Origin of the sequence: Pseudomonas sihuiensis (assembly GCF_900106015.1) — a bacterium.
GTDB classification, from domain to species: Bacteria; Pseudomonadota; Gammaproteobacteria; order Pseudomonadales; family Pseudomonadaceae; genus Aquipseudomonas; species Aquipseudomonas sihuiensis.
In genome coordinates this window covers 3,450,798-3,508,468 of sequence record NZ_LT629797.1, presented here as the reverse complement: position 1 = coordinate 3,508,468, position 57,671 = coordinate 3,450,798, and the positions used below count along the sequence as shown (strand labels likewise).

Below are 57,671 nucleotides of genomic sequence, written 5' to 3'. Positions count from 1 at the left end.
CCGGGTCAACGCCTTCAACCAGAACCGCGGCGCCGGTGCGGTGTTCCGTACCATTCCGTCCAAGGTGCTGACCATGGAAGACCTGGGCATGGGCGAGGTGTTCCGCAAGATCACTGATGTGCCGCGCGGCCTGGTGCTGGTTACCGGCCCTACCGGTTCGGGTAAGTCGACCACCCTGGCGGCGATGCTCGACTACCTCAACAGCAACAAGTACCACCACATTCTCACCATCGAAGACCCCATCGAATTCGTCCACGAGTCGAAGAAGTGCCTGGTCAACCAGCGCGAGGTGCACCGCGACACCCATGGCTTCTCCGAAGCCCTGCGCTCGGCGCTGCGTGAGGACCCGGACATCATCCTGGTGGGCGAGATGCGTGACCTGGAAACCATCCGCCTGGCGCTGACCGCCGCGGAAACCGGCCACCTGGTGTTCGGCACCCTGCACACCACCTCCGCCGCCAAGACCATCGACCGGGTGGTCGACGTGTTCCCGGCCGAGGAGAAGTCGATGGTGCGTTCGATGCTGTCGGAATCGCTGCAGGCGGTGATCTCGCAGACCCTGCTGAAGAAGATCGGCGGCGGTCGTGTTGCCGCCCACGAAATCATGATCGGCACTCCGGCCATCCGTAACCTGATCCGCGAGGACAAGGTGGCGCAGATGTACTCATCGATCCAGACCGGTGGCGCGCTGGGCATGCAGACCCTCGATGCCTGCCTCAAAACACTGGTATCCAAGGGGTTGGTCAGCCGCGACAGCGCGCGCGAGAAGGCCAAGAGCCCGGAAAACTTCTAGGAACTGGTGTAGGCGCGAGCGCTGCTCGCGAAGCTTTTGGCGTCACCCTGTTCGCGAGCAGAGCTCGCTCCTACGATTCGGCAGACGGCTGCCGAACGGCATTGCACGAAGCTGCGAGAACGACGATGGAATTCGAGAAACTACTGCGCCTGATGGTCGAAAAAGGCGGCTCCGACCTGTTCATCACCGCTGGCGTACCGCCGTCGATGAAGGTCAATGGCAAGATCATGCCGGTGACCAAGAACGCCATGTCGCCGGAGCAGACCCGCGAGACCGTATTGGGCGTGATGAACGAGGCACAACGCCGCGACTTTGCCGAGAACCATGAGTGCAACTTCGCCATCAGTGCACGTGGTATCGGTCGTTTCCGCGTCAGTGCCTTCTACCAGCGCAACCTGGTGGGCATGGTGCTGCGCCGGATCGAGACCAATATCCCCACCATCGACGACCTCAAGCTGCCGGAAATCCTCAAGAAGCTGGCGCTGACCAAGCGCGGCCTGGTGCTGTTCGTCGGGGCTACCGGTACCGGTAAGTCCACCTCGCTGGCGGCGATGATCGGCTACCGCAACAAGAACAGCAGCGGCCATATCATCTCCATCGAAGACCCGATCGAGTACATCCACCAGCATCAGAGTTGCATCGTCACCCAGCGTGAAGTGGGCATCGACACCGAGTCCTTCGAAGTGGCGCTGAAGAACACCCTGCGTCAGGCGCCGGACGTGATCCTCATCGGTGAGGTGCGGACCCGCGAGACCATGGATCATGCCGTGGCCTTCGCCGAAACCGGTCACCTGTGCCTGGCTACTCTGCACGCCAACAACGCCAACCAGGCGCTGGACCGCATCATCAACTTCTTCCCGGCCGACCGGCAAAACCAGGTGTGGATGGACCTGTCGCTCAACCTCAAGGCTATCGTCGCTCAGCAACTGATTCCAACTCCGGACGGCAAGGGTCGCCGCGCAGTGATCGAGGTGCTGATCAACACCCCGCTGGCCGCCGACCTGATCCGCAAGGGCGAGGTGCACGAGCTCAAGGGACTGATGAAGCGCTCCACCGAGCAGGGCATGCAGACCTTCGACCAGGCGCTGTACAACCTCTACACCCAGGGCGAGATCACCTACGAAGATGCGCTGCTCTACGCCGACTCGGCCAACGACCTGCGCCTGATGATCAAGCTCGGTTCGGAAACCGATGGCGATCACCTGACCAGCATGGCCCAGGGTTTGGCGCTGGAGGTCAGCGAGGAAGATCCGGGGCGTCGCTTCCGCTGACGCTACCTGACGGGGGACGCGCTGCGTCCCCTTCGTTTATCTGGGCGATGCGTTTGCCCTTCCTGCCGGCCAGCACCAATGCCTGGCCATCGCGCTGTGCGCCGGCGCGTGCTTCGCTCATCAGTTGCGGAATCAGCGGGCCTTCCGGCAGGTGCTTCCAGAATCTCAGTGGCAGATGTTGCTGCATCACCGTGCGGTTGAGTCGCGCCGGGTTGAAGGTGCTGCCGTAATAGGCACGCCACAGCGCCTGGCCATCATCCTCGGGCTGTTGCGCCCAGGCTTGCCATTGCGCCGGGCAGCGGCGTTCGTGCTGCAGGCGCTGGCCATCCCAGTACACGCCGTCACGCGGCGTGGCGATCAGCCAGCTGTGTTTGCCCAGGCGTTCGGCGAAGTGCCCGCTGGCCGAGGCGAGAATGTCATGCGCGGGTTCGAACCAGGCGACGAAGTCCGGCGCGTCAGGGATTTTGCATGGCTGGAAACGCACGAAGGCATGCAGGTGATGCGCCTCGCGGCGCACCGCCTTGAGCCGGCGATGCAGCTCGCTGCCGTCCGGATCGCCGGCCAGCACAGCGCTGCGTTCACCCTGCACGAAGCGCCAGAGCACGCGGTAGAGCAGGCTCCAGCGTTCATCGCCGCGGTACTGGGAGGCGCTCTCCAGCAAGTCCAGCAGTTCGGGGGACACGCGCAAGCGACCATTGGGCTCCGGCGCGCGTTCGGCGGGTTGGTCGAACAGGCTGGGCGGCGCCTCCTCGTCCAGCCATTGCAACTGGTGCGGGGTCAGGCCTTGCAACAAGGCGTGGCGTGCGGCCTGGCGCCAGGTGGCGAAGCTGCCGTCGAAGCGCAGGCTATGCATCACCACAAGGCCATCTGTGCCGGGGTGTCGCGCAGTTGCTGACGCAGCACCACGGATTCGTGTTCGGCGCGCGGTGGCCGGTAGTCCTGAGTGACGATAAACGGCTTGGCCTTTTCCAGTACGCAGCGCAGGCGGGTCAGGTCTTCGTAGCGGATACGCCGTTCCCGCCGCAGCGCGCCCAGGCGTCGTGCGCTGAGCACACCGATGCCGGGCACGCGGGCGATCAGTGATTCGTCGGCGCGGTTGAGATCGACGGGAAACTGCTCGCGGTTGGCCAGGGCCCAGGCCAGCTTGGGGTCGATGTCCAGCGCCAGGTTGCCGGGACCGGCGAGCAGCTCCGTGGCGCTGAAACCGTAGCCGCGCATGAGGAAGTCGGCCTGGTACAGGCGATGCTCGCGCAGCAGCGGCGGCGCCTCGAAGGGAACGGTTTTCGGGCTTTGAGGAATCGGGCTGAACGCCGAGTAGTAGACGCGGCGCAGGCGGTAGTCGTGATACAGGCTCTGGGCGTTGTGCAGGATGGTGCTGTCATCGGTGGCGTCGGCGCCGACGATCATCTGCGTGCTTTGTCCGGCTGGGGCGAAACGTGGCGCGCGACGTTCTTCCTGGGCCTCGCGCTCGCCGAGATTAATGTTGTGCATGGCCTGGTGGATGCTGCCGACGTTCTTTTCCGGTGCCAGGCGCACCAGGCTGGTTTCGGTGGGCAGCTCGATATTGGCGCTGAGGCGGTCAGCGTACAGGCCGGCTTCGGCGATCAACTCCGGTGCGGCATCGGGAATGGTCTTGAGGTGAATGTAGCCGCGGAACTGGTGCTCCTGACGCAGCAGCTTGGCGACGCGAATCAACTGCTCCATGGTGTAGTCGGCCGAGCGGATGATGCCGGAGCTGAGGAACAGGCCGCTGATGCAGTTGCGCTTGTAGAAGTCCAGTGTCAGCGTCACTACTTCCTCGGGGGTAAAGCGCGCGCGAGGTACGTCACTGGAACGACGGTTGATGCAGTATTGGCAGTCGTACAGGCAGAAGTTGGTCAGCAGGACCTTCAGCAGCGCCACGCAGCGCCCGTCCGGTGTATAGCTGTGGCAGATGCCCATGCCATTGGTCGAACCGATGCCGTCCTTGCCCTTGGAGCTGCGTTTTGGTGCGCCGCTGCTGGCGCAGGAGGCGTCATACTTGGCGGCGTCGGCGAGGATGGTGAGCTTTTCAATCAGTTGCATGGCAGGCCATATCTGTACTGTTTTTTTATACAGTATATAGGTGTCGTACAGCTATCAAGTCATTCGTTGTGTTGCGTTGCCTCATTGCAAATGAAACCTTCACTCGGCGCTCAGCGTCATAGCTGCATCTCGCACAAGGAGTTCGTCATGCAACGACAGGATACGCACAGCAAGCTGATCGGCTACCTGCTGTGGATCTTCGGTTTTCTCGGTTCCCACCGCTTCTACTATGGCAAGCCGGTCACAGGCACCATCTGGTTTTTCACCCTGGGATTGTTCTTCATCGGTTGGATCATCGACCTGTTTCTGATCCCGGCGATGGATCGCGAGGCCGACCTGCGTTTTACCGCAGGTGATACTGACTACAACGTGGCGTGGATCCTGCTGACCTTCCTCGGCGTGTTCGGCGTGCACCGCATGTATCAGGGCAAGTGGATCACCGGGATCATCTACCTGTTCACCGGCGGTTTGTTCCTGGTCGGCGTGCTCTATGACTTCTGGACGCTCAATACGCAGATCTCGATCAAGAACGCACAGCGCGGTTGAGTCAGGGGAATCAAGCGCCGTTGCCCGGATGCACTCCGGGGAAAATGAAAAGGGCATCCCACGGAATGCCCTTTTTCGTAGCGTTGGCGGGATCAGTCGTCGCTGTCGTCGTCGTCCCCGCCGTCGACCTTCATGTCCAGTTCCTTGATCTTGCGGGTCAGGGTGTTACGACCCCAGCCCAGCAGCAAGGCGGCGTCGCGGCGGCGGCCGGCGGTGTGCTTGAGCGCGGTCTCGATCATGATGCGCTCGAACGCCGGCACAGCGCTGTCGAGCAGGTTGGACTGGCCACGCGCCAGGGCCTGGTCGGCCCACAGGCGTAGCGCCTGCTCCCAGTTGGTCACCGGTGCGGCGTCCTGCGGCTGGGTCAGCAGCTCGGGCGGCAGGTCGTCGACGTGCACTTCGCGACCCGAGGCCATGACGGTGATCCAGCGGCAGGTGTTCTCCAACTGGCGCACGTTGCCTGGCCAGGGCAGGTGCTTGAGGTAGTCCTCGGTTTCGCTCTTGAGCAGCTTCGGCTCGACCGATAGTTCCTGCGCGGCACGGGCGAGGAAGTGGTGAGCCAAGGTCGGGATATCCTCGCGGCGGTCGGCCAGGCGCGGGATGTGGATGCGAATGACGTTGAGACGGTGGAACAGGTCTTCGCGGAACTTGCCGGCCTGCACCAGGGTTTCCAGGTTCTGGTGGGTGGCGGCGATGATACGCACGTCTACCTTGACCGGGGTGTGACCGCCAACGCGGTAGAACTCGCCATCGGCCAGCACGCGCAGCAGACGAGTCTGGGTGTCGGCCGGCATGTCGCCGATTTCGTCGAGGAACAGGGTGCCGCCATCGGCTTGCTCGAAGCGGCCACGGCGCTGGTTGGCCGCGCCGGTGAAGGCGCCTTTCTCGTGGCCGAACAGCTCGGACTCCATCAGGTCCTTGGGGATCGCCGCCATGTTCAGCGCGATGAAGGGCGCGGCAGCCCGCGGGCTGTGGCGATGCAGGGCATGCGCTACCAGTTCTTTACCGGTGCCGGATTCGCCGTTGATCAGCACGGTGATATTGGAGTGGCTCAAGCGGCCGATAGCACGGAACACCTCCTGCATCGCCGGTGCTTCACCGATGATTTCAGGGGTGCGCGCCTGTGCCGCCGGTACGGCCAGGCTCTGCTGTTCCTGAGCATGCTGGAAGGCGCGCTTGACCAGTGAAACGGCCTCGTCGACGTCGAACGGCTTGGGCAGGTACTCGAAGGCGCCGCCCTGGTAACTGGCTACTGCGCTGTCCAGGTCCGAATGCGCGGTCATGATGATCACCGGCAAGCGTGGATACAGCTCGCGGATGCGTGCCAGCAGGTCGAGGCCGCTGGCTCCGGGCATGCGGATGTCGGAGATGATCACGTCCGGCTGTTGGCGGGTCAGGCGGGCGAGTACACCGTCGGCACTGTCGAAACTCTGGGTGGTCATGCCTTCCTGTTGCAGGGCCTTTTCCAGTACCCAGCGGATGGAACGATCGTCGTCGACAATCCAGACGGTTTCACTGCGGCTCATGGCGTGGGCGCTCCTTGTTCCAGCGGTAGGAAGATCGAGAATACGGTGTGGCCGGGATAGCTCTCGCACTCGATCAGCCCCTGGTGCTGGCTGATGATGTTCTGGGTGATGGCCAGGCCCAGGCCGGTGCCGTCGGCACGACCGCTGACCATGGGATAGAAGATGGTTTCCTGCAGTTCCGGCGGAATGCCGGGACCGTTGTCGATGATCTCGACCTTGACCACCAGGCGATGGCGCGTATGGCCAATGGTGAACTGGCGCAGGGTGCGGGTACGCAGGCTGATGCGCCCGAGGCCCATGTCATGCTTCTGCCCGGCGATGGCCTGCATGGCGTTGCGCACGATATTGAGCACGGCCTGGATCATCTGCTCACGGTCGATCAGCAGATCTGGAATGCTCGGGTCGTAGTCGCGCACCAAGGTGATGCTGCCTTGGCTTTCCGCCTCGATCAGGTTGGCGACGCGCTCCAGCACCTCGTGCACGTTGGTCATCGACAGCGACGGCAACTTGTTCGAGCCGAGCATGCGGTCGACCAGGTTACGCAAGCGGTCGGCTTCTTCGATGATGACGTTGGTGTAGTCCTTGAGCTCTTCGTTGGGCAGTTCGCGCGACAGCAGTTGCGCCGCACCGCGAATGCCGCCGAGCGGATTCTTGATTTCGTGGGCCAGGCCGCGCACCAGCAGTTTGGTGGTTTCCTGCTTGGACAGCTGCGCCTCTTCCTTGGTGATGCGCAGCAGGCGGTCGCGCGGGTGCACTTCCAGCAGCAGCAGGGTCTCGCCCATGCTGAACAGCGGTGTTACCGCGTAGTCCACGGTCAGCGTCTGGCCGGTGACCGAGGTCAATACGGCTTCGCGCTTGTTGAATGGGTGCGCCTGTTCCACCGCCTGGCGCAAGGATGACAGCGCCTCGGGCGATTCGGTGAACAGCTCGCTGATGAACTGACCGTGGCTGCGTTGGCCGCTGACGGCCAGGAGCATTTCCGCCGCCGGGTTCATGTACTCAAGGCACAGCTGGCTGTTGAGCAGCAGGGTGGCGGTGGTCAGATTGTCGAGTAGCAGGCGGTGCAGCGCGTCGTTGATGGTCATAGGCAGTGCGTTCCGGCGATAGGCAGGAAAATGCAAGAAGCAAACCAAGGCCCTGAAAAGACGCATTATTTGTGCGGTCTGCCAGGTTTTGGTGGTGCTGGGGCGAGGCCGGGCGGGGAAAAGCGACCCAAAACAGGGAGAGCTTAGGAGGTGGTGCGCCAGATTGCACCATTAAGGTGCAATCTGCTTTCAGAGGAAAGGAAGGATGCTGGCCTTTTCCTTGGGCTTGTCTTTCAGCGGGCACTCGGGGCGAACGCCGTATTCATCTTTCTTGCACGGGTTGACCTTGCGCTTCTGCGCCAGGCTCATGCGGTGCATGTGGAAGGGCTGTGCCGGCGTGCGCTCGACGATGAGGCCGGCGGAGTCGATGATTTCTGCCACCAGTTGGTGCGTGCCGCGGTCGACGTGCTTCAGGGAGAAGACCGGGCTACGGCTGATCTCGCCTTGAGGTTCGCCGTCGAGCAGCAGCCGGTAGCTATGGTCGGGCAGCAAGCCCGGTTCGCTGGTGAGGGTAACGATCATGTCGCCGGAACCGTTATGGATCGAGGCGTCCGGCTCCGGCACAAGGATGCGCAGTACCTGGTAATGCACGGTCGGTTTGGTGACGGCAGGCGGTGTCACGCGAACCGTAGACGGGGGCTGGCTCAGCTCCACGCTGTTGGATGGTGCGAGCATCACCCGCTCGGCATTGCTGTTGCGTGGTTTGTCGGTGAATACGCGGTTACCTTCGGCGTCGATGTAGGTATAGACCTGAGCCAAAGCCGCTTGGGTGATGAACAGCAGGCAGAGCAGCAGTGCACGCATCGTAGTCAGTTCGTCGGTCTTGGGGTCGGGCGCGGTGGCGTGACCGGTGGGCGAGCAGGGCTGTTGACGCTGATGCGCTGCACGGTAAAGGTTTCGGTAGCGCTCTGCTGGATAATGCGTTCGCCGGCCACCACTGCTACCGCCAGGCTGTGTGCGCCACGGTCAAGGTTGGTCAGTTGCAGGCTCGGTACGTTGCTGGCCTGACCGTATGGCTCGCCATCGAGAATCAGGCGTAGCTGGTGGCCGGGCTGCAGGCGCGGCTGAATGTTCACGCCGACGATGAAGGTGCCGTTGTTGGCGCGCATGGCTTCGTCGTCAGGGATGCCGGTGAGGCTCAGTACGGAGTAGGGCGCTTCGCTCTGCGCTGGCGCGTTGTCGTCGCTCGCCGGCATGCTCGGCGTCTGCATCTCCACCGTATTGGTTGGCGGCAGGTTGACGCTTTCGGCGGCCGTGCCATCTGGAGGCTGATTGGTGAAGACCGTGTTGCCGTTGGCGTCGGTGTATTTGTAGATCTGCGCACTGGCCGGCAGGGCCAGGGCGAGCAGCAGGCAGGCGAGTAACGGGCGCATGGGCCGATCCTTCCGCGGGTGATGCGCTAAGCCTTGCACTGCTATCGGTTCCTGGCAAGCGCAGGGCGCTATGGCTGTGATGTTTGCCTACAAAAAGTGGACTCGGATCTGCCGTAGGAGCGAGCTCTGCTCGCGAACCTGGCGACCTGAAGAGTTTCGCGAGCAGAGCTTGCTCCTACAGGGCATGGTGTTGCTGCCTGCCCATAAAAAAGCCCCGCCAGGCAGGGCCGGGCAGGGCTCTTGAAGTGCGCCGCACGAGGCGGCGCAAACTGGCTTAGACGCTGTAGTACAGGTCGTATTCCAGCGGGTGTACGAAGGTACGTACCTTGATTTCTTCTTCGGATTTCAGCTCGATGTAGGCATCGATGAAGTCGTCGGAGAACACGCCGCCCTTGGTCAGGAACGCACGACCCTTGTCCAGCTCTTCCAGGGCTTCTTTCAGGCTGCCGCAGACTTGCGGGATCAGCTTGCCTTCTTCCGGCGGCAGGTCGTACAGGTTCTTGTCGGCAGCATCGCCCGGGTGGATCTTGTTCTGGATGCCGTCGATACCGGCCATCAGCAGAGCTGCGAAGGCCAGGTAGGGGTTGGCAGCCGGGTCCGGGAAGCGTGCTTCGATACGGCGAGCTTTCGGGCTGGCAACGTACGGGATACGGATCGAAGCGGAGCGGTTGCGAGCCGAGTAGGCCAGCATGACCGGAGCTTCGAAGCCCGGAACCAGACGCTTGTAGGAGTTGGTCGACGGGTTGGTGAAGCCGTTCAGGGCCTTACCGTGCTTGATGATGCCGCCGATGAAGTACAGAGCGGTCTCGGACAGGCCGGCATAGCCTTCGCCTGCGAAGGTGTTCTTGCCGTCTTTGGAGATCGACATGTGCACGTGCATGCCCGAACCGTTGTCGCCGTACAGCGGCTTCGGCATGAAGGTAGCGGTTTTGCCGTAGGCATCAGCTACGTTGTGCACGCAGTACTTCAGGGTCTGAACTTCGTCAGCCTTGGCGACCAGGGTGTTGAACTTCACGCCGATTTCGTTCTGACCGGCAGTGGCCACTTCGTGGTGGTGTACTTCGACGACGAGGCCCATTTCTTCCATGGCGTTGCACATGGCGGTACGGATTTCGTGGTCGTGGTCGCACGGCGGAACCGGGAAGTAACCGCCTTTGACGGCCGGGCGGTGGCCCTTGTTGCCGCCGTCGACGTCGCCGTCGGTCATCCAGGAGCCTTGCTCGGAGTAGATCTTGAACATCGAGCCGGAGATGTCGGACTTGAACTTCACTTCGTCGAAGATGAAGAACTCGGGCTCCGGGCCAACGAATACGGTGTCACCGATGCCGGTGCCTTTGAGGAACTCTTCAGCGCGCTTGGCGATGGAGCGCGGGTCACGATCGTAGCCCTGCATGGTGCTTGGCTCGATGATGTCGCAAACGATGATCAGGGTCGGCTCTTCGGTGAACGGGTCCAGTACCGAAGTTTCGTCGACCGGCATCAGGATCATGTCGGAGGCTTCGATGCCTTTCCAGCCGTGAATGGACGAACCATCGAACATCTTGCCGTGCTCGAAGAAGTCTTCGTCCAGGGCGTCACGGGCCGGCATGGTCACGTGGTGCTGCTTGCCTTTGGTATCGGTGAAGCGCAGGTCTACCCACTTCACGTCGTGTTCTTTGATCAGTTGAACAGCCTTAGACATGTTGTCCTCCAGATGGAAAAGGCTCGCTTCGTGGAGCCCCGATATGTGCGGTGAAGCCCGGCGGGATAGTCCTTCAGGGCGACCTGCCTCACAAGGGAGCAAATTGCATGCCAGTGCCCTTTATTGGGCAGAAGCCACGAAACTCAGGTGCTGCGCCGTCTGCGCGGCAATTCACTAGAAATATTTGCACCATTTAAGGGCCTTTAATTTCACAAAAGATCCATTTTGGTGCGTCATATGGGTGATGCAGTATTTTTGGTCAAAGCTTGAACAATTTCCGCTATAATCCGCGCCCCTGTTTTTTCGTCCCCCAAGCGGGCGGCCTATTCATGAAGCTGATCGTCAAAGTTTTCCCGGAAATCACCATCAAGAGCCGCCCGGTGCGCAAGCAGTTCATCCGCCAGTTGGGGAAGAACATTCGCTCCGTGCTGCGCGATCTTGACCCCGAACTGCGGGTGACCGGTGTCTGGGACAACCTCGAGGTCGAGACCGACCTGAACGATCCCAAGCTGCTGGCCGAGATGACTGAACGCCTGCGCAACACGCCGGGCATCGGTCTGTTCCTCGAGGTGAATGAGTACCCGCTGGGCGATCTGGACGAGATCACCGAACACTGCAAGCGCCACTACGCCGACCAGTTGCCGGGCAAGATCTTCGCCGTGCGCTGCAAGCGCGGTGGCAAGCACGGGTTCTCCTCCATCGACGTCGAGCGTCATGTCGGTTCGCGCCTGCGTCTGGAGTGCGGCGCTGCCGGCATCGACCTGAAGAAGCCGGACGTCGAAGTGCGCATGGAGATTCGCGACCAGCGCCTGTTCGTGGTGCACAACCGTCATGAAGGCCTCGGCGGTTACCCGCTGGGCTCGCTGGAGCAGACCCTGGTGCTGATGAGCGGCGGCTTCGACTCCACCGTGGCGGCTTACCAGATGATGCGTCGCGGCCTGGTCAGCCACTTCTGCTTCTTCAATCTCGGTGGTCGTGCCCACGAATTGGGCGTGATGGAAGTGGCGCACTATATATGGCAGAAGTTCGGCCGCTCGCAGCGCGTGCTGTTCGTCAGCGTGCCGTTCGAGGAAGTGGTCGGCGAGATTCTCGGCAAGGTCGACAACAGCCAGATGGGCGTGATCCTCAAGCGCATGATGCTGCGTGCGGCTACTCGGGTCGCTGAAAAACTGCAGATCGAGGCGCTGGTCACCGGTGAGGCGATCAGCCAGGTATCGAGCCAGACCCTGACCAACCTGGCGGTGATCGATTCGGCCACCGACATGTTGGTGATGCGCCCGCTGATCGCCAGCCACAAGCAGGATATCATCGACACCGCCACACAGATCGGCACCGCCGAATTCGCCAAGAACATGCCCGAGTATTGCGGCGTGATCTCGGTCAATCCGACCACCAAGGCGCGCGGCTATCGCGTGGAGAAGGAGGAGGCGCAGTTCGACATGGCCATCCTCGAGCGTGCCCTGGAGCGCGCCACCCTGCTGCCCATTGATCGGGTGATCGACGAGCTGGGCAAGGACGTTCAGGTCGAGGAAGTCCGTGAGGCCCTGGCCGGGCAGATCGTCATCGACATCCGTCATCCCGATGCCGCCGAAGACGAGCCGCTGGACGTGCCGGGTGTCGAGGTGCAGGCGCTGCCGTTCTACGCGCTGAACAACAAATTCAAGGAACTGGATGAGAACCGCCAGTACCTGCTGTATTGCGACAAGGGCGTCATGAGCCGCCTGCATGCCCATCACCTGCTGAGCGAGGGGCATGCCAATGTGCGCGTTTATCGTCCGGCATAGGACGCCGGGGCTTAATGGCGGGAGTATCCGCCATCGCCCTCCCGACCCGGGGCACCTCTAAAAACTACCTGCGTTGTCATTGCTGCGTTAAAAACAAGCTCAAAATGCTCATTTACAACTTGTAAACTCCGCTTTTTCGCTTGTTTCTGCCTTGCACTGACTGCCTCGCCTACGTTTTTAGAGGTACCCCGATCAGCTCGCTGATCCCAGTTTCTTCATATTCGTCGTCCAGGCTGGGCGACACACCGAATCCTCTGATCGAGATACACACAGTGATCGAAAATCTACGCAACATCGCCATCATCGCCCACGTCGACCATGGCAAAACCACCCTCGTCGACGCCCTGCTGCGTCAGTCCGGCACCCTGGAACGTAACGAGCTCAACGACGAGCGCGTGATGGACAGCAACGACCAGGAAAAAGAGCGCGGCATCACCATTCTGGCGAAGAACACCGCCATCAAGTGGAACGACTACCGTATCAACATCGTCGACACCCCCGGCCACGCCGACTTCGGTGGCGAAGTTGAGCGCGTAATGTCCATGGTCGACTCCGTACTGCTGGTGGTTGACGCCCAGGACGGCCCGATGCCGCAAACCCGCTTCGTGACCAAGAAGGCGTTCGAAGCCGGCCTCAAACCGATCGTCGTGATCAACAAGATCGACCGTCCGGGCGCGCGTCCTGACTGGGTCATGGATCAGATCTTCGACCTGTTCGACAACCTCGGTGCCACCGACGAGCAACTGGACTTCCAGGTCGTCTACGCCAGCGCCCTGAACGGCATCGCCGGTCTCGACCATGAGAACATGGCCGAAGACCTGACCCCGCTGTACCAGGCCATCGTCGACCACGTACCGGCTCCGAACGTCGACCTCGACGGCCCGTTCCAGATGCAGATCTCCGCACTGGACTACAACAGCTTCCTTGGCATCATCGGCGTTGGCCGTATTGCCCGTGGCAAGGTCAAGCCGAACACCCCGGTCATTGCCATCGATGTCGACGGCAAGAAGCGTAACGGCCGCGTCCTCAAGCTGATGGGTCACCACGGCCTGCACCGCGTAGACGTCGAAGAAGCCACCGCTGGTGACATCGTCTGCGTCAGCGGTATGGATCAGCTGTTCATCTCCGACACCCTGTGCGACATCAACCACGTCGAAGCGATGAAGCCGCTGACCGTTGACGAGCCGACCGTGTCGATGACCTTCCAGGTCAACGACTCGCCGTTCTGCGGTAAAGAAGGCAAGTTCGTCACCAGCCGCAACATCAAGGAGCGTCTGGACAAGGAGCTGCTGTACAACGTGGCCCTGCGTGTTGAAGAAGGCGACAGCGCCGACAAGTTCAAGGTCTCCGGCCGTGGTGAGCTGCACCTCTCGGTACTGATCGAAACCATGCGTCGCGAAGGCTTCGAAATGGGCGTTGGCCGTCCGGAAGTAATCATCCGCGAAGTCAACGGCGTCAAGCAGGAGCCGTTCGAGAACGTCACCATCGACATCCCTGAGGAATCCCAGGGCAAGGTCATGGAAGAAATGGGGCTGCGTAAGGGCGACCTGACCAACATGTCGCCGGACGGCAAAGGTCGCGTGCGCCTGGAATACAACATCCCGGCTCGCGGTCTGATCGGTTTCCGTAACCAGTTCCTGACTCTGACCAACGGCGCCGGCATCCTGACCTCGATCTTCGACCGTTACGACACCGTCAAGCCGGGCAGCATGTCTGGCCGTCAGAACGGCGTACTGGTCTCGATCGATACCGGCAAGGCCCTGACCTACTCCCTGGAAACCCTGCAGGCGCGCGGCAAGCTGTTCGTCGAGCACGGCCAGGAAATCTACAACGGTCAGATCGTCGGCCTGAACAGCCGCGACAACGACCTGGGCGTGAACCCCACCAAAGGCAAGAAGCTCGACAACATGCGTGCTTCGGGCAAGGACGAAACCATCGCCCTGGTTCCGCCGGTTCGCTTCACCCTGGAGCAGGCTCTGGAATTCATCCAGGATGACGAGCTGTGCGAAGTGACGCCGAAGTCGATCCGTCTGCGTAAGAAGATCCTCGACGAAGGCGAGCGCACCCGCGCTGCCAAGAAAGCCAACAAGGCCTGACGCTTAGCGACTCGCCTCGGCTGTAAATGAAAAGCCCCGCCAGAGCGATCTGGCGGGGCTTTTTGTTGTGGATGCCGTTAGTGCTCGGTAGGAGCGGCTTCAGTCGCGCTGCGGCCTACAGGCCAGCAACCCATAAGCTGCCAGCCCGATCACTACCAGCAGGCTGAGCGTCATCACTCGCCCGCTACCTGGCGCAGCGATTGCGCTGGGGTGTCGCCAAGGTTGTTGAGCAGGCGCTCGCTGTACCAGTCGAGGAAGTTGATCACGCCGAACTCGTAGGTCTTGGAGTAGGGGCCCGGCTGGTAGGCGGTGGAGTTGATGCCGCGCTGGTTTTCCTCGGCCAGGCGGCGGTCCTGGTCGTTGGTGGCATCCCACACCTGGCGCAGGCGGGCGACGTCGTAGTCGACACCTTCGACGGCATCCTTGTGCACCAGCCACTTGGTGGTGACCATGGTTTGCTGCGCGCTGATCGGCCACACGGTGAAGACGATCATGTGGTCGCCCATGCAGTGGTTCCACGAATGCGGCAGGTGCAGGATGCGCATGGAGCCCAGGTCCGGGTCGGTGATGCGGCCCATGAGTTTCTTGCAGCCGGGCTTGCCGTCCATGGTCATGGATACGGTGCCCTTGAGCAGCGGCATGCGCACGATGCGGTTGCGCAGGCCGAAGCTGGCGTGGGCATAGGGGATCTTGTCCTTGTCCCAGCGAGTGGTGCACTCGGCGACCTGATCCTTGAACGCCTGGCTGGCGCGCGGATCGGTGACGTCATCCCATTCCAGCAGGGTGTTGAGCAGTTCCGGGTGCGAACCATTGCAGTGGTAGCACTCGCGGTTGTTCTCGAGCACCAGCTTCCAGTTGGCCTTTTCCATCAGGGTGGTCTGCACAGCCACCTTGGTGTTCTCCATGTCATAGGGTTCCATGTAATGCGCCAGGGTGGCGAGGAACTCGTCGATGGCTGGCGGGTTTTCCGCCAGGGAGATGAAGATGTAGCCGCCGGCGGTCTTGCACTGCACCGGTTTCAGGCTGTAGTCCTTGAGGTCGAAGTCGGCGCCCATTTCGGTACCGGCGAACAACAGGCGACCGTCCAGCTCGTAGGTCCACTGGTGGTAAGGGCATACCAGCTTGGCGACCTTGCCCTTGTCCGAGACACACAGGCGCGAGCCACGGTGACGGCAGACGTTGTGGAAGGCATGGATCTGCCCTTCGGCGCCGCGAATGACCAGAATCGGGTTATCGCCGATCTGCAGGGTGAGGAAGTTGCCCTTGGCCGGGATTTCGCAGGTCATGCCGGCGATCAGCCATTCCTTGTGGAAGATCTCCTGCATGTCGACCTGGAACAGGCGTTCGTCGCTGTAGAACGGCTGCGGCAGCGAGAAGCTGTGGTCGCGTTCGTTCAGCATCTGTGCGGTGGCCTTGCGCACGGGCTCCAGCGGGTCGCCCAGGCTCAGGTTTTGGGTGCAGTCCATGGTGGCTCCTCATTGGCGGGCGCCTCGCGCCTGCCGGAAATAGTGGCTGATACGGTATGTGCCGCAAGGTCTCGATCGTTCGCTGCTGCCTGCAATGGGCGTGCATGCTTGGTGAGCGGAGTGTGGAGCCGGCAACAGGTAAAACCTTATCCATGGGCGACATGGCCAGATTTGTTTCCGACGCGCCAGGCCCCGTGCTATCGGGCAGGTCGCGATAAGCATGCGGATGTCGCTGGTAGATAAATGACGACCGGCAGCCTTTCGCACAATCCGCCGCATATAGGCCGATATCCGGCCGCGTGGAGAGCCGTTCATGACCACCAACGCCTTCCTCAATCCGGTTACGACGCAGACCTGGACCAACGGTCGCCATCTGGTGCGTTGCGTCAAGGTGATCCAGGAAACCTGGGATGTGCGCACCTTCTGCTTCATGGCCGATCAGCCGGTGCTGTTCTTCTTCAAACCCGGGCAGTTCGTCACCCTGGAGCTGGAGATCGACGGCCAGCCGATCATGCGTTCCTACACCATCTCCAGCTCGCCTTCGGTGCCTTACAGCTTCTCCATCACCATCAAGCGGGTGCCGGGCGGCAAGGTCTCGAACTGGCTGCACGACAACCTCAAGGAAGGCGACGAGGTGCCAGTGCATGGGCCGGTGGGCCTGTTCAATGCCATCGATTTCCCCACCGACAAGGCGCTGTTTCTTTCCGGTGGTGTCGGCATCACGCCGGTGATGTCGATGGCGCGCTGGTTCTACGACACCAACGCCAATGTCGACATGGTCTTCGTGCACAGCGCTCGTTCGCCGAAGGACATCATCTACCAGCGCGAGCTGGAGCACATGGCGGCGCGCATCAACAACTTCAGCCTGCACGTCATCTGCGAGAAGCACGGTCTGGGTGAAGCCTGGGCGGGTTATCGCGGTTACCTGAACAAGCCGATGCTGGAGCTCATCGCTCCGGATTATCTTGATCGCGAGATCTTCTGCTGCGGCCCCACGCCCTACATGAGCGCCATCAAGCGCCTGCTCGAGGCGGCTGGCTACGACATGAATCGCTATCACGAGGAGGCCTTCGGCCCGACGCCGCCGGAGATTCGCGCCGAGGTCAAGGAGCTGGCGGCCGAGGCGGCCGATGCGCCGGATGTGCCGCTGGCCGACCTGCACCAGGTAGAGTTCACCAGCACTGGCAAGAGCATTCGTGTGGTGCCCGGCGAAACCGTGCACGCCGCTGCCGCCAAACTCGGCCTGCATATTCCCAAGGCCTGTGGCATGGGCATCTGCGGTACCTGCAAGGTAATGAAGACAGCCGGCGAAGTGGAAATGGAGCATAACGGCGGTATCACCGACGAGGATGTGGCTGAGGGCTACATCCTGTCGTGCTGCAGCGTGCCGAAAGGGGATGTGGCGATCGACTATTGATCGCCATGAAAGTTTGTAGCCCGGATGAAATCCGGGGCGATTGATCGATTTCCCCGGATTGCATCCGGGCTACTTAGCCATAAGCCCCGCTCGTGGGACTTATGGCGTTTCAGGCGCTCATCACTTCACGGATATCGGCGGCCAGCTGGCGCACGCGGGCTTCGTCGGTATCCCAGCTGCACATGAAGCGCGCGCCGCCGGCGCCGATGAAGGTGTAGAAGCGCCAGCCGCGCGCGGTGAGGGCGGCGATGGCCGGCTCCGACAGTTGCAGGAACACGCCGTTGGCCTCCACCGGGAACATCAGGCTGACACCGGGCACGTCCTCGACCAGCATGGCCAGCAGCTGCGCGCAGCGGTTGGCGTGGTTGGCATATTTGAGCCAGGCATCATCCTGCAGGATGCCGACCCAGGGCGCGGACAGGTAGCGCATCTTCGAGGCCAGCTGGCCGGCCTGCTTGCAGCGATAGTCGAAGTCTTCGGCCAGATCCTTGTTGAAGAAGACGATGGCTTCACCTACCGCCATGCCGTTCTTGGTGCCGCCGAAGCACAGCACGTCCACGCCAGCCTTCCAGGTCAGCTCCGCCGGGCTGCAGCCAAGAAAGGCGCAGGCGTTGGAGAAGCGCGCGCCGTCCATGTGCAGGTTGAGATTCAGCTCCTTGCAGACCTGGCTGATGGCGCGGACTTCTTCCGGACGGTATACGGTACCGACTTCGGTGGCCTGGGTGAGGGTGACCACGCGCGGTTTCGGGTAGTGGATGTCCTGGCGCTTGAGGGCGATTTCGCGGATGGCTTGTGGGGTCAGCTTGCCGTTCTCGGTCTTGGCCAGCAGCAGCTTGGAGCCGTTGGAGAAGAACTCCGGCGCGCCGCACTCATCGGTCTCGACGTGGGCGGTCTCCGAGCAGATCACGCTGTGGTAGCTCTGGCACAGCGAGGCCAGGGCCAGGGAGTTGGCGGCGGTGCCGTTGAAGGCGAAGAACACCTCGCAATCGGTTTCGAACAGGCGGCGGAAGTGGTCGGCGGCGCGCGCCGTCCATTCGTCATCGCCATAGGCGCGCTGGTGGCCCTGGTTGGCCTCGGCCATGGCGGCCCAGGCTTCGGGACAGATGCCGGAGTAGTTGTCGCTGGCAAATTGCTGGGCATTGTCGGGCATTGGCGCGTTCCTTCTGAAAAACCTGCCGGCGGGTCTGCCGACAAAGCGCTCACTTTAACCTGCGACTGGCGGTCAGGCGTCCGTCGCGGCGACGAGTTGTTGCGCTGAAGCGTACTGCCGGGTCGGTTCGTGGCCAACCGTTCGGCTCGCAGATGGAACTTGGGGCTTGCAGCGGGGTTCACACTTACCAGAGGGCGGCAGTCGATCCGCTCTCCGCAATCAAGAGAAGGAGTTTCCCATGACTTATCGTCACCTGCTCGCCCTTGCCCTGCCGCTGGCCGTGGCGCTGCCCGTTTCCGCCGCCGAGTGGTCGGATAATGCCAAGACCGAGTTCGTTCAGCAGTGCATCGCTGGCGCCCCGGCAGGCTACGAGGAGCCACAATTGCGCGCTTATTGCGACTGCGCTGCGACCAAGGTCAGCCAGGAATTCAGTGAAGCTGAATTGCAGGAAATCAGCCGCCAGTCCCCACCTGACCCTGCCATGCAGCAGCGTCTGGTGAATGCCTCCAGCAGCTGTGCTGGCAAGCTCAAGCCGTAAGGCGTCGTTGAGCAAATAGCAGGCGCTGGCGCCGGAGCCCCATGGGCTCTGGCCTGGCGCCAGGTTTCCACAGGCCATGCACAGCGCCGCCCACAGTATTTGTGCACAAGCCTGATCTATCTCCTTGATCCTGTTCGATTTTTAGCCGTATCCCGGCAGGCCGCGGCAGCTCTGGGCGCGCGCCCTCGTCGAACAGCCTATGCACAGTTTCATCCACATCTTCTGTGCATATCCCCAACCGATCCCTGCCTCTCGTTCATGTCGCTGGTGGATAAGCCAGGGAGCCGGCGTGCGTGTATGGATATCGAACAGAGCCCTCATGGGCAGCGCTGGCGAGGGCGGCAGCCATCTGCTGACAGCTTTTCCACAGGCTAGTCCACCGCTTCTGTGCATGGTCTGCATTGTTAACTGCTTGATATCGATCAGGAAATGACCGCTGCCAGGAAACCCTTGCAGCTGTTGGGGCGACGCGCGCTATGCACGGCTTATCCACAGCTTGATCCCCGTGATTTGTGTGCAAACCAGCGGCGCACCCGCGACGCGCCTGATTGCGACAAGGCCATGTCGCAAACGAATGCTCTCGCGGCGTTGGCAGGCATTTGATGGGGCAGGGGCGGCCCTACCATCGCTGCACAGGGCCTTGCTGGCCCGCCCGTCCAAGACCGCCGCCCTTAGGCGCTGCAGGAGAGTCGAGATGTTCAGCAAGCAGGATCAGATTCAGGGTTACGACGACGAGTTGCTCGCGGCGATCAATCAGGAAGAACGCCGTCAGGAAGAGCACATCGAGCTGATCGCCTCGGAGAACTACTGCAGCCAGCGGGTGATGGAAGCGCAAGGCAGCGGTCTGACCAACAAGTACGCCGAAGGCTATCCAGGCAAGCGCTACTACGGCGGTTGCGAGTACGTCGACAAGGTCGAGCAACTGGCCATCGACCGCGCCAAGGCGCTGTTCGGCGCCGATTACGCCAACGTCCAGCCGCACTCCGGTTCCTCGGCCAACAGCGCCGTGTACCTGGCGCTGCTCAATGCCGGCGACACCATCCTCGGCATGAGCCTGGCCCACGGCGGCCACCTGACCCACGGCGCCAAGGTGTCGTCCTCGGGCAAACTCTACAACGCCGTGCAGTACGGCCTGGACACCGCCACCGGGCTGATCGACTACGACGAGGTCGAGCGCCTGGCCGTGGAGCACAAGCCGAAGATCATCGTCGCCGGCTTCTCCGCCTACTCCAAGACCCTCGACTTCCCGCGCTTTCGCGCCATCGCCGACAAGGTCGGCGCGCTACTGTTCGTCGATATGGCGCATGTGGCGGGCCTGGTCGCTGCGGGTCTGTACCCGAACCCGATTCCCTTTGCCGACGTGGTCACCACCACCACGCACAAGACCCTGCGCGGCCCGCGCGGCGGCCTGATCCTGGCCAAGGCCAACGAAGAGATCGAGAAGAAACTCAACTCCGCGGTGTTCCCGGGCGCCCAGGGTGGCCCGCTGATGCACGTGATTGCGGCCAAGGCGGTGTGCTTCAAGGAAGCCATGGAGCCGGAGTTCAAGGCCTACCAGCAGCAGGTGATCGATAACGCTCAGGCCATGGCCAAGGTGTTCATCGAGCGCGGTTACGAGGTGGTGTCCGGCGGCACCGACAATCACCTGTTCCTGCTCAGCCTGATCAAGCAGGGCCTGACCGGCAAGGAGGCCGATGCTGCCCTTGGCCGTGCCGGTATCACCGTGAACAAGAACGCCGTGCCCAACGACCCGCAGTCGCCGTTCGTGACCTCGGGCATCCGTATCGGCACGCCGGCGGTGACCACCCGTGGCTTCAAGGTCGCTCAGTGCCAGGCGCTGGCCGGCTGGATCTGCGACATCCTCGATCACCTCGGCGATGCCGATGTCGAGGCGCAGGTGGCCAAGCTGGTCGCAGGGCTGTGCGCGGACTACCCCGTATACCGCTAAAGCCTTCTGCTCTGTTGTAGGAGCCAGCTTGCTGGCGATCCAGCCGAGCTCGTTGTAAGGGATCGCCAGCAAGCTGGCTCCTACAGGTTAGGCGTTCGAGAACAGATTCAAGGAGCATCTTCATGCAACGTTATTCCGGCTTCGGCCTGTTCAAGCACTCGTTCAGCCACCATGAGAACTGGCAGCGCATGTGGCGCAACCCGACGCCCAAGCCGGTGTACGACGTGGTCATCGTCGGCGGTGGCGGCCACGGCCTGGCCACGGCCTATTACCTGGCCAAGGAATTCGGCGTGAAGAATGTCGCCGTGGTCGAGAAGGGCTGGCTCGGCGGCGGCAACACCGCGCGCAACACCACCATCGTGCGTTCCAACTACCTGTGGGACGAGTCCGCGCAGCTCTACGAACACGCCATGAAGCTGTGGGAAGGGCTGTCGCAGGACATCAACTACAACGTCATGTTCTCCCAGCGTGGCGTCTACAACCTCTGCCACACCCTGCAGGATATGCGCGACGCCGAGCGCCGCGTCAGCGCCAACCGCCTCAACGGCGTGGATGGCGAACTGCTGGATGCCAAGCAGGTGGCCGAGGAAATTCCCTACCTCGACTGCAGCAAGAACACCCGTTATCCGGTGATGGGCTCCACCGTGCAGCGTCGCGGTGGCGTCGCCCGTCATGACGCCGTGGCCTGGGGCTACGCGCGTGCCGCCGATGCCCTGGGCGTCGACCTGATCCAGAACACCGAGGTGACCGGTTTCCGCAAGCAGAACGGTGCGGTGATCGGCGTGGAGACCAACAAGGGTTTCATCGGTGCCAAGCGCGTCGGTGTGGTCACTGCCGGTAATTCCGGGCATATGGCGGGGCTCGCCGGCTTCCGCCTGCCGCTGGAATCGCACCCGCTGCAGGCACTGGTATCCGAGCCGATCAAACCGATCATCGACAGCGTGATCATGTCCAACGCCGTGCACGGTTACATCAGTCAGTCGGACAAGGGCGACCTGGTCATCGGTGCCGGCATCGACGGCTACAACGGCTACGGCCAGCGCGGCTCCTACCACACCATCGAACACACCCTGCAGGCCATCGTCGAGATGTTCCCGGTGCTCTCGCGCGTGCGTATGAACCGCCAGTGGGGCGGCATCGTCGATACCAGCCCCGACGCCTGCCCGATCATTTCCAAGACCCCGGTAGACAACCTGTTCTTCAACTGCGGTTGGGGTACCGGTGGCTTCAAGGCCACGCCGGGTTCGGGTCACGTGTTCGCCGCCAGCCTGGCCAAGGGTGAAATGCACCCACTGGCCAAGCCGTTCTCCATCGACCGTTTCCACACCGGCGCACTGATCGACGAGCACGGCGCTGCGGCGGTGGCCCATTAAACATTCATCCCGTAGGGATGACATCCGATGACCCTCTCCCGCTTGCGGGAGAGGGTGGCCCGCAGGGCCGGGAGAGGGCGGTTCGGCCAACACCGTAGCCCTCTCCCCCGACCCCTCTCCCACAAGTGGGAGAGGGGAGAACAAAACGTCCTCCTCCGCTTGCGGGAGAGGGTGCCCGAAGGGCGGGAGAGGGTGCTGTGTTCGGCACTGCAGCTCCCTGTAACTGACTCGGGGGATGGCGTGCATAGAGCAGCCCTCTCCCCCAGCCCCTCTCCCGCAAGCGGGAGAGGGGAGTAAAGCAAGCGGAGGCTCCACCATGCTGCACATCTTCTGCCCCTACTGTGGCGAACTGCGCTCCGAAGAGGAATTCCACGCCAAGGGCCAGGCGCACATCGCCCGCCCGCTCGATCCCGATGCCTGCACGGATGCAGAGTGGGGCGAGTACATGTTCTTCCGCGACAACCCGCGTGGTATCCACCATGAGCTGTGGGTGCACGCAGCCGGTTGCCGCAAGTATTTCAACGCCACCCGCCACACCGTGACCTACGAGATCCTCGAGACCTACAAGGTCGGCGAGAAGCCTTCGGTCACCGCAGCCGCGGCCACCGACAAGCAAGCCGTGGCAGAAGGAGTAACGGCATGAGTCAGGTCAATCGTCTTGCCAAGGGTGGTCGCATCGACCGCAGCCAGGCGCTGAGCTTCACCTTCAATGGCCAGACCTACCACGGTTACGCTGGCGACAGCCTGGCCGCCGCGCTGCTGGCCAACGGCGTCGACATCGTTGGCCGCAGCTTCAAGTACTCGCGGCCACGCGGCATCGTCGCTGCTGGCGCGGAAGAGCCCAATGCCGTGCTGCAGATCGGCTCCACCGAGGCCGCGCAGATCCCCAACGTGCGCGCCACCCAGCAGGCGCTGTACAGCGGTCTGGTGGCCAACAGCACCAACGGCTGGCCGAGCGTCAACACCGACCTGATGGGCATCCTCGGCAAGGTCGGCGGCGGCATGATGCCGCCCGGTTTCTACTACAAGACCTTCATGTATCCGCAGAACCTGTGGATGACCTATGAGAAGTACATCCGCAAGGCCGCAGGCTTAGGTCGCTCGCCCACCGAAGTCGACCCGGACATCTACGACCAGCTCAACCAGCATTGCGACGTGCTGATCGTCGGTGCCGGCCCTGCCGGTCTCGCCGCCGCGCTGGCGGCTGGCCGTAGCGGCGCGCGGGTGATTCTTGCCGATGAGCAGGAAGAGTTCGGCGGTAGCCTGCTCGACACTCGCGAAACCCTCGACGGCAAGCCCGCCGCCGACTGGGTGGCGCAGGCCATCGCCGAGCTGCAGAAAATGCCGGAAGTGACCCTGCTGCCACGCGCCACGGTCAACGGCTACCACGACCACAACTTCCTCACCATCCACCAGCGCCTGACCGATCACCTCGGTGAAGTCGCCCCGATGGGCCAGGCTCGCCAGCGTATGCACCGCGTCCGCGCCAAGCGCGTGGTATTGGCCAGCGGCGCCCATGAGCGACCGCTGGTGTACGCCAACAACGATGTGCCCGGCAACATGCTGGCTGGCGCCGTGTCGACCTACGTGCGTCGTTATGGCGTGGCGCCAGGCCAGGAACTGGTGCTGTCGACCAACAACGATTACGCCTACCGCGTGGTGCTCGACTGGCTCGATGCCGGGCGCAAGGTGGTGGCGGTGGCCGATGCGCGCAGCAACCCGCGCGGCAGCTGGGTCGAGGAAGCGCGTGCGCGTGGTGTGCGCATCCTCACCGGCAGCGCAGTGGTCGAGGCACGTGGCAGCAAGCGCGTCACCGGTGCGCGCATCTGCGCCATCGATGCCAAGGCACACAAGGTCACCAGCCCTGGTGAAGTGCTCGACTGCGACCTGATCGTCAGCTCCGGTGGCTACAGCCCGGTGGTGCACTTGGCGTCGCACCTGGGTGGTCGCCCCGAATGGCGCGAGGACATCCTCGGTTTCGTGCCGGGGCCGGGTAACGGCGTCCAGCAACGCATCGACGCTGGTGCAGTGAATGGCGTGTTCGCCCTCGGCGACGTGCTTGCCAATGGCTTCGAGGCGGGCGCCAAGGCGGCTGCCGAGACTGGCTACAAGGCCGTCAGTGGCAGCCTGCCACAGGCCGAGGTGCGTCAGGAAGATCCGATGCTGGCGCTGTTCCAGGTGCCGCACGACAAGTCCACCGCGCGGGCGCCGAAGCAGTTCGTCGACCTGCAGAACGACGTCACCGCGGCCGGCATCGAGCTGGCGACGCGTGAAGGCTTCGAGTCGGTCGAGCACGTCAAGCGTTACACCGCACTGGGCTTCGGCACCGACCAGGGCAAGCTGGGCAATATCAACGGTCTGGCCATCGCCGCGCGTTCGATGGGCATCAGCATCGTGCAGATGGGCACCACCATGTTCCGCCCGAACTACACGCCGGTCACCTTCGGCGCTGTGGCCGGTCGCCACTGTGGCGAGCTGTTCGATGCCAAGCGCTACACCGCGATGCAGGCCTGGCACGTGAAGAACGGTGCCGAGTTCGAGGACGTCGGCCAGTGGAAGCGCCCCTGGTACTTCCCGAAAAATGGCGAGGATCTGCACGCCGCCGTGGCCCGTGAATGCCTGGCCGTACGCAACAGCGTGGGCATCCTCGATGCCTCGACCCTGGGCAAGATCGACATCCAGGGCCCGGATGCCCGTGAGTTCCTCAACCGCGTCTACACCAACGCCTGGACCAAGCTGGACGTGGGCAAGGCGCGCTACGGCCTGATGTGCAAGGAAGACGGCATGGTCTTCGACGACGGCGTGACCGCCTGTCTGGCCGACAACCATTTCGTCATGACCACCACCACCGGCGGCGCTGCCCGCGTGATGGAGTGGCTGGAGATCTACCACCAGACCGAATGGCCGGAGCTGAAGGTGTACTTCACCTCGGTTACCGACCACTGGGCGACCATGACCCTGTCCGGCCCCAACAGCCGCAAGCTGCTGGCCAAGGTCACCGACATCGACCTGGACAAGGATGCCTTCCCGTTCATGAGCTGGAAGGAAGGCCTGGTTGGCGGCGTGCCGGCGCGTGTGTTCCGCATCTCCTTCACCGGTGAGCTGAGCTATGAAGTGAACGTGCAGGCCGACTACGCCCTGGGCGTGTGGGAGCAGATCATCGAAGCCGGCAAGGAATTCGACCTGACCCCCTACGGCACCGAGACCATGCACGTGCTGCGCGCCGAGAAGGGCTTCATCATCGTCGGTCAGGACACCGACGCCTCGGTGACCCCGGACGATCTCAACATGGGCTGGTGCGTCGGCCGCACCAAACCTTTCTCCTGGATCGGCAAGCGCGGCATGAACCGTGACGACTGCCTGCGCGAAGACCGCAAGCAGCTGGTCGGGCTGAAACCGGTCGACCCGAACCAGGTGCTGCCGGAAGGCGCGCAACTGGTGTTCGACCCGAAACAGTCCATCCCGATGCAGATGGTCGGTCACGTCACCTCCAGCTACATGAGCGCGGCGATGGGTTACAGCTTCGCCATGGCGGTGGTCAAGGGCGGCCTCAAGCGCATGGGCGAGCGCGTGTTCGCGCCGCTGGCCGATGGCAGTCTGATCGAAGCCGAAATCTGCAGCTCCGTGTTCTATGACCCGAAAGGGGATCGCCAGAATGTCTAACGTCAACGTCTACCAACAACGTCCCGCCGACATCGCCGGGCAGTCACCGCTGCACCATGCCGGCCTGCACGAACTGGTCGGCAAGGGCCGTAAGAACGCCGGCATCACCCTGCGCGAGAAGAAGCTGCGCGGGCACCTGGTGATCCGTGGCGACGCCCGCGACACCGCCTTCTCCGGCGGCGTGCACAAGGCCCTGGGCCTGGAGCTGCCGGTGGCGCTGACCCTGGTCGCCGACGGTGATACCTCGCTGCAGTGGCTGGGCCCGGACGAGTGGCTGCTGATCGTGCCCGGCGGCAGCGAGTTCGAGGTCGAGCGCAAACTGCGTGCGGCGCTGGACGGTCAGCACTTCTCGGTGGTCAACGTCAGTGGCGGGCAGACCCTGCTGGAGCTGTCCGGGCCGCAGGTGCGCGAGCTGCTGATGAAATCGACCAGCTACGACGTGCACCCGAGCAACTTCCCGGTCGGCAAGGCGGTGGGCACCGTGTTCGCCAAGTCGCAGCTGGTGATTCGCCACACCGGCGAGGAGACCTGGGAGCTGGTGATCCGCCGCAGCTTCGCCGACTACTTCTGGCTGTGGCTGCAGGATGCCAGCGCCGAGTATGGGTTGGCGGTCGAGGCCTGAAGCTGAACCTGAGGTATACGCGGACAGCCCCCTCTCCCTCCGGGAGAGGGTTGGGGTGAGGGGAAAGGCAGACCGCGTTGTGTCGGATAGCCCTCACCCCCGGCCCCTCTCCCAAGGGAGAGGGGTGAACAGCAATGGAGTCTATTATGAGCCGCACCCCCGACACCTGGATTCTTACCGCCCATTGCCCGAGCGTGCTCGGCACCGTGGACGCGGTGACGCGCTTTCTCTTCGAGCAGCGCTGCTACGTCACTGAGCACCACAGCTTCGATGATCGGTTGTCCTCGCGCTTCTTCATCCGTGTCGAGTTCCGTCAGCCGCAGGACTTCGACGAGGCCGCCTTTCGCGCCGGTGTGGCCGAGCGTCTGGCACCCTTCGACATGCAGGTCGAGCTGACCCCGCCGGGCTACCGCGCCAAGGTGGTGCTGATGGTGTCCAAGGCCGACCACTGCCTGCATGACTTGCTGTATCGCCAGCGCATCGGCCAGTTGGCCATGGACGTGGTGGCGGTGGTGTCCAACCACCCGGATCTGGAACCGCTGGCGCGCTGGCACGGCATTCCCTACCACCATTTCCCGCTCGATCCGGCCGACAAGCCGGCGCAAGAGCGCAAGGTGCTGCAGGTGATCGAGGACACCGGCGCGGAGCTGGTGGTGCTCGCCCGCTACATGCAGGTGCTGTCGCCCGAGCTGTGCCGCAAGCTGGACGGCTGGGCGATCAATATTCACCACTCGCTGCTGCCCGGCTTCAAGGGCGCCAAGCCCTATCACCAGGCCTACCAGAAGGGCGTCAAGCTGGTCGGCGCCACGGCGCACTACATCAACAACGACCTCGACGAGGGGCCGATCATCGCCCAAGGCGTGGAGGCGGTGGATCACGCCCACTATCCCGAAGACCTGATCGCCAAGGGGCGCGACATCGAATGCCTGACCCTGGCCCGCGCCGTCGGCTACCACATCGATCGCCGCGTGTTCCTCAACGCCAATCGCACGGTGGTGCTCAACGCCTGAACGCATCGCCAACCCGAATATTGGTGGGCTAAAGCCCACCCTACGGTAACGATGCCACTTGTAGGGTGGGCTTTAGCCCACCAGGCACAACGAAGAACGTTATTGGTGGGCTAAAGCGGATCGCCGTTCGGCCCACCCTACGGAACCCGCCCTGCCAGGCTTCACCGGCGGTTTCCGGCAACAGACGCAACAAGCTCCAGTGCAAGGCCGCGCGGCCCGTCGGTCGCGTCTTGTGTCCACAACAAGAAAGGAGAGTTACGCATGTCTGGTAATCGTGGTGTGGTTTATCTCGGTACGGGCAAGGTCGAAGTGCAGAAGATCGACTACCCGAAAATGCAGGACCCACGCGGCAAGAAGATCGAGCACGGGGTCATCCTCAAAGTTGTTTCCACCAACATCTGCGGCTCCGACCAGCACATGGTGCGTGGCCGTACCACCGCGCAGGTCGGCCTGGTGCTGGGCCACGAGATCACCGGCGAGGTGATCGAGAAGGGCCGCGATGTCGAGCGCCTGCAGCTCGGTGATCTGGTTTCCGTTCCCTTCAACGTCGCCTGCGGTCGCTGCCGCTCCTGCAAGGAACAACACACCGGCGTCTGCCTGACCGTCAACCCGGCGCGTGCCGGCGGCGCCTACGGCTACGTCGACATGGGCGACTGGACCGGTGGCCAGGCCGAGTACGTGCTGGTGCCCTACGCCGACTTCAACCTGCTCAAGTTGCCGGATCGCGACAAGGCCATGGAGAAGATCCGCGACCTGACCTGCCTGTCCGACATCCTGCCCACCGGTTACCACGGTGCGGTCACTGCCGGTGTCGGACCGGGCAGCACGGTGTATATCGCTGGCGCGGGTCCGGTCGGTCTGGCGGCTGCCGCCTCGGCGCGCCTGCTCGGTGCTGCGGTGGTGATCGTCGGTGACGTCAACCCAACGCGTCTGGCCCATGCCAAGGCACAAGGTTTCGAAATTGCCGACCTGTCCAAGGACACGCCGTTGCATGAACAGATCGCCGATCTGCTGGGCGAGCCGGAAGTGGATTGCGCGGTCGATGCCGTGGGCTTCGAGGCGCGTGGCCACGGCCATGCCGGTGCCCAGCAGGAGGCGCCGGCAACGGTGCTCAACTCGCTGATGGGCGTCGTGCGCGTAGCCGGCAAGATCGGTATTCCTGGCCTGTACGTGACCGAAGATCCGGGCGCGGTGGATGCGGCGGCGAAGATCGGCGCCCTGAGCATTCGCTTCGGCCTCGGCTGGGCCAAGTCGCACAGCTTCCACACCGGCCAGACCCCGGTGATGAAGTACAACCGCGCGCTGATGCAGGCCATCATGTGGGATCGCATCAACATCGCCGAAGTGGTCGGTGTGCAGGTCATCAGCCTGGACGATGCGCCGCGTGGCTACGGCGAGTTCGATGCTGGCGTGCCGAAGAAATTCGTCATCGACCCGCACAAGACCTTCAGTGCGGCGTGACGTCGTGACCTGGGCTTAGTCCCAGGTCGCTACCTTTCACGGCAAAGGCGCAGTTGTTGGCGTCGTCTTTCGGGTGCCTGCGGGCTAATGCCAGTCAGTTAAGCGTCGACGCTGCGAATGTGTAGGAGCGGCGCCCCGCCGCGAACCAGGGCGATGCGCAATTGAAAAGCTTCGCCCCGGGGCGGGGCTCCTACGAAAGGCCGCTTTTGCAACCTTATCTGATCGGTATTAGCCTGCGGGCTCCTTTTTAATTATTGCAGCCCGTACTTCTTCACCTTGTCGAACAGCGTGGTCTTGGCCAGGCCCAGTGCCTGCGCCGCCTGGCTGAGATTGCCGTCGTGGCGCTCCAGCGCGCCGGCCAGTAGGTTGCGCTCGAAGGCTTCCACAGCTTCGTTGAAGCCCGGCGCGTTGCTATCGGCCTGGCCGCTTTTCTTGAATACCGGCAGGCCGAGGGCGAAGCGTTCGGCAACGTTGCGCAGTTCGCGCACGTTGCCGGGCCAGTCGTGGGCCATAAGCGCAGCCAGGGTGTGCGGGTCCAGCTCCGGTGTGCCGCGGTCGAAGCGCAGCGCCGCCAGTTGCAGGAAGTGTTCGAACAGCAGGGCGATATCCTCGCGGCGTTCACGCAGCGGTGGCAGCTCCAGGGTCACCACGTTGAGGCGGTAATACAGATCGCTGCGAAACTCGCCACGCTTGCCCAGCTCGCCGAGATCCGCCTTGGTCGCGGCGATCACCCGACAGTCGACCGTGATCGACTGGTTCGAGCCGAGGCGCTCCAGGCTGTGCTCCTGCAACACGCGCAGCAGCTTGATCTGCAGGTTGATCGGCATGCTCTCGATCTCGTCGAGAAACAGGCTGCCACCGTCGGCGTGCTCGATCTTGCCGATGCGGCGCTTGCTAGCGCCGGTGAAGGCATGCGCCTCGTGGCCGAAAATCTCGCTCTCGAACAGGCTTTCCGGCAGGCCGCCGCAATTGAGCGCGACGAACTGCTTGTGCTGGCGTCGGCTGAAGTCGTGCAGGCAGCGGGCGATCAGCTCCTTGCCGGTGCCGGTTTCGCCTTCGATCAACACGTTGGCGCCTGTATCGGCGACGTTGGCGATCAGTTCGCGCAGCTGTTGCATGGCCGGCGAGCGACCGATGATGCGCTGCTCCAGCGCCTGGCGCCCGGCCAGTTGGCGGCGCAAGGCGCTGACCTCGCGGGCCAGACTGCGTTGCTCCAGAGCGCGGCGGGCAACGTCGACCAGGCGTTCCGGGGAGAAGGGCTTTTCCATGAAGTCGTAGGCGCCATCGCGCATCGCGCCCACAGCCATGCCGATATCGCCGTGGCCGGTGATCAGTACCACAGGCAGGCTCGGATCACGCTGCTTGAGGCGGGTGAGCAGCGCCAGGCCATCGATGCCGGGCAGGCGGATGTCGCTGACGACGATGCCGGCGAAGTCCGCGTCGACCTGCGCCAGCGCTTCTTCGGCGCTGCTGACTCCGATGCTGGGAATGTCTTCCAGCGCCAGGGCCTGCTGGCAGCCGAGCAGCACATGGGGATCGTCTTCGACGATCAGGACGGTGAGGCGGTCGCTCATGCTTGTGGCTCTCGCGGGTAGGGCAGGCTGAGGACGAAGGCGGTGCCGCCCTCTTCGGGGTGGCGCACGGTGAGGCTGCCGCCGGCAGCGGCGGCGAGGCTGGCAGAAAGGGTCAGGCCGAGGCCCAGACCTTGTTCACCCGGCTTGGTGGTGAAGAAGGGCTCGAACAGATGCGCGCGGGTTTCCGGGGCGATACCGGGGCCGTTGTCGCGCACTTCCAGTTGGTAGCCGTCGGCATCCGCCGTGCCGCTCAGCCACAGCTGGCGGTCGACCTGGTTGCGCATGGCGTCGAGGGCGTTGCTGATCAGGTTGACCAGAATCTGCTCCAGGCGAATCTGTTCGATGGCCAGGCGTACGTCGGCCTGCTCTGGGTGTAGATAGTCGCGATGAATCTTCATGCTGGTGCGTTGCAGGCGCGGGTGCAGGAGCATTACGGCGGCGTCGACCGCCTGGCTCAGCGAGGCCTCGCCGCTATCGCCGGCACGGCGGGCGAAGGCGCGCAGACTGCCGGTGATCTTGCCCATGCGATCGACCAGTTCGCCGATGTTCTGCAGGTTGCTGCTGGCAACATCCAGGGCGCCGCGCTGGAGGAAGCGCACGGTGTTGCCGGATAGCGTACGCAGCGCTGCCAGCGGCTGGTTCAGTTCGTGGGCGATGCTGGTGGACATCTGCCCGATCACCGCCAGCTTGCCAGCCTGCACCAGCTCGTCCTGGGCCTGTCGCAGGGTGGTCTCGGCCTGCTGGCGCTCGCGCACCTCGGCTTGCAGGCGCTCATTGCTGGCCTGCAGATCGGCGGTGCGCTCGGTGATCTTGCGCTCCAGTTCGTCGTTGGCCGCCTGCAGCGCCTCGCGGGCGGCCAGGCGCGTGGCGATGACCTTGCGCCGCTCGTTCCAGGCGATCAGCAGAAAGGCCAGCAGGGCCGCCGCCACGGCCGCCAGCATGCCGTGGCTCATGGCCGCGCTGCGTTGTTCCTGCAGCGGACTGAGCAGGGTCAGGTGCCAGGGTGTGTCTTCCAGGCGGCGCGTCTGCAGCAGGTAGTTGGCGGGCGCGCCGGCGGTGGCGAAGCTGACCTGTTCGATGCCGTCGTCCACTGGCGAGCGGTTGAACAGCTGCAGTTCTTCCAGCGCCGCCCAGTGATATTGCAGGCTGCGCGCCAGGTGCTCCTTGGTGGCATCGTCGAGCGGACGCACGGACTTCAGGCGCACCATCGGATCGCTGGCGAGGATGATGATGCCGTTCTCATCGCTGACATAGGCTTCCAGCAGCGCGCGCTGCCAGCGCTCTTCGAGAGCGTCGAGGCGCACCTTGACCACGGCCACACCGATGATGCGCTTGCCCTCGCGCAGGCCGTGGGCCAGGTAATAGCCGGCTTCGCCCGTGGTGCTGCCGATGCCGTAGAAGCGCCCGGGGCGGCCCTCGATGGCGTCCTGGTAGTAGGCGCGAAACGACAGGTCCTCGCCGAGGTAGCTGTCGGCCTCGTCCCAGTTGCTGGTGGCGATCACCCGGCCGTCCGGGTCGAGTACGTAGATGGCCAGGCTGCCGCTGCGCTCGTTGAGACCCTGCAGGTACATGTTGACGTGATGACGGCGATAGGCCGTAGGCGCCAGCAGCAGGCGCGAGACGTTGCCTTCCAGCTCCAGCAGGCTGGGCAGGTAGGTGTACTTGGTGATTTCGCTTTCCACCGCGCGGGCGTTGAGCTCCAGCTGACGCTCACCGTTCTCGGCCAGCGCGCGGATGCCGGCACGGTCGCTGATGTGATAGGCGGCGTAGCCGCAGCCGAGCACCAGCAGCAGGAACAGCAGAATCAGCGACAGGTGATGGAGCAGGCGCGGTTTCACGGTCAGATCGGCGCGAGGAAGGGCGGGCAGGCATTGCATCATAGTCCTCCCCAGACTGGCCAGATATGTGGATGTGTAGCCCGGATGCAATCCGGGAAGCCGTGAACGGTCATCCCCGGATTGCATCCGGGCTACGTCAGGCGCGACAGGTCAGTGCTGCAGGATCTTCGCCAGGAACTGCTGGGCGCGCTCGGAGCGGGCGTTGATGTCGCCGAAGAACTCTTCCTTGGGGCAATCCTCGACGATCTGCCCGGCGTCCATGAAGATCACCCGATCGGCGACCTTGCGGGCGAAGCCCATCTCGTGGGTCACGCACATCATGGTCATGCCTTCCTGGGCCAGCTGCACCATCACGTCGAGCACTTCGTTGACCATCTCCGGGTCGAGCGCCGAGGTCGGTTCGTCGAACAGCATCACCACCGGGTCCATGGCCAGGGCACGGGCAATGGCCACGCGCTGTTGCTGACCACCGGAGAGCTGACCAGGATGCTTGTGCGCATGGGCAGCCAGACCGACGCGATCGAGCAGGGCCAGACCCTTCTTGGTGGCTTCTTCCTTGCTGCGGCCGAGCACCTTGATCTGGGCGATGGTCAGGTTCTCGGTGATGGTCAGGTGCGGGAACAACTCGAAGTGCTGGAACACCATGCCGACGCGCGAGCGCAGCTTGGGCAGGTTGGTCTTCTTGTCGGCGATGGAGGTGCCGTCGACGTTGATGTCACCCTTCTGGAACGGCTCCAGCGCGTTGACGCACTTGATCAGGGTCGATTTGCCCGAGCCGGACGGCCCGCACACCACGACCACTTCGCCCTTCTTCACCTCGGTGCTGCAATCGGTCAGCACCTGGAAGTCCCCGTACCACTTGTTGACGTTCTGGATGGAAATCATACGGCTAACCTTTTTTGCAGAAGCTTGACCAGGCGCGAGGCGGCGAAGCTGATGGTGAAGTAGACCAGGCCGGCGAAGATCAGGAACTCATGGGGCTGGCCGATGATGTCGCCACGCGAGCGTGCGGCGTTGAGGAAGTCCATCAGGCCCACGGTGTAAACCAGCGAGGTGTCCTGAAAGAGGATGATGCTCTGCTGCAGCAGCAGCGGCGTCATCTTGCGGAAGGCCTGCGGCAGGATGATCAGGCGCATGCTCTGGCCGTAGCTCATGCCGAGCGCCTGGGAGGCACCCATCTGACCCTTGGGAATGGCCTGGATACCGGCGCGCACGATCTCGCAGAAGTAGGCCGCCTCGAACATCACGAAGGCCACCAGGCACGAGCTGAACGCGCCCACCGGGGTGTCCTCGCCGGTGATCCAGCGCAGGATGAACGGCACCGCGAAGTAGAACCAGGTGATCACCAGCAGCAAAGGGATCGAGCGGAAGTAGTTGACGTAGGTGGCGGCGATGTTGGCCAGCAGCTTGCTGTGCGACAGGCGCATCAGGGCCAGCAGAGTGCCCAGTGCCACCCCGCCGAGGATGCCCAGGGCCATCAGCTGCAGGGTCATCGCCATGCCGTCCCACAGGCCCGGCAGGGCGGGGATGATTTCGCTGAAATCCATCATTTACCCCCTACGGAGATCAGACCGGGCACGGCAACCTTCTTCTCGATCATGCGCATGATCATCATCAGGCTCATGTTCAGGGTGAAGTAGATCAGCGTGGCCAGGGTGAAGGCCTCGAACAGGTTGGCGCTGAATTCGGCGGTCTGCTTGGTCTGCGCCAGCAGCTCCATCAGGCCGATCAACGAGGCCACCGAAGAGTTCTTGAAGATGTTCAGAAACTCGCTGGTGAGCGGCGGAATGATGATGCGAAACGCCTGCGGCAGCAGCACGTTGCGGTAGATCTGCGGCAGGCGAAAACCCATGGCGTAAGCGGCGGCAGTCTGCCCTTTGGGCAGCGCCTCGATACCGGTGCGTACCTGTTCGCAGACCCGCGCGGCGGTGAACAGGCCGAGGCACACCACCACCGAGAGATAGGCCGAGGTGGCCGGGTTGAGGTCCTGCTTGAACCACAGCTCCAGTGGCTCGGGCAGCAGGTCCGGCACCAGGAAGTACCAGAGGAACAGCTGCACCAGCAGCGGCACGTTGCGGAAGATTTCCACGTAGGCGGTGGCCAGGCCGGACAGCCAGCGGTTCGGCAGGGTACGCATCACGCCGAGCAGCGAGCCCAGCGCCAGGGCGATTATCCAGCCAGCCAGGGCGATGGCGATGGTCCAGCCCAGGCCGGTGATGAACCAGTCCAGGTAGGTTTCGCTGCCGATGCCGGTGGACTTGAAGTAGATGCCCCAGTCCCAGTTGTAATTCATGCGGGTGACCCCCGTGTGGCTAAAGCTTGGGTTGGAGGGGCCGAGCGCGCAGCAGCGTGCCCCAGCCGCGGGTGGCGGCTGTGCCCCTTATCCATCAGGAGAAAGAACCGTAGGGCGGGTGCAACCCGCCAGAGTTGTCGTGGACGATCGGGTTGGCGGGTTGCACCCGCCCTACGGTGCTGTGCTAGCTCTTGTGAAGCTGGCGCAGGTTTACCGTCAGATCTGTTCTGCAGATTTGTCGGTCGGGTTGGCGATCAGCTTCTTCAGCTCGTCGCTCATGGGGAAATTCAGGTTCAGGCCCTTCGGCGGCACCGGCTGGAGGAACCATTTGGCGTAGATGTCGTTGATCTCACCGGAGGCGAAGGTGTCGCTGATGGCCTTGTCGACCACCTGCTTGAAGCCGACATCACCCTTGCGCACCATGCAGCCGTAGATTTCGAAGGACTGCGGGGTACCGACCACGGCCCAGTCATCCGGCTTCTTGGCCTTGGCCATTTCGCCGGCGAGCAGGGCGTCGTCCATCATGAAGGCGACGGCGCGGTTGGATTCGAGCATCAGGAAGGACTCGCCGTGATCCTTGGCGGAAATCACGTTCATGCCCATCTTCTTCTCGGCATTCATCGACTTGATCAGGCGCTCGGAGGTGGTACCGGCGGTGGTCACCACGTTCTTGCCCTTGAGGTCTTCGAAATCGTTGATGCCGCTGGTCTTCTTGGCCAGCAGGCGGGTGCCCACTTCGAAGATGCCGACGGAGAAGTCGACCTGCTGCTGACGCTCGACGTTGTTGGTGGTGGAGCCGCATTCCAGGTCGACGGTGCCGTTCTGCACCAGGGGGATGCGGGTCTGCGACGTGACCAGGTTGTAGCGCACCTTCAGGTCCGGCATGCCCAGTTCCTGCTTGATCGCCTCGACCACCTTCAGCTGCAGGTCATGGGAGTAGCCGATCGGCTGGCGCGAGTTGTCGCCGAAGTAGGAGAAGGGAATGGACGAGTCGCGATGGCCCAGGGTGATGGTGCCGCTGTCCTTGATCTTCTTCAGGGTGCCGGTCAGTTCCGCAGCGGTCACCGGGGTGGAAAGGACGGCGGCGGCAATGGCCACGCTCAGTACACGGTGGAAGGTACGCATGAATCGAATCCTCGATGTTGTTGTTGTGATGGCGCGGTACGCCACTTTGCTCATGGAAGGTCTATTGCATTCCTGTAGTGACTTGAGCAGGTTGTGTGCCAGCGTTTTCGAGGGCTTCGATAATTTATTAACTATTTGATTTATATTGATTAATTTTATTAATTCGGGTTGTGTTGAGTCGTCGCTCGTTCGCTCTTCCGACCATTGCGTGCGGGCGTATTCGGAAATCCGAACGACGCCCGGTGCGGTGCCGACAGTCAGTCGTGGTCCTCGCTGCACAACTGCTCGATGCGTTTGTCCTTGGCCAGCCACAGGTCCGAAACCCAGTCCTGCACCTGCAGGCGGAAAGCCGGATCGTTCTCGTAATCGCCCTGGTACAGCGCCGGGTCCAGTTCGAGCGTCTGAATATCCATGATCACCTTCGGCACCTGGCCGCTGAGCAGGGCCCAGAACCCCGGTACCTGCTTGCCGGGATACACCAGCGTCACGTCCAGCACGGCGTCGATCTGTTCACCCAGCGTCGCGAGTACGAACGCCACGCCGCCGGCCTTGGGCTTGAGCAGGTAGCGGTAGGGCGACTGCTGCTGGGCCCGCTTGGCCGCAGTGAAGCGGGTGCCTTCCAGATAGTTGACCACGGTCACCGGCAGGCGCTTGAACTTCTCGCAGGCGGCCTTGGTGATCTCCAGATCCTTGCCCTTCATGTGCGGGTTCTTGTCCAGGAAGGCCTTGGAGTAACGCTTCATGAAGGGGTAATCGAGTGCCCAGAAGGCCAGGCCGAGAAAGGGCACCCAGATCAGCTGCTGCTTGAGGAAAAACTTGAAGTAGGGCGTCTTGCGGTTGAAGGCCTGCACCAGGGCGGGAATGTCGACCCAGGACTGGTGATTGCTGATCACCAGGTAGGAGCGGTCTCTGCGCAGCTCGGCGTTGCCGCGGATGTCCCAGTGTGTCGGCGTCAGCAGGGCGAAGATGCGTTTGCAGTTCTCCGCCCAGAATTCGGCCACCCACATCACCCCGCGCGAGCAACTGTCGCGGGCGCTTTGTCCGGGCAAGACGAGCTTGGCGAGGGCGATCAGCAGTAACGGGCCGATCAGGATCAGGGTGTTGGCGAGCAGCAGGACGATGTTGGCGAGGCCGGTCAGCAGAGGGCGCATGTCGACTCCATGGCGGGCAGTGAGCGGCCATCTTATGCAAGCACGGCATTTTGCTCAAAGCTCCCCCGCTGGCCTATTGCCAGATCAGCGTCTATAAGCCAATGATCGTCACCACGGGACATCCCGCCCACGGAAGGCGCTTCAACCTGCCGGTATGCACCATGCTCAAACGGATCGCCGTCGCTGATCTACGCGTCGGAATGTTCATCCAGGAGTTCTGCGGCTCCTGGATGGATCATCCCTTCTGGAAGTCCAAGTTTGTCCTCAACTCCGAAAAAGACCTCGCTCGTATTCGCGATAGTGCGATCACCGAATTGTGGATCGACGTCAGCAAGGGCAGCGATGTCGCCGTTGGCGTGAAGGCCGCGACAGAAGCCGAGGTCGAGTGCGAAGCCGAGGCGCGGTTATTGGCCGCTATCGAGCCGCCCAAGGTCAAGGCGCTGTCGATGGAGCAGGAGCTGGAGCACGCCGTTAAGCTCTGCGCGCGCTCCAAGCAGGCGGTGATGGACATGTTCTGCGATGCGCGCATGGGCCAGGCGCTGCAGTTCGAGCAGGCCGAATCGCTGGTCGAGGAAATTTCCGAGTCGGTGATGCGCCACCCCAATGCCTTGATCAGCCTGGCGCGGCTCAAGCACAGCAATGAATACACCTACATGCACTCGGTCGCGGTGTGTGCGCTGATGATCGCCCTGGCGCGTCAGCTCGGCCTGCCCGAAGCGGCTGTGCGCGAGGCCGGGCTGGCCGGTTTGCTGCACGATATCGGCAAGATGGCTGTACCGCAGGAGTTGCTGGACAAACCCGGCAAGCTCACCGACAACGAGTTCGCCAAGGTGCGCAAGCATCCGGAGGCGGGCGGCGGTATTCTGATCGCCAGCACACAGGTCAGTGCGTTGGTCCTCGATGTGTGCCTGCATCACCACGAGAAGGTCGATGGCAGCGGTTATCCACACCGCCTGCAGGGCGAGCAGATCAGCCTGATGGCGAAAATGGGCGCGGTCTGCGACGTGTACGATGCCATCACCTCCAACCGTCCCTACAAACAGGGCTGGGACCCGGCCGAGTCGATCCGCAAGATGGCCGAGTGGAAGGGGCATTTCGACGAGCTGGTGTTCCAGGCCTTCGTCAAGACCGTTGGTATCTACCCGGTCGGCGCGCTGGTGCGTTTGCAGAGTGGACGCCTGGCGGTAGTCATGGAGCAGAATCCCAAGGCGCTGCTGGCGCCCAGGGTCAAGGTGTTCTTCTCGGCCAAGTCACGTTTGCCGTTGCCGCAGAGCGTCGTCGATCTGAGCAAGATCACCGATCAGGACCGCATTGTCGGGCGTGAGTCGGCCGAGGAGTGGGGGTTCGAGCGGCTCGACGAGTTGTGGAGTGGGATGGATCTGGAGGGGCGCGGCCGCTGAGTCTGTTCTGCAAAAGCCATCTGTTGTCACTCCCGCGAAGGCGTGAGCCCAGATGCTTCGCAGGTTTTGGATACCCGCTGCGCGGGCATGACGATTTTTTCAGTGTTTCCCTGATGGTGTGCGGAAACCTCAGGTTAAAAAATAGCGCTTGCACGCAGCATGTTGTAACGCTTCTGGTGGAACGCGGCAGGCGCCCGGCAGTCGTAGGTTCGGTCACCGCAAACGAGAGGACCTGACCTTGAAATACGCTCTGCTCCTGCTGGCCGCCGCCATCAGTCTGCCGACCATGGCCGATGAACAACCGGACCTTTACGGACGCTACGAACTGATCAAGCTCCCTGCTCTGGGCCAGACCCTCAAGGCCAAGATGGACACCGGCGCAATGACCGCCTCGCTATCGGCCCAGGACATCGAACCCTTCAAGCGCGACGGCGAAGACTGGGTACGTTTCCGCCTGGCCGTCGATGGCGCTGAGGATACGGTTTACGAACACCCGCTGGTGCGCATCGCCGAGATCAAGAAGCGCGCTGAAGAGAGTGACGCCGAAATCAAGGAAGTCGCCTACTCGCAGCGTCCGGTGATCGAGATGCCGATCTGCCTGGGCGAGGAGGAACGCACCATCGAAGTCAACCTGACGGATCGCAGCACCTTCAGCTATCCGCTGCTGATCGGTGCTAGCGCCATGCGCGATCTTGGTGCAGCGGTGGACCCGGCCGAGCGCTACACCCGCGATCGTCCCCAATGCTGAGTTAATTGTCGCATTTCGGAAAAGGCTGATATTCATTGGCCACTACACTCGTCGAGAGTGCCCAGTATCGACTTCCTTGCCCCCAGGGGTGTTGGGCCTAGCGCCACTCAGTTGAGCCTCAATGCACCGCACATGTAGGCGCGGCGCCCCGCCGCGAACCCAGGCGGAGCGGACTCGAGAAGCTTCGCCCCGGGGCGGGGCTCCTACCAACGGCTACTTTGGGAACCTCATCTGATCGGCGTTAGCGTCGGGCCTGCTTTTTGCTAGATGCAATTCTTTGCCAGGCCTGTAGGCCCTTTAGGTCGTTGAGGTGTCGCTATGACGGGAGTACTCAAGCCGGGTGTACGGCTGCTGCAGCGTTTCAGTTTTGCCCACAAGTTTCAGCTGGTGTTCCTGTTGTTCGCGCTTCCGCTCGGATACGCGTTGTGGGTCATCAGCAGTGATTACTTGTCGCGTCTGCAGTCCGTGGACTTCGAGGTAGAAGGTGCGCAAGCGCTGGAGCGCATGGCGCAGGTGCAGCATGAACTGATTGCCCAGCGCACCCTGCTGGCGCGTTGGAAAGGCACCGAGAATGCCGCGCAGGCTCTGCTGCAGCAGCGCGAGTCCAGGCTCGACGAGGCCTTGCAGCAGGCCGCCGAGCCGCTGCAGAGCGACCTGATCAGCGATCAGGCGCGCCAGCATTTCCAGGCCCTGCAGGGCGAACGCGACGGCTTGCGAGCTGCAGGGCTGACCAAGGTGGCCCTGCCCGACGCGCTGGAGCGCTACCAGAAGGCACTGCTGTCGCTGATCGCCCTGCGTGAGCAAGTGGCGACCGACAGCACCCTGATTCTCGATCCGCGCCTCGACACCTACCTGATGATGGAGCAGATCACCTACATCATGCCGCGTCTGCTCGAACAGCTCGGCACCTTCGCCGCTCAGGGTCATGGCGCCGTGGTCTCGCAGCATTTCACCCTGCAGAGCCGGGTGCTGATCCGCGACCTGCGCCGCAGCCTCGACGAGCAGCGGGCGCAACTGGTCAAGGCGCAGATCACCCTGTCGCGCGAGGCGCCGCAGGCCATGCGCCAGCTGAGCGCGCCCTTTGACGCCTCGCTCAAGGCATTCGACGACTTCCTCACCCAGATCGACCGCGACATGTTCGAAGCCAGCCCGATGGCGCTCACGCCCGAGCAGTTCGTGCAGCGCGTCGAGGCGCTGGAGAGCCAGCTGCAGGGCCTGCAGCAAGCGCTCTATCAGCAGTTCAGCGCCAGCCTCGGTCATTACCGGCAGCAGGCGCTGCACTCGATGATCGAGGTGATCGGCGCCTTCATCGTGCTGACCCTGCTGGCGATGTACGTGCTGATATGCCTGAACGCCTCGATCCGCATCAGTACCAGCAACATCATCGAAGCCGCGCGTGGTCTGCGTGACGGCGACCTGCGCGTGCGCATGGAGGTCAACGGCCGTGATGACCTGGCCGCCATCGCCCAGGCGCTGAATACTGCGGTCGAGCAGATGCGCGACTCACTGCAGGGCGTCAACCGCGAAAGCCAGCAACTGGACAACACGGTGCAACTGCTCGGTGGTCAGGCGCGTGATGCGCTGGATGCCGTCGAGCAGCAGCAGGCGCAGATGAGTCAGATCGCCACCGCCGCGACGCAGATGGCCGCCACCGCGCAGAGCGTGGCGCAAAGCTGCGAGCAGGCAGCGGTGGAAGCGCAGCAGACCCGCGAGGTGGCGTTGAGCAGCAACCAGCGCAGTGAGCGCACCAGCGCCAGCATGCGCCACCTCAGCAGCCGTCTCGGCGACAGCGCCGCTGCGTTGCAGCAACTGCGTAATCAGACCCAGCAGATCAACCGCGTGGTCGAGGTAATCAAGGGCATTGCCGAGCAGACCAACCTGCTGGCACTCAATGCCGCGATCGAGGCGGCGCGCGCGGGCGAGGCCGGTCGAGGCTTCGCCGTGGTCGCCGACGAAGTGCGCTCGCTGTCCAAGCGCACCCAGGACTCGACCCAGGAAATCGCCCAGACCGTGGACAACCTGCAGCGCGTGGTCGGGCAATCGGTCACCCTGATGGAAGAAGCCTGCAGCCAGGCCGACGGTGATATCGGCAGCGTGTTGGCCATGGGTGATGAACTGCAGAACATCGTCGACTCGGTGCAGCGCGTCAGCGACCGCCTGGCGCAGATCGCCACGGCTGCCGAGCAGCAGGCGGCCACCGCCGATGAGGTCAGTGGCAATATCCAGCAGGTCGATCAGGCCGCCGGACAACTGCTCGATGGCGCCCAGGCCGTGAGCAGCGCCGCCGAGCAATTGCGCCGAGGCAGCGAAGGTTTGGCGCAGAATACTGGACGATTCAGCCTCGAGTGAGGCTGACCGCGGCGGCCAACTCTGCTAAAAACGGATAACAACAAAAGGAGTCGTCAGCATGAAAACCGCCGCAGAAGTTCTTCGCAATAAAGCCCATGCCTACGTTTACAGCGTCGACCGTGAGGATTCCCTGCTCGACGGTTTGCGTGTGCTGGCCGAAAAGGGTGTCGGGGCACTGGTGGTGCTCTCCGGCGGGCGCCTGGTAGGCATCGTCAGCGAGCGTGACTACGTGCGCAAGGTAGCGCTGGCCGAGCGTTCGCTGCTCAACACCAAGATCAGTGAAATCATGACCAGCGACGTCATCAGCGTCGGCCCGCGTGACAGCGTGCAGTACTGCATGGAGCTGATGACCGAGCGCCGCCTGCGTCACCTGCCGGTGCTGGCCGAAGGCGAGCTGATCGGCCTGCTGTCCATCGGTGACCTGGTCAAGGAAACCATTGCCGAACAGGCCGACCTGATCCGCCAGCTGGAGCAGTACATCCGCGGTGAGATTCCCTGAGCGCGTAGCCCGGATGCAATCCGGGGAACGAATGGCACGACTTCCCGGATTGCATCCGGGCTACAGGTGAGCGAAAACCTTGTGGGAGGCGCTTGTCGCGTAGGGCGGGTGCAACCCGCCAACCACCCCTGACGGGCTTGCCCCAGTCCTACGCTATCGCCCGCTTGACGCATGATCCGGCCCCCGGCAGTCTGCCGCCGTTGCCTAACAGGTGCAGGACGCCCGATGCCGCAGATACTCATAGTCGAAGACGAAGCCGCGATTGCCGATACTCTGGTCTATGCCCTGCAGGCCGAAGGCTTCGTCACGCACTGGTCGAGCCTGGGTGGCGAGGCGCTGACACTGCTGGAAAACGGCACGTTCGACCTGGCCATTCTCGATGTCGGCCTGCCTGATATCAGCGGCTTCGAAGTGTGCAAGCGCCTGCGCCGTTTCTCCGAACTACCGGTGATCTTCCTCACCGCACGCAGCGAGGAGATCGACCGTGTGGTGGGCCTGGAAATCGGCGCCGACGACTACGTGGTCAAACCCTTCAGCCCGCGTGAGGTCGCTGCCAGGGTCAAGGCCATCCTCAAGCGCGTGGCGCCGCGTGAAGCACCAGCAGCCAGCGCGCCAAGCACCTTTCAGATCGACGATGCCGCCTTTCGCATTCACTACCATGGCCAGGCCCTGAGCCTGACCCGCCACGAATTTCGCCTGCTGCGCACGCTGCTCGGACAGCCGCGCCGGGTCTATTCGCGCGAGCAATTGCTCGATGCCCTAGGCGTGGCCAGCGAGGCTGGCTACGAGCGCAACATCGACAGCCATATCAAGAGCGTGCGCGCCAAACTGCGCGCCATCGCTCCGAGCGAAGAGCCGATCCAGACCCATCGCGGCCTGGGCTACAGTTTCGAACCGGAGGCCTGAGTCATGCCACTGGGCGTGCGCATCTTCCTCGTCTACTTCCTCTTCGTCGGCCTGGCCGGCTGGTTCGTGCTGAGCACGGTGATGGACGAGATTCGCCCCGGCGTGCGCCAGAGCACCGAGGAAACCCTGGTCGATACCGCCAACCTGCTGGCCGAGATCCTGCGCGACGAGGTCAAGGCCGGCACCCTCGGCCAAGGTCGTCTGCACGAAGCGCTGGAAGCCTATGGCCGGCGCCAGCCGCAGGCCAGCATCTGGGGGCTGACCAAGGCCGAGGTCAACCACCGTATCTACGTCACCGACGACAAGGGCATCGTCCTGCTCGACTCCACAGGCCTGGCGGTCGGCCAGGATTATTCGCGCTGGAACGATGTGCTGCTGACCCTGCGCGGCCAGTACGGCGCCCGCTCGACCCGTGAGGACCCGGACGATCCCGACTCCTCGGTGATGTATGTCGCCGCGCCGATCAAGGACGGCGAGCGAATCATCGGCGTGGTCTCGGTGGCCAAACCCAACCGCACCCTGCAGCCCTATATCGAGCGCTCGCAAACGCGTCTTGGCTGGCTCGGTGCCGGGTTGATCGGCCTTGGCCTGTTGATTGGCGCGGGGCTGTCCTGGTGGCTCAGCGCCGCACTGGGCAAGCTCACTCGCTACGCCCAGGCGGTCAGTGAGGGACAACGTGCCGAGGCACCGAACGTGCGCGGCGGTGAACTGGGGCAACTGGCCAAGGCGGTGGAGCGCATGCGCACCGAGCTGGAAGGCAAGGCCTACGTCGAGCGCTACGTGCACACCCTGACCCACGAGCTGAAGAGCCCGCTGGCGGCCATCCGTGGCGCCGCCGAACTGCTCGACGGTGACATGCCGGCTGAGCAGCGCCAGCGTTTCGTGGCCAATATCCAGCAGGAAAGCGCGCGCCTGCAGAACCTGATCGAACGCCTGCTGCACCTGGCCCAGGTGGAGCAACGCCAGGGGCTGGAAGAACGCGTGGCGGTGCCGCTGGCGCCACTGGTGGACGAACTGCTGCAAGCGCAACAGGCGCGTATCACCGCCGCCAACCTGCAGATCGAACAGGTTGTGCCAGCAGGCCTCAGCCTGCGCGGCGAGCGCTTTCTGCTGCGCCAGGCACTGGCCAATCTGCTGGACAACGCCTTCGACTTCACTCCGCCCGGTGGGCGTATCCGCATCGCCGCCGAGCGCGATGGCGAGCGCGTCGTCCTGCGCCTGTTCAACCAGGGCGAAGTTATCCCTGACTACGCCCTGGCGCGCCTGACCGAACGCTTCTACTCCCTACCGCGCCCCAACGGCGGCCGCAAGAGCACCGGCCTGGGCCTGAACTTCGTGCAGGAAGTGGCCGAGCTGCATGGTGGCGAGTTGCAGATCGGTAATGTCGAAGGCGAGGTGGAAGTGAGCCTGACGCTACCCATCTAGGCTGCGTCTCTCACCGGCCGCCCTGTGGGAGGGGCTTTCGGCTCTGGCATCCTGCTTCGCTCTACCTCCTGCATCCATGCAGTCGCAGCCGCGACGGGCAAAGTACCAATGTCGCCGCTGAAGCGTCTCCCCCCAGCTTTCATGTAGGAGCGGCTTCAGCCGCGAAGCACATCGAGCTGCTTAGGATAGACAGAGCAGTGCGAATTCCTTTTCATCCGCCTTTGGAGTGGTTGTCCGGGCTGCTTGCTGGTGGACGTTGAGCTTCGAGGCCTGCATTCCCGGTACGACTTGCGCTCAATTTTTTGTCGTACGTATGCGTACTGTTGACTGGACTGATCTCGGAGGGCTAAGATGTTTCTCAGCGTGGTAGTACGTGTGCGTACTGTTTTTGGTGATGACAGAGGGAGGGTTCTGAGAATGCGGAAAGTTTATTGGGTTGTGTTGCCATGGGTATGGATGGTGCCAGAGCTCAGCTTCTACTATGAGGCCTCTAGCTCAGGTTTTATGACGCAGTCAAAAGATACATTTGAGGTGAGTTCCTCTCGAAAGATCTTTTTTACGAAGGAGTAATAAATGAAGAAGCGCCTAAGTGAAATCGCTGAGATTAAGGCAGGGCACACCTTTCGAGGTAAAGCAGATGATCCTGATCGCACTGACGGGGTTAGGCTTGTACAGATTAAAGATATAAAGGAGAGGGGTGTTGATGTAGGTGCCCTAGGGTTTGCGGCGTTAAATGGAAGTACGCCATCTAACTTTTTGGTTGAAGGGGATGTTTTGTTTCCGCTTAAAGGTGCTAGGGTTGAAGCCGCAATGTTTCATGGTGGGGGGGAGGATAGTGTGATTACGACAAATCAAGTTGCCGTTATAAAGGCGAATCCTGACTTTGTTTTACCTGGCTATCTAGCTTGGTATATTAATTCGGAAGAAGGTGGGAAAAATATCGCTGGACTTAAGGTCGGGAGTGTTGTTTCGAGTATTGGTTTGAAAGATTTGGCTGGCCTTATTGTTCCTGTTCCGGATAAGAGTATTCAGTTGAAGGTGTTGAGCCTTTATGAGAATTGGCGAGCTAGAAAGGCTTTACTTGAAGAAATGCTTGTTGTTGGAGCTGAACTGTCTGAGCAGGCATGTTTGAGGTTGTTGGTATGAGTATGGTTGATGGGCGGTTTTTTGATAGGCTTGCTGCTGTTTTAAGTAAATTTAGATCAGGTCTGGCTGTTGATTTTTATGAGTGCAGAGACTTTTCGTTATTGATTTATTTTTTTTGCTATCTTTCTCATGAGTCTCGACGGAGAGATGCGAGCTCTGATGGTCTTTTAGCGATTTTTGAGTCTAATAATGCCTCTCTGAAATCAGGGCTTCTGGAGTATTCGTCTGCTTTAGATGAGAAGCTTGATGGCGACTATTTTTTCTCGGATGTTATGTTGAGTTTTTTTAAGGGGTCATTTGACGGTTATGCAGATAACCTTATAAGAAATTTTTGTTTTGATGTTTTTTCGCTTCTCTCTGAAGATGAGGTCTTTGGTTCTGCTGGGGAGTATTTTGAATTTCTAGTTAAGTATTTCTCTGATGGTGGGAGTAAAAAGTCGGGTGATGATTATACTCCTCGTACGTTGGTTGATCTAATGGTCAGCGCCGTTAATCCCCGTAAGGGTGAAAGTGTGTATGATCCTGTCTGCGGGTCTGGTGGCTTTTTAGTTGCTGCAGGTAAGCATGATTTAAATGCTTTTGGTGAGGTTTTGCTAAGCGGTAGGGAGATTAATATTTCTTCAGCCCGAATTGCTAAAATTAACTGTTATCTCCATGGTTTTTATAATGCCTCCATAAAGGTAGAGAGTTCTCTTCGGTTTGTTGAATGTGGAAAGTACGACATAGTTTTAGCAAATCCCCCATTTTCTATGCCTTTCTCCGACTTAGAGGGAATTGACTACAGCTTCTTTGAATTTGGTTTGCCCCCAAAATCTAACGCTGATTATGCTTTCTTGCAGATTGTTATTAAATCTATGAAGGAGAGTGGCCGTGCGGCAGTTGTTGTGCCTCAGGGGGTGCTTTTTAGAGGTGGCGATGAAGGTGAGATTAGGAAGTCAATTATTTTATCCGGCCTGATTGATGCTGTTGTTACGCTGCCGTCAAATATTTTTATAAATACAGCTATTCCTGTCTCAGTTTTGATGCTCAAGGGCTCGGCTATTGAGGCTGAGGGTATTTTTTTTGTGGATGGGGCGGCGGTATATGAGCGCTTGCAAAAAAAGCCTAGCGGAGATCAGGTGTTTGGGAAGGCTGTTCTAGATATTTTTGAAAAAAGAAGGGAGGTTGAGGGAGTTTCTAGATTGGTAGGTTGGGATGTGATTGCAGAGAATAACTATAACCTAAGCTTGGCTAGATATATTTCGCCACTTTCAGCGGAGAAGAGAAGCCTTTCAGAGCTGCTTGATAGGCAGCGTGAAATGCAGAGTCAGCTTGATAGTCTTCTCCATGAGTTTTACGAGATTTTAGATGAATAAAATAGATATTCAGATTAGGTGACTTTCCTCAATGGGGTGATCTATTTAGATTCCATTCCTGCTGAATTCGTTGCTCTGCGCAGTTTAAGTATCCAAGGGGCGCACTGATCGTAAGCTCCTACAGGAGAGGTTGTGGTTCAGGTGTGGATGTTCTGTGCGGCAAGCGCAGCAGTTCCACCTGCCACCAGCTCGGCAGCAGTCTGCGTACTTCGGGGCGGGCGAAGCGGTCGTCGATCAGGTAGAGCACGCCTTGATCTTCGGGCGTGCGGATCACCCGGCCGGCGGCTTGTACGACCTTTTGCAGGCCGGGGTAGAGGTAGGTGTAGTCGTAGCCATTGCCGAACAGGGCGTCCATGCGTTGGCGGATTTCTTCGTTGATCGGGTTGAGCTGGGCCAGGCCGAGGGTGGCGACGAAGGCGCCGATCAGGCGTTCGCCGGGCAGGTCCACGCCTTCGCCGAATACACCGCCGAGCACGGCGAAGCCGATGCCGCGTCCGCCGATCTGGAAGCGCTCGATAAAGCCCTGACGCGCCGCTTCGTCCATCTGCCGGGACTGCGTCCATACCGGGATCTGCGGGTGGTCACGGCGCAGCTCCTGTAGTACCTGTTCCAGATACTGATAGCTGCTGAAAAAGGCCAGGTAGTTGCCGGGGCGTTCGGCGTACTGGCGCGCCATCAATTGGCAGATCGGCGTGAGCGAGGCGTCGCGATGCTGGTAGCGGGTGGACAGGTTACGCACCACCTGCACGTGCAGTTGCTCGGCGCTGAACGGCGAGGCGACGTCCAGGCACTGGGTCTCTTCCGGCAGGCCGAGCAGGTCGAGGTAGTAGTGGCTGGGGCTGAGGGTGGCGGAGAACAGCGTGGCGCTGTGGGCGTCCTCGAAGCGCGGGCCGAGGAAGGGCGCCGGCAGGATATTGCGGATGCACAGGGTCGAGTAGCTGCGACCATTACCCGCCTCGTCGCGATTGATGTCGAACAGCGAGTGCGGGCCGAAGCTTTCTGCCAGGCGGCAGAACAGCATGGCGTCCATATAGAAACTGAGCAGCTCGCCGCCATTGCCTTCGGGCTGGTCGGTGAGCAGGTCGGTGATGGCGCTGACTGCCTTGCCCAGGGCGGCGAGTAGCAAGTCCGGTGCCAGCGGGTAGACCTGATAGGGCACCTCTTGCTCGCGGTGCAGTTGATCCCAGTGGCGGTCGACCCGTTCCAGCACGCTCTTCAGGCGCTTCGGCGCGTCGCGGCACATGGCCTTGAAGCGCGCCTGATCCAGTTCGGCGCTGTACATGCCGCGCCCGCGCTCCACCAGGTTGTGCGCTTCGTCCACCAGCAGGCAGACGCGCCACTGGTTGATCAGGGTGAGGCTGTGCAGCAGCGCGCCGAGATCGAAGTAGTAGTTGTAGTCGCACACCACCACGTCGCTCCAGCGGCACAGCTCCTGGCTCAGGTAGTAGGGGCATACGCCATGGGCGATGGCGATATTGCGCACGGCTTGCTGATCCAGCCAGCGCTCCTTCAGCGCCGCACTGCGCGCCGCCGGCAGGCGGTCGTAGAAGCCCTTGGCCAGCGGGCAGGAGTCGCCATGGCAGGCCTTGCTCGGGTGCTCGCAGGCCTTGTCGCGGGCGACGTGTTCCAGCACGCGCAGCGGGGTGTCCGGTTCGCGTAGGCGTTGCAGGGCATCCAGCGCCAGGCGCCGCCCTGGCGTCTTGGCACTGAGGAAGAACAGGCGGTCGAGCTGCTGGCCGGGCATGGCCTTGAGTTGCGGGAACAGGGTGCCGAGGGTCTTGCCGATGCCAGTGGTGGCCTGCGCCAGCAGGTAGTGGCCGTCGCGCGCGGCGCGATACACGGCTTCGGCCAGTTGCCGCTGGCCGTGGCGAAATTCGCCGTAGGGGAAGCTCAGACTTTCCAGCGCCTGGTTGCGTGCCTGCTGGTGCGCCTGTTCCTGCCGCGCCCAGTGGATGTAGCGGCGGCAGTGCAGGGCGAAGAACTCGCCCAGCGACGCGGCGCTGTGGCGCTCGCGGAACGCCGTTTCCTGCTGGGTCATGACGTTGAAGTAGACAACCGCCAGATCCAGTTCCTCGAAGCCCAGTTCCTGGCACAGCAGCCAGCCGTAGATCTTCACCTGCGCCCAGTGCAGCAAACGGTGGTTGGCCGGGATGCGCGAGATGTCGCCACGGTGGGTCTTGATCTCTTCCAGCAGGCGAAACTCGGGATCGAAACCATCGGCGCGTCCGCTGACCGTCAGCCCCTCGAACTCGCCGATCAGCGGCAACTCGGCCACGTAATCCGGGCCGCGCCGGGCCACCACCGTGGCGTGCCCGGCCATGCCTTCCTGTGCGGTGGGCGAGGGGGTGAAGCGCAGATCGAGGTCACCTTCCTTGGCGGTGAACTCGCACAGCTCGCGCACGGCGATGCGCAGGCTCACTCGGCCCACTCCACGTAGCAGACGCTGACCGGCATGCCGTGTTCGGCGCAGAAGGCCAGCCAGCGTTTCTGGTTGTCCTGCAGGCGGTCGCCGGGGCCTTTCACCTCGATCATCCGGTAGCGCGCCTCACTGGGCCAGAACTGGATCAGGTCAGGCATGCCGGCGCGGTTCTCGCGGATATCGGTCAGCAGGCGGCGGAACCAGGCGGCCAGGTGCGCGGGTGGCAGGCAGGTCAGGGCCTGTTCCAGGCGTTCGGTATCGAGCAGCTCCCAGAACACGAAGGGCGACTGAATGCCGAACTTCTCGGCATGGGTGCGGCGCATGGCCTCGATGTAACTGCCGTCCTCCAGGCGCGCCAGGCAGGCGGCGAACAGCTCACTGCGGCGGGTGTGGAAGTCGGCGCGGTGCAGATCCACCGGGCCGGTGTGGAAGGGGTGGAAGAAGGCGCCGGGCAGCGGGGCGAAGATCGCCTCCCAGCAGAGCAGGCCGAACAGCCCACAGATCAGCGTGTTCTCCACGTAATGTACTGGCGCGTCGGGTTCGCTCAGGTGCATGGCCACGGCCAGCTCGACGCTGGCGGCGCGCGGCAGGCGCAGGTCGAGGCGATCCTCGATCAGCTTCGCCGCCTTGGCCGCAGGTGGTAGGCCGAGGCGTTTGCGCAGACGTGTGCGTGCTCGTTCGGCCAGTTGCGCTTCTTCGGCGTTGTGCGGCGCCGCGATCACCTGCTCGGCCAGTGCTAATGCTTCGGCATCCTGGCCCAGGCGCTCCAGCACGCGGATCTGCCGTTGCCGCGAGCCCACCGCGCGGGTGTCACGGTACAGTGTCAGCGCCGATTCCAGCTCGCCGGCACGTTCCAGATGCTGCGCCAGTTGCAGTAGCAGGCGCTGGTGGCGTTCGCCGATATGCGGGCTGTCGCTGCAGAAATCGCCCAAGTGCTGCAGCACCTCGGTGACCGTCATGCCGACCTCGAAAGCCTCGCGGCAGGCGTGCAGGTGCAAGTAGTCGTCGACGTCCTGGCGGTGGCGAAAACCGCGCGAACCTGGGGTGATCGGCACCTGCTCGTAGCGGAAGATGCCCAGGTCGGCGAGTACGAATTCCGACCAGTCCTGCGCCAGGTTGCCGAAGAACATCAGGCGCAGGCGGTCGCATAGCGGCCCGATGGCCAGGCTCAGCAGACGCTCCTCCATATTCGGGCACCAGTCGGCCAGGCTGCGGGGTTCGATATGCAGCTCACGCAGGTGCTCGAGCACTTCGCTCTTTTTCAGGGTGCCGCGCGGTAGATCGCTTACGAAATGCGCGGCCAGTTCGTCCTTGAGCAGCAGGGCGCCGAGTTCGTCGAAGCTCAGTGCGGCGCAGTCGATCAGCCAGCCCAGTTCCAGCAGCGGAGCGGCAGCGGTCGGGATGTCGCCGATCTCGGCATAGCGCAGTTTGCTGACACGAAAGTGCACGCCCTTGCGCATCACCAGACGTACCAGCAGCGCCTGGGCGGGCAGTGGCACCTGGGGGAAGTCCGCGACGAAGGCGTGTTCGACGTCGTCCATCAGGTCACGGTGATGGGCATCGAGCCAGGCGAGGGCCTTGCGGAAATTGGCCAGGTAATAGAGTTCGGGAGCGTCGAGGCTGAGCATGCTGCGAAGTTTTACTGGTTTTTTATACAGATGCTAGTGCCGTTCACCGGCTGGAGTACTGAGGTGGGCGGAAGGCGAGGGCGGCGTTGTGTTGCTGCGTGTGGCAACTATCTGTCTGATCGATAAGCGCTTTTTCAGGTATCGATGGCGTCGATTGTCACTATCCCGAGATGTGCCTTTTGCCGTTCTGGGGCGTGCGTAACATGGCAACCGTAGCCAGTTACTCACCCCCTCAGGAGAACGAACATGAAAAAGCATATCCTCGCCAGCCTCGTCATCGCCGCCCTGTCCGCCAGTGCTTTTGCCCTGCCGCAGATCAACGCTCAACAGTCCGCAGCCCCTGTAGTCGCTGAAGGTGGCGCAGATCGTGTCGGCGTGAATCGTGTAGCCGAAGGTGGTGCTGACCGCGTGGGCCTGAACCGCGTAGCCGAAGGTGCTGCTGACCGCGTAGGCCTGAACCGTGTAGCCGAGGGTGGTGCTGATCGCGTTGGCCCGAACCGTGTTGCAGAAGGTGGTGCTGATCGCGTTGGTTTGAACCGTGTCGCCGAAGGTGGTGCTGACCGCGTGGGCCTGAACCGCGTAGCCGAAGGTGGTGCCGACCGCGTGGGCCTGAACCGCGTAGCTGAAGGTGGTGCTGACCGCGTTGGTCTGAACCGTGTTGCAGAAGGTGGTGCTGACCGCGTAGGCCTGAACCGCGTAGCTGAAGGTGGTGCAGACCGCGTGGGCCTGAACCGCGTAGCCGAAGATGGTGCCGACCGCGTAGGTGCCAGCCGTATCAGCTGATCCGGATATCCATCACGCGGGAGCAGTCTTATGCCGCATTGCAGTTAGAAAGGGCGCCCTGAATCGGCGCCCTTTCTCTTTCACCCCTTCTCCACACAATCTCCACGCTCGCCCCATACGCCTCCCACCGCCCTTGCCCAGACTCTGCCGTACCTTCACTCGCTACGGAGAGCGTACCATGACCCGCACCCTGGGCTTCAAGCTGGGCGCCATTGCCCTGTTGATTCTGCTGTTGATGATTCCCCTGTTGATGATCGATGGCCTGGTCGATGAGCGCCAAGGCCTGCGCCATGAGGTGCTGCAGGATATCGCCCGCAGCTCCAGCTACCGCCAGCAGATCACCGGGCCGATCCTGGTGCTGCCCTATATCAAGACCACCCATGAGTGGAAGACCAATGAAAAGACCGGTGAGCGCTATAGCGAAGAGCGTCAGCGTCGCGGTCGCCTGTACTTCCTTCCGGAGCGCTTCGTGCTCGAAGGAACGGTTGCTACCGAGCTGCGTGCCCGTGGCATCTATGAAGCGCGCCTGTACCGCAGCGACAGCCTGGTCAGCGGCCAATTTCGCCTGCCGGCGCGCCTGGGGCTGGGCGACGAGCTGGGTTTCTACCGCTTCGAGAAACCCTTTCTCTCGGTCGGCATCAGCGATATCCGCGGCATCAGCAACGACCTGCAACTGCGCCTCAATGGCCAGACCCTGAGCTTCGCGCCGGGCAGTGCTGACGATAACTTCGGTGCCGGCGTGCATGCACCGATTCCGGCCCTGGATACCCAGGGCGGGCAGATTCTCGAGTTCGCTTTCGACCTCAAGCTGCAGGGCACCGAGCAGCTCTCGGTGGTGCCGGTCGGGCGTGATAGCCGGGTCAGCTTGACCTCCGACTGGCCGCACCCGAGCTTCGTCGGTGAATACCTGCCGAGCCGCCGCGAGATCAGCGCCAAGGGTTTTACCGCCGAGTGGCAGACCAGCTTCTTCGCCACCAATCTGGAAGAGGCATTGCGCGACTGCGTGGGCGCTGACCGTTGCCAGGCTTTGTTCGGCCGCAACTTCGGGGTGAGTTTCGTCGACCCGGTGGATCAGTACCTGAAGACCGACCGCGCAATCAAATATGCGCTGCTGTTCATCGCCCTGACTTTCGCCACCTTCTTCCTCTTCGAGGTGCTCAAGCGCCTGGCCGTGCACCCGGTGCAGTACGCATTGGTCGGCCTGTCGCTGGCGCTGTTCTACCTGCTGCTGCTGTCGCTCTCCGAGCATCTGGACTTCGCCCTGGCCTATGCGTTGTCAGCCAGCGCCTGCGTTGGGCTAATCGGTTTCTACGTCAGCTTCGTGCTGCACAGTTGGCGGCGCGGCATGGGCTTTGGCGCTTTGCTGGCAGCGCTGTACGCCATGCTCTATGGCCTGCTCAACGCCGAGGACTACGCCCTGCTGATGGGCTCGCTGCTGGTGTTCGGCGTGCTCGGCAGTGTGATGGTGCTGACCCGCAAACTGGACTGGTACGGCGTCGGCCGCAGCGCTCCGCAAGCCTGATCATGACTGGCGCGGCGTAGACCGCGCCCTTTCGGGCACCTCTAAAAACTACCTGCGTGGTCATCACCGCGTTAAAAACAGGCTCAAAATGCTCATTTACAGCTCGTAAACTCCGCTTTTTCGCCTGTTTTTGCCTTGTGCTGACTGCCTCGCCTACGTTTTTAGAAGTGCCCTCTCTGGAGAGAACCCCATGCGTCTTCTCATGCAGTTTTCTGCCTGCCTTGGCCTCGGTCTGGTGGTGGCGGTGATGATCCTCATCGGCCTGATGTTCTGCGGCTGGTTCAACCTGATCGACGGCCTGTTGCTGACCGGCAAGCCGCTCGCCAGCCCGAGCCTGATGGTGCTGCCGGACGGTTTCTGGAATGCCCTGACCGGTATTCAGGACGCGGCGCAAAACAGCACGTTGCGTTCCTTCCTGTCGCTTTGCGCAGCATTGGGCCAGGTCGGCCTGCTGCTGGCGCTGGGCTTCATGCGCCTGTGGTACCGGGCATGAGCGGGCATATCGGTTTGCGCGAAGAGGCGCGTGCCGGACATCTGCTGGCGCTGCGCATCGCCTGGCTGTTTCGCGATGCCCATCATGGGCAGTGGGCGGGCCGCTGCGTAGACTCGCGGTTCGTTGAACGGGAGTGCTTCAAGGATGAACAAGAGACTAATCATCGCCCTTGGCGGTCTGCTGCTGGCGAGCCTGGCACAGGCCGATGATTGTCGGCAGCAGTTGCCCAGTTGGATCGAGATAGCCCATCCGGGCCATACAGCCAGTCAGGTGCTCGAGGATGAGCGCGGGCGTTACCGGGTGGATGCCGAACAGAGCATCTGCAAGGTTTGGCCGGCGCGGCCTGAGCTGACCTTGATCGCAATGCCACTGGTGCGCGCAGAGCACGACAGTCATGGCGAGGCGGACCTGGAAGTGCTGCTGCTCGATAGCGCCAGGCAACATGTTGTGGCACGGCTGGTGGAGCCCAACCGGCTGGACTGGGATGCGATCTACGTGACCAGGTTGGCCTTCGATACCGCGCCTTATCGCCTGCGTGGAGATGATCTGGCTTTTGGCGTTCGAATCTCGCGCGAGAACAGCTCGCGGGCTAATCCCTTCAGTGAAACGCAGCTGCATTTGTATGAACTGGCGGCCCAGCGCCTTCGACTGCTGCTGGGGGAGTTGCCGGTCGCTTTGTCCTGGGGCGAATGGGATACCAACTGCACCGGAGAGTTCAGCGAAACCAAGGGGGTGGTCATCATCACCGAGCGTATTGGTAACCAAGGCTATCGCGACCTGCGGCTCAAGGACACCCGCGTAGAACGACGCATGGCGCTGGTCGATGGCCAATGCCAGACCATCGAAGAGAGCACGCATCGCTACCAATTGCCCATCGAGTACGACGAGGAGCGTTATCTGCTGCCGATCGAATTGGTTTCCGACCCGCTCTGAAGGCGCTGCGCATGGCCTGGATGCAATCCGGGAGCGGCATAATAGATCACCCCCGGATTGCATCCAGGCTACGAGGTGGCAAGCCAGGTGAATAGCGTTCACTCGGCGCTCGCCCTTACAGGCTGACTGAAATCCCCGCCTGCAGCGTGCGCGGCTCGCCGGGGTAGGGCCAGGCGTTCCAGAAGCGCTCTGCGATGCAGCTAATACCAATGTCTATCTGTCGGTAGGTGCTGGCCTGCTGCTAGTTTGAAGCTGCATCAGAATAACAATAACCGGAGGCGTCTATGACTTCTGAACAAGCAAATGCTGCGGCCTATTGGAAGGCCAATGTGCGGCTCATTACCTGGAGCCTGGTTATCTGGGCGCTGGTTTCCTACGGATTCGCCATGATTCTGCGCCCGATGGTCGCGGGAATCTCCGTCGGCGGTTCCGACCTCGGATTCTGGTTCGCGCAGCAAGGCTCCATCCTCTTCTTTATCGGGCTCATTTTTCACTACGCGTGGAGACTGAACAAACTTGATAAAGAATTTGGCGTCGAGGAGTAAGTGGTCATGAGCCAATTCGTCATCAACATGTTGTTCGTAGGTGCGTCCTTCGCGCTCTACATCGGCATCGCCATCTGGGCGCGTGCCGGCTCCACCAAAGAGTTCTACGTCGCTGGCGGTGGTGTGCATCCGGTCACCAACGGCATGGCGACAGCCGCTGACTGGATGTCCGCTGCATCTTTCATCTCCATGGCGGGCCTGATTGCCGCCGGCGGTTATGCCAACTCCACCTTCCTCATGGGCTGGACCGGCGGCTACGTGCTGCTGGCGATGCTGCTGGCGCCCTACCTGCGCAAGTTCGGCAAGTTCACTGTGCCGGACTTCATCGGTGATCGCTTCTACAGTCGTGGCGCGCGCCTGACTGCGGTGATCTGCCTGGTGATCATCTCCGTGACCTACGTGATCGGTCAGATGGCCGGTGCCGGCGTTGCCTTCTCGCGCTTCCTCGAAGTGAGCAACTCCACCGGTATCTGGATCGCTGCGGCCGTGGTGTTCGCCTACGCCGTATTCGGCGGCATGAAGGGCATCACCTACACCCAGGTCGCGCAGTACGTGGTACTGATCGTGGCCTACACCATCCCGGCGATCTTCATCTCCCTGCAGCTGACCGGTAACCCGATCCCGCCGCTGGGCCTGTTCGGTGACCACGTCGAGTCCGGCGTGCCGCTGTTGCAGAAACTCGATGAAGTGGTGCGTGAGCTGGGCTTCGCTGCCTACACCGCCGATGTCGACAACAAGCTGAACATGGTGCTGTTCACCATGTCGCTGATGATCGGTACGGCCGGTCTGCCGCACGTGATCATTCGCTTCTTCACCGTACCGAAAGTGGCTGATGCGCGTTGGTCCGCTGGCTGGACCCTGATCTTCATCGCCCTGCTGTACCTCACCGCTCCGGCCGTTGCCTCGATGGCACGTCTGAACCTGGTGACCACCATCTATCCGGAAGGCGCTTCTGCTCCGGCGCTGGCCTATGACGAGCGTCCTGAGTGGGTCAAGAACTGGGAGCAAACCGGCCTGATCAAGTGGGAAGACAAGAACGGCGACGGTCGCATCCAGATGTACAACGATGCCGCACCTGCTTTCACCGCCACCGCTCAGGAGCGTGGCTGGAACGGTAACGAGCTGACCGTGAACAACGACATCCTGGTTCTGGCCAACCCGGAGATCGCCAACCTGCCTGGCTGGGTGGTCGGTCTGATCGCGGCGGGCGCCATTGCGGCGGCACTGTCGACGGCGGCTGGTTTGTTGCTGGCAATTTCTTCGGCGATCAGTCATGACCTGATCAAGACCTTGATCAATCCGAAGATCAGCGAGAAGAACGAGATGATGGCAGCGCGGCTATCGATGGCTGCAGCGATTCTGCTGGCGACCTATCTGGGCTTGAATCCACCAGGGTTCGCTGCGCAGGTGGTGGCGTTGGCCTTCGGTATCGCCGCGGCGACCCTGTTCCCGGTGCTGATGATGGGGATCTTCTCCAAGCGCATGAACGACAAGGGTGCGATCTGCGGTATGGTCGCCGGCCTGGTGATCACCCTGCTGTACATCTTCACCTACCTGGGCTGGTTCTTCATTCCGGAGACCAACATGCTGCCCAACACCCCGGACCAGTGGTTCATGGGTATCTCCCCGGCTTCCTTCGGTACCGTCGGTGCGCTGATCAACTTCGCTGTGGCTTACGCCGTATCGCAGGTCACCGCCGCACCGCCGCAGGAAATCCAGGATCTGGTGGAAAGCGTACGTACCCCCAAAGGTGCTGGTGCCGCGCTGAGCCACTAAGCATAATCCTGGCCTGACGCCATCTGTCGATGGTCCAGGGTCTGACAGACGGGCCTCCACTGGAGGCCCGTCTTTTTTCGGGAACAACCATATGTTGTGGACTTTGCTTGCCATCGTGGTGGCGGGGCTCGGCGCTGCCGGTATCGCTCTGCTGCTGCGCAAACTGACGCGTAACAAACTGCCAAAGTGGATCGTGCCGCTGTTCGGTGGTCTGGGGATGCTGGGTTATCAGGTGTTCTACGAGTATTCCTGGTTCGAGCATCAGCAGGCGCGCCAGCCCAAAGAGTCGGTCGTGGTCGCGACCGAAACGGGCCACGTGTTCTGGCGCCCGTGGAGCTACTTCGTACCGATGGTCACCGCCTTCACCGTGCTCGACAGCAAGAGCGTCGTACGTGAGCAGGTAGCGGACGCACCAGTCGCCGAGTTCATGCTCTATCGCTTCGAGAAGCAGCACATCGATCACGTTTCGCACCGAGCCCATCTGCTCAATTGCGCAACCGGCGAGTTGTTGCCGCTGGACGAGAAGAAACAGCCTCAGCTCGCCCAGCTCAAGCGTATCGACAAGGACGACGAACTTTATCGTCAGGTCTGTCGCTAGCGTGCTGTCTTTTCGCTGAGTGCTGCGGCGTGCGGCTGCCTTTAACTGCCGCTGGAGCCGCGATCTTGCGTAGGGTGTCGCGGGGCCGCCTAGGCCGTGCGCACCGCCCCTTCGCTGAAGGGGCCTGGCTTGGGCGCTTTTCCGCGCCCGATAGACCCAGATCAATATCCACGCCTGCCACCTGCATAGAATCGCCAGCCCCTGATTTTCGAGCTTGCGGTCATGCCCCGTTTCCCCGAACTGTTGTCGCCAGCCGGCACCCTGAAGAACATGCGCTACGCCTTCGCCTACGGCGCCG

Annotated in this window: 48 protein-coding genes (2 of these 48 cut by a window edge); 30 read left to right on the top strand and 18 right to left on the bottom strand. The window is 62.2% G+C overall.

Annotated elements, in window-relative coordinates; all coding sequences use genetic code 11:
* Positions 1-793: the 3' portion of a type IV pilus twitching motility protein PilT gene (locus BLT86_RS16570; protein WP_045735678.1), read on the top strand. Its footprint begins 242 nt before the window's first position; the window shows 793 of its 1,035 coding nt (coding positions 243-1,035); its start codon lies off the left edge, out of view; its stop codon occupies positions 791-793.
* Positions 794-918: 125 nt separating this feature from the next.
* Positions 919-2,064, top strand: a complete 1,146-nt coding sequence (locus tag BLT86_RS16565) for a PilT/PilU family type 4a pilus ATPase (RefSeq protein ID WP_021490401.1) — start codon at positions 919-921, stop codon at positions 2,062-2,064.
* Here the strand turns inward: BLT86_RS16565 and BLT86_RS16560 are convergent.
* Positions 2,030-2,917 (bottom strand): TIGR03915 family putative DNA repair protein, encoded by an 888-nt coding sequence (locus BLT86_RS16560; RefSeq protein ID WP_092380440.1) that lies wholly within the window; start codon positions 2,915-2,917, stop codon positions 2,030-2,032. The two genes, BLT86_RS16565 and BLT86_RS16560, sit on opposite strands and share 35 nt — an antisense overlap.
* Positions 2,917-4,128 carry a putative DNA modification/repair radical SAM protein gene (locus BLT86_RS16555; RefSeq protein WP_092378212.1) on the bottom strand — a complete coding sequence of 404 codons (1,212 nt, stop codon included), beginning with the start codon at positions 4,126-4,128 and terminating at the stop codon, positions 2,917-2,919. Before BLT86_RS16555 ends, BLT86_RS16560 begins: the two co-directional genes overlap by 1 nt.
* 147 nt (positions 4,129-4,275) lie before the next feature.
* Here BLT86_RS16555 and BLT86_RS16550 point away from each other — a divergent pair, with 147 nt between their 5' ends.
* Entirely contained in the window at positions 4,276-4,674 is a 399-nt protein-coding gene (locus BLT86_RS16550; protein ID WP_092378209.1) for an NINE protein, read from the top strand.
* Positions 4,675-4,766: 92 nt separating this feature from the next.
* Here the strand turns inward: BLT86_RS16550 and ntrC are convergent, their stop codons facing one another.
* From ntrC to glnA, 5 genes are all read right to left on the bottom strand, one after another.
* Positions 4,767-6,200, bottom strand: a complete 1,434-nt coding sequence (gene ntrC / locus BLT86_RS16545; protein WP_092378206.1) for a nitrogen regulation protein NR(I) — start codon at positions 6,198-6,200, stop codon at positions 4,767-4,769.
* Positions 6,197-7,285: a nitrogen regulation protein NR(II) gene (glnL, locus tag BLT86_RS16540; RefSeq protein WP_092378204.1), complete on the bottom strand. Its 1,089-nt coding sequence runs from the start codon at positions 7,283-7,285 to the stop codon at positions 6,197-6,199. Before glnL ends, ntrC begins: the two co-directional genes overlap by 4 nt.
* Before the next feature lie 189 nt (positions 7,286-7,474).
* Positions 7,475-8,089 carry a DUF4124 domain-containing protein gene (locus BLT86_RS16535; RefSeq protein WP_092378200.1) on the bottom strand — a complete coding sequence of 205 codons (615 nt, stop codon included), beginning with the start codon at positions 8,087-8,089 and terminating at the stop codon, positions 7,475-7,477.
* 5 nt (positions 8,090-8,094) lie between these two features.
* Entirely contained in the window at positions 8,095-8,658 is a 564-nt protein-coding gene (locus BLT86_RS16530; protein WP_092378197.1) for a DUF4124 domain-containing protein, read from the bottom strand.
* A gap of 274 nt (positions 8,659-8,932) precedes the next feature.
* Positions 8,933-10,339 carry a glutamate--ammonia ligase gene (glnA, locus tag BLT86_RS16525; protein WP_092378194.1) on the bottom strand — a complete coding sequence of 469 codons (1,407 nt, stop codon included), beginning with the start codon at positions 10,337-10,339 and terminating at the stop codon, positions 8,933-8,935.
* A 329-nt stretch (positions 10,340-10,668) separates the two neighbouring features.
* On the opposite strand from glnA, the gene thiI reads away from it, so the two are divergent.
* Complete coding sequence (thiI, locus tag BLT86_RS16520; RefSeq protein ID WP_092378191.1) at positions 10,669-12,123, top strand: tRNA uracil 4-sulfurtransferase ThiI; 1,455 nt, start codon at positions 10,669-10,671, stop codon at positions 12,121-12,123.
* A gap of 272 nt (positions 12,124-12,395) precedes the next feature.
* On the top strand, positions 12,396-14,219 hold the full coding sequence (typA, locus tag BLT86_RS16515; RefSeq protein WP_092378185.1) for a translational GTPase TypA: 1,824 nt from the start codon (positions 12,396-12,398) through the stop codon (positions 14,217-14,219).
* A 173-nt stretch (positions 14,220-14,392) separates the two neighbouring features.
* On the opposite strand, the gene gbcA is transcribed toward typA, so the two are convergent.
* Positions 14,393-15,685 (bottom strand): glycine-betaine demethylase subunit GbcA, encoded by a 1,293-nt coding sequence (gene gbcA / locus BLT86_RS16510; protein WP_092378179.1) that lies wholly within the window; start codon positions 15,683-15,685, stop codon positions 14,393-14,395.
* Between the two features lie 313 nt (positions 15,686-15,998).
* Here gbcA and gbcB point away from each other — a divergent pair, with 313 nt between their 5' ends.
* Positions 15,999-17,102 (top strand): glycine-betaine demethylase subunit GbcB, encoded by a 1,104-nt coding sequence (gbcB, locus tag BLT86_RS16500; protein ID WP_017675823.1) that lies wholly within the window; start codon positions 15,999-16,001, stop codon positions 17,100-17,102.
* A gap of 109 nt (positions 17,103-17,211) precedes the next feature.
* Here the strand turns inward: gbcB and BLT86_RS16495 are convergent, their stop codons facing one another.
* Complete coding sequence (locus BLT86_RS16495; protein WP_017675822.1) at positions 17,212-18,252, bottom strand: threonine aldolase family protein; 1,041 nt, start codon at positions 18,250-18,252, stop codon at positions 17,212-17,214.
* Positions 18,253-18,490: 238 nt separating this feature from the next.
* On the opposite strand from BLT86_RS16495, the gene BLT86_RS16490 reads away from it, so the two are divergent.
* The 8 genes from BLT86_RS16490 to fdhA all read left to right on the top strand — a co-directional run bounded on the left by BLT86_RS16490 (position 18,491) and on the right by fdhA (position 28,867).
* Positions 18,491-18,790, top strand: coding sequence for a hypothetical protein (locus BLT86_RS16490; RefSeq protein ID WP_017675821.1), 300 nt, complete (start codon positions 18,491-18,493; stop codon positions 18,788-18,790).
* Positions 18,791-19,484: 694 nt separating this feature from the next.
* The gene (gene glyA / locus BLT86_RS16485) at positions 19,485-20,738 is read left to right on the top strand and encodes a serine hydroxymethyltransferase (RefSeq protein WP_059392327.1); all 1,254 of its coding nucleotides are present in this window, start codon (positions 19,485-19,487) and stop codon (positions 20,736-20,738) included.
* 122 nt (positions 20,739-20,860) lie between these two features.
* Positions 20,861-22,111, top strand: coding sequence for a sarcosine oxidase subunit beta family protein (locus BLT86_RS16480; RefSeq protein ID WP_092378176.1), 1,251 nt, complete (start codon positions 20,861-20,863; stop codon positions 22,109-22,111).
* Positions 22,112-22,427: 316 nt separating this feature from the next.
* Positions 22,428-22,754, top strand: a complete 327-nt coding sequence (locus tag BLT86_RS16475) for a sarcosine oxidase subunit delta (RefSeq protein WP_090337585.1) — start codon at positions 22,428-22,430, stop codon at positions 22,752-22,754.
* Positions 22,751-25,774: a sarcosine oxidase subunit alpha gene (locus BLT86_RS16470; protein ID WP_092378173.1), complete on the top strand. Its 3,024-nt coding sequence runs from the start codon at positions 22,751-22,753 to the stop codon at positions 25,772-25,774. Before BLT86_RS16475 ends, BLT86_RS16470 begins: the two co-directional genes overlap by 4 nt.
* Positions 25,767-26,396 (top strand): sarcosine oxidase subunit gamma, encoded by a 630-nt coding sequence (locus BLT86_RS16465; RefSeq protein ID WP_092378169.1) that lies wholly within the window; start codon positions 25,767-25,769, stop codon positions 26,394-26,396. Before BLT86_RS16470 ends, BLT86_RS16465 begins: the two co-directional genes overlap by 8 nt.
* Before the next feature lie 146 nt (positions 26,397-26,542).
* Complete coding sequence (purU, locus tag BLT86_RS16460) at positions 26,543-27,406, top strand: formyltetrahydrofolate deformylase (RefSeq protein WP_092378166.1); 864 nt, start codon at positions 26,543-26,545, stop codon at positions 27,404-27,406.
* A gap of 261 nt (positions 27,407-27,667) precedes the next feature.
* Positions 27,668-28,867: a formaldehyde dehydrogenase, glutathione-independent gene (gene fdhA / locus BLT86_RS16455; protein ID WP_092378162.1), complete on the top strand. Its 1,200-nt coding sequence runs from the start codon at positions 27,668-27,670 to the stop codon at positions 28,865-28,867.
* 251 nt (positions 28,868-29,118) lie between these two features.
* Here the strand turns inward: fdhA and aauR are convergent, their stop codons facing one another.
* The 7 genes from aauR to BLT86_RS16420 form a co-directional block, all read right to left on the bottom strand.
* Complete coding sequence (gene aauR / locus BLT86_RS16450; protein WP_092378157.1) at positions 29,119-30,441, bottom strand: two-component response regulator AauR; 1,323 nt, start codon at positions 30,439-30,441, stop codon at positions 29,119-29,121.
* Positions 30,438-32,321 carry a sensor histidine kinase gene (locus tag BLT86_RS16445; RefSeq protein WP_092378154.1) on the bottom strand — a complete coding sequence of 628 codons (1,884 nt, stop codon included), beginning with the start codon at positions 32,319-32,321 and terminating at the stop codon, positions 30,438-30,440. Before BLT86_RS16445 ends, aauR begins: the two co-directional genes overlap by 4 nt.
* 108 nt (positions 32,322-32,429) lie before the next feature.
* Positions 32,430-33,164, bottom strand: a complete 735-nt coding sequence (locus tag BLT86_RS16440) for an amino acid ABC transporter ATP-binding protein (RefSeq protein ID WP_017675811.1) — start codon at positions 33,162-33,164, stop codon at positions 32,430-32,432.
* Positions 33,161-33,829 carry an amino acid ABC transporter permease gene (locus BLT86_RS16435; protein ID WP_162843951.1) on the bottom strand — a complete coding sequence of 223 codons (669 nt, stop codon included), beginning with the start codon at positions 33,827-33,829 and terminating at the stop codon, positions 33,161-33,163. The genes BLT86_RS16440 and BLT86_RS16435 overlap by 4 nt, the downstream gene beginning before the upstream one ends.
* Positions 33,826-34,572 carry an amino acid ABC transporter permease gene (locus tag BLT86_RS16430; protein WP_072424940.1) on the bottom strand — a complete coding sequence of 249 codons (747 nt, stop codon included), beginning with the start codon at positions 34,570-34,572 and terminating at the stop codon, positions 33,826-33,828. The genes BLT86_RS16435 and BLT86_RS16430 overlap by 4 nt, the downstream gene beginning before the upstream one ends.
* A gap of 216 nt (positions 34,573-34,788) precedes the next feature.
* Entirely contained in the window at positions 34,789-35,697 is a 909-nt protein-coding gene (locus BLT86_RS16425) for a glutamate/aspartate ABC transporter substrate-binding protein (RefSeq protein ID WP_092378152.1), read from the bottom strand.
* A gap of 257 nt (positions 35,698-35,954) precedes the next feature.
* Positions 35,955-36,848, bottom strand: coding sequence for an acyltransferase (locus BLT86_RS16420; RefSeq protein ID WP_092378148.1), 894 nt, complete (start codon positions 36,846-36,848; stop codon positions 35,955-35,957).
* A gap of 161 nt (positions 36,849-37,009) precedes the next feature.
* Between BLT86_RS16420 and BLT86_RS16415 the strand changes: the two genes are divergently transcribed.
* From BLT86_RS16415 to BLT86_RS16385, 8 genes are all read left to right on the top strand, one after another.
* Positions 37,010-38,248, top strand: coding sequence for an HD-GYP domain-containing protein (locus BLT86_RS16415; RefSeq protein WP_092378145.1), 1,239 nt, complete (start codon positions 37,010-37,012; stop codon positions 38,246-38,248).
* Between the two features lie 238 nt (positions 38,249-38,486).
* The gene (gene rloA2, locus BLT86_RS16410) at positions 38,487-38,996 is read left to right on the top strand and encodes a retropepsin-like aspartic peptidase RloA2 (protein ID WP_092378142.1); all 510 of its coding nucleotides are present in this window, start codon (positions 38,487-38,489) and stop codon (positions 38,994-38,996) included.
* 318 nt (positions 38,997-39,314) lie between these two features.
* Positions 39,315-41,345: a methyl-accepting chemotaxis protein gene (locus tag BLT86_RS16405; protein WP_092378139.1), complete on the top strand. Its 2,031-nt coding sequence runs from the start codon at positions 39,315-39,317 to the stop codon at positions 41,343-41,345.
* Positions 41,346-41,403: 58 nt separating this feature from the next.
* Positions 41,404-41,844, top strand: coding sequence for a CBS domain-containing protein (locus tag BLT86_RS16400; RefSeq protein WP_017675802.1), 441 nt, complete (start codon positions 41,404-41,406; stop codon positions 41,842-41,844).
* Positions 41,845-42,069: 225 nt separating this feature from the next.
* A complete protein-coding gene (gene creB / locus BLT86_RS16395) occupies positions 42,070-42,750 on the top strand; it encodes a two-component system response regulator CreB (RefSeq protein ID WP_092378137.1) in 681 nt (226 codons plus the stop codon).
* A 3-nt stretch (positions 42,751-42,753) separates the two neighbouring features.
* The gene (gene creC / locus BLT86_RS16390; RefSeq protein WP_092378134.1) at positions 42,754-44,175 is read left to right on the top strand and encodes a two-component system sensor histidine kinase CreC; all 1,422 of its coding nucleotides are present in this window, start codon (positions 42,754-42,756) and stop codon (positions 44,173-44,175) included.
* A gap of 573 nt (positions 44,176-44,748) precedes the next feature.
* Positions 44,749-45,321 (top strand): restriction endonuclease subunit S, encoded by a 573-nt coding sequence (locus BLT86_RS25815; protein ID WP_157719686.1) that lies wholly within the window; start codon positions 44,749-44,751, stop codon positions 45,319-45,321.
* Positions 45,318-46,676 carry an HsdM family class I SAM-dependent methyltransferase gene (locus BLT86_RS16385; protein WP_157719685.1) on the top strand — a complete coding sequence of 453 codons (1,359 nt, stop codon included), beginning with the start codon at positions 45,318-45,320 and terminating at the stop codon, positions 46,674-46,676. Before BLT86_RS25815 ends, BLT86_RS16385 begins: the two co-directional genes overlap by 4 nt.
* A gap of 118 nt (positions 46,677-46,794) precedes the next feature.
* Here the strand turns inward: BLT86_RS16385 and BLT86_RS16380 are convergent, their stop codons facing one another.
* Together BLT86_RS16380 and BLT86_RS16375 are read right to left on the bottom strand one after the other, a co-directional pair.
* Entirely contained in the window at positions 46,795-49,095 is a 2,301-nt protein-coding gene (locus tag BLT86_RS16380) for an ATP-dependent DNA helicase (RefSeq protein ID WP_092378127.1), read from the bottom strand.
* A complete protein-coding gene (locus tag BLT86_RS16375) occupies positions 49,092-50,723 on the bottom strand; it encodes a VRR-NUC domain-containing protein (protein ID WP_092378125.1) in 1,632 nt (543 codons plus the stop codon). The genes BLT86_RS16380 and BLT86_RS16375 overlap by 4 nt, the downstream gene beginning before the upstream one ends.
* 246 nt (positions 50,724-50,969) lie before the next feature.
* On the opposite strand from BLT86_RS16375, the gene BLT86_RS16370 reads away from it, so the two are divergent.
* From BLT86_RS16370 to trhP, 8 genes are all read left to right on the top strand, one after another.
* Positions 50,970-51,506 (top strand): phage infection protein, encoded by a 537-nt coding sequence (locus BLT86_RS16370; protein WP_092378122.1) that lies wholly within the window; start codon positions 50,970-50,972, stop codon positions 51,504-51,506.
* 178 nt (positions 51,507-51,684) lie between these two features.
* The gene (gene creD, locus BLT86_RS16365; RefSeq protein ID WP_092378119.1) at positions 51,685-53,028 is read left to right on the top strand and encodes a cell envelope integrity protein CreD; all 1,344 of its coding nucleotides are present in this window, start codon (positions 51,685-51,687) and stop codon (positions 53,026-53,028) included.
* A gap of 190 nt (positions 53,029-53,218) precedes the next feature.
* Positions 53,219-53,521: a hypothetical protein gene (locus BLT86_RS16360; RefSeq protein WP_092378117.1), complete on the top strand. Its 303-nt coding sequence runs from the start codon at positions 53,219-53,221 to the stop codon at positions 53,519-53,521.
* A 144-nt stretch (positions 53,522-53,665) separates the two neighbouring features.
* Positions 53,666-54,454 (top strand): PA3715 family protein, encoded by a 789-nt coding sequence (locus BLT86_RS16355; protein ID WP_092378114.1) that lies wholly within the window; start codon positions 53,666-53,668, stop codon positions 54,452-54,454.
* Between the two features lie 284 nt (positions 54,455-54,738).
* The gene (locus tag BLT86_RS16350; RefSeq protein WP_075750239.1) at positions 54,739-54,999 is read left to right on the top strand and encodes a DUF4212 domain-containing protein; all 261 of its coding nucleotides are present in this window, start codon (positions 54,739-54,741) and stop codon (positions 54,997-54,999) included.
* A 6-nt stretch (positions 55,000-55,005) separates the two neighbouring features.
* Positions 55,006-56,775 carry a sodium:solute symporter family protein gene (locus BLT86_RS16345; RefSeq protein ID WP_075750237.1) on the top strand — a complete coding sequence of 590 codons (1,770 nt, stop codon included), beginning with the start codon at positions 55,006-55,008 and terminating at the stop codon, positions 56,773-56,775.
* A gap of 91 nt (positions 56,776-56,866) precedes the next feature.
* Positions 56,867-57,373 (top strand): hypothetical protein, encoded by a 507-nt coding sequence (locus BLT86_RS16340; RefSeq protein ID WP_092378110.1) that lies wholly within the window; start codon positions 56,867-56,869, stop codon positions 57,371-57,373.
* A 222-nt stretch (positions 57,374-57,595) separates the two neighbouring features.
* Positions 57,596-57,671, top strand: the 5' portion of a protein-coding gene (trhP, locus tag BLT86_RS16335) for a prephenate-dependent tRNA uridine(34) hydroxylase TrhP (protein ID WP_092378107.1). It continues 1,232 nt past the right edge of the window; only the first 76 of its 1,308 coding nucleotides appear in the window; the start codon lies at positions 57,596-57,598; its stop codon lies off the right edge, out of view.

Coding starts and splice junctions, on each gene's coding strand:
- BLT86_RS16360 (WP_092378117.1), top strand. CDS start 53,219: ATGCGTCTTCTCATGCAGTTTTCTGCCTGCCTTGGCCTCGGTCTGGTG.
- BLT86_RS16405 (WP_092378139.1), top strand. CDS start 39,315: ATGACGGGAGTACTCAAGCCGGGTGTACGGCTGCTGCAGCGTTTCAGT.
- BLT86_RS16345 (WP_075750237.1), top strand. CDS start 55,006: ATGAGCCAATTCGTCATCAACATGTTGTTCGTAGGTGCGTCCTTCGCG.
- BLT86_RS16495 (WP_017675822.1), bottom strand. CDS start 18,252: ATGCCCGACAATGCCCAGCAATTTGCCAGCGACAACTACTCCGGCATC.
- BLT86_RS16350 (WP_075750239.1), top strand. CDS start 54,739: ATGACTTCTGAACAAGCAAATGCTGCGGCCTATTGGAAGGCCAATGTG.
- BLT86_RS16535 (WP_092378200.1), bottom strand. CDS start 8,089: ATGCGTGCACTGCTGCTCTGCCTGCTGTTCATCACCCAAGCGGCTTTG.
- BLT86_RS16445 (WP_092378154.1), bottom strand. CDS start 32,321: ATGATGCAATGCCTGCCCGCCCTTCCTCGCGCCGATCTGACCGTGAAA.
- BLT86_RS16550 (WP_092378209.1), top strand. CDS start 4,276: ATGCAACGACAGGATACGCACAGCAAGCTGATCGGCTACCTGCTGTGG.
- creC (WP_092378134.1), top strand. CDS start 42,754: ATGCCACTGGGCGTGCGCATCTTCCTCGTCTACTTCCTCTTCGTCGGC.
- BLT86_RS16475 (WP_090337585.1), top strand. CDS start 22,428: ATGCTGCACATCTTCTGCCCCTACTGTGGCGAACTGCGCTCCGAAGAG.
- glnL (WP_092378204.1), bottom strand. CDS start 7,285: ATGACCATCAACGACGCGCTGCACCGCCTGCTACTCGACAATCTGACC.
- creD (WP_092378119.1), top strand. CDS start 51,685: ATGACCCGCACCCTGGGCTTCAAGCTGGGCGCCATTGCCCTGTTGATT.
- BLT86_RS16435 (WP_162843951.1), bottom strand. CDS start 33,829: ATGATGGATTTCAGCGAAATCATCCCCGCCCTGCCGGGCCTGTGGGAC.
- creB (WP_092378137.1), top strand. CDS start 42,070: ATGCCGCAGATACTCATAGTCGAAGACGAAGCCGCGATTGCCGATACT.
- fdhA (WP_092378162.1), top strand. CDS start 27,668: ATGTCTGGTAATCGTGGTGTGGTTTATCTCGGTACGGGCAAGGTCGAA.
- BLT86_RS16415 (WP_092378145.1), top strand. CDS start 37,010: ATGCTCAAACGGATCGCCGTCGCTGATCTACGCGTCGGAATGTTCATC.
- BLT86_RS16420 (WP_092378148.1), bottom strand. CDS start 36,848: ATGCGCCCTCTGCTGACCGGCCTCGCCAACATCGTCCTGCTGCTCGCC.
- BLT86_RS16440 (WP_017675811.1), bottom strand. CDS start 33,164: ATGATTTCCATCCAGAACGTCAACAAGTGGTACGGGGACTTCCAGGTG.
- BLT86_RS16560 (WP_092380440.1), bottom strand. CDS start 2,917: ATGCATAGCCTGCGCTTCGACGGCAGCTTCGCCACCTGGCGCCAGGCC.
- ntrC (WP_092378206.1), bottom strand. CDS start 6,200: ATGAGCCGCAGTGAAACCGTCTGGATTGTCGACGACGATCGTTCCATC.
- purU (WP_092378166.1), top strand. CDS start 26,543: ATGAGCCGCACCCCCGACACCTGGATTCTTACCGCCCATTGCCCGAGC.
- thiI (WP_092378191.1), top strand. CDS start 10,669: ATGAAGCTGATCGTCAAAGTTTTCCCGGAAATCACCATCAAGAGCCGC.
- BLT86_RS16480 (WP_092378176.1), top strand. CDS start 20,861: ATGCAACGTTATTCCGGCTTCGGCCTGTTCAAGCACTCGTTCAGCCAC.
- BLT86_RS16370 (WP_092378122.1), top strand. CDS start 50,970: ATGAAAAAGCATATCCTCGCCAGCCTCGTCATCGCCGCCCTGTCCGCC.
- gbcA (WP_092378179.1), bottom strand. CDS start 15,685: ATGGACTGCACCCAAAACCTGAGCCTGGGCGACCCGCTGGAGCCCGTG.
- gbcB (WP_017675823.1), top strand. CDS start 15,999: ATGACCACCAACGCCTTCCTCAATCCGGTTACGACGCAGACCTGGACC.
- BLT86_RS16400 (WP_017675802.1), top strand. CDS start 41,404: ATGAAAACCGCCGCAGAAGTTCTTCGCAATAAAGCCCATGCCTACGTT.
- BLT86_RS16430 (WP_072424940.1), bottom strand. CDS start 34,572: ATGAATTACAACTGGGACTGGGGCATCTACTTCAAGTCCACCGGCATC.
- BLT86_RS16340 (WP_092378110.1), top strand. CDS start 56,867: ATGTTGTGGACTTTGCTTGCCATCGTGGTGGCGGGGCTCGGCGCTGCC.
- BLT86_RS16385 (WP_157719685.1), top strand. CDS start 45,318: ATGAGTATGGTTGATGGGCGGTTTTTTGATAGGCTTGCTGCTGTTTTA.
- BLT86_RS16355 (WP_092378114.1), top strand. CDS start 53,666: ATGAACAAGAGACTAATCATCGCCCTTGGCGGTCTGCTGCTGGCGAGC.
- BLT86_RS16565 (WP_021490401.1), top strand. CDS start 919: ATGGAATTCGAGAAACTACTGCGCCTGATGGTCGAAAAAGGCGGCTCC.
- glnA (WP_092378194.1), bottom strand. CDS start 10,339: ATGTCTAAGGCTGTTCAACTGATCAAAGAACACGACGTGAAGTGGGTA.
- BLT86_RS16425 (WP_092378152.1), bottom strand. CDS start 35,697: ATGCGTACCTTCCACCGTGTACTGAGCGTGGCCATTGCCGCCGCCGTC.
- BLT86_RS16530 (WP_092378197.1), bottom strand. CDS start 8,658: ATGCGCCCGTTACTCGCCTGCCTGCTGCTCGCCCTGGCCCTGCCGGCC.
- BLT86_RS16375 (WP_092378125.1), bottom strand. CDS start 50,723: ATGCTCAGCCTCGACGCTCCCGAACTCTATTACCTGGCCAATTTCCGC.
- BLT86_RS25815 (WP_157719686.1), top strand. CDS start 44,749: ATGAAGAAGCGCCTAAGTGAAATCGCTGAGATTAAGGCAGGGCACACC.
- aauR (WP_092378157.1), bottom strand. CDS start 30,441: ATGAGCGACCGCCTCACCGTCCTGATCGTCGAAGACGATCCCCATGTG.
- glyA (WP_059392327.1), top strand. CDS start 19,485: ATGTTCAGCAAGCAGGATCAGATTCAGGGTTACGACGACGAGTTGCTC.
- BLT86_RS16465 (WP_092378169.1), top strand. CDS start 25,767: ATGTCTAACGTCAACGTCTACCAACAACGTCCCGCCGACATCGCCGGG.
- BLT86_RS16490 (WP_017675821.1), top strand. CDS start 18,491: ATGACTTATCGTCACCTGCTCGCCCTTGCCCTGCCGCTGGCCGTGGCG.
- BLT86_RS16555 (WP_092378212.1), bottom strand. CDS start 4,128: ATGCAACTGATTGAAAAGCTCACCATCCTCGCCGACGCCGCCAAGTAT.
- BLT86_RS16470 (WP_092378173.1), top strand. CDS start 22,751: ATGAGTCAGGTCAATCGTCTTGCCAAGGGTGGTCGCATCGACCGCAGC.